Raw genomic sequence first — 53,348 nt, forward strand, 5'->3', positions numbered from 1 at the left:
AGCCCGCAAAAAGTAACAGCAAGGATTGGATTTGAATGGTGGGAAAAATAAATTAGAAAATTCATTACCCACCATTTTTACTCATTGCGCTTCTAATTTATCAATTGGAAGCGCAAAATACTTAATATTGCACAAAATCAATTCGTGTATTCAACGCTAGCCTAACACGGAGGTAAAAAATCTTGTCATATCCATTGCGAGATAAGTATATTCAAGCAAAAGCTTTAACTCAGAACCGCATCACAAAACGGCATTTTCCGTTAACATTAATTATGAACAAAAGTAATTTAAATAAGGTGATCCATCAATATAAATATTTTTATATAAAAAAGAGAGTTGGCTATGGTGGGCGAAATATTTTTGTGGTTAAATGCACATCCAATCAGTCATTTCTTCTAAGGACACCTAATGCAAAGAATATCATGCACCTACCCAACAAAAAAAGATTATTCAAGATATTAAATCGAAATCATTTAAATTCATATGTCATTCAGCAAGGAATTACAAGTCGAACCATTAGTGGGGACCCTTTTGATATACGCGTTCATACAATACGCCATCGTGAAGGTTGGCGAATAGGTGGCATGTTAGTTAGAGTTACCTATAAAGATGACCAGCTGACTGATCCTTCCGAAAGCGGATTCGTCATGCAATTGGAAGAGTTCTTATCGTACCATCTTCATCTAAAACCGCATGCAGTAAAGAAAATGAAAAAGAAACTAATTAACCTCTCGTTACAAGCCTCTAAGGTTATAAGTAAGTATTATCCTAATCGTAATCAATATGGTATTGATATAGGAATAGATAAACGTTATAAATTATGGATTTATGAAATAAATATTGCTAACCCAAACTATAAACCATTTAAGATGATTAGTCGAAAAATATATAGGAAATTAAAAAATCACAATACCAAACGAACTTAGTAGGGACAATTACCCAATAAAAAATCGGGGGCCATATTACAGCTCCCGATCTGTATCAGTATACAAATTCTTGTATTGTGGATCTACTTTAATACTCCTGCCGCATCATCTCTTCATCCAATGCTGAATCAAGAAACGCCTTTAGGACCTCCACATCATCTTTTTCCACCCCGAGCTTCTCTACCCAATCGCCGGTCAAAAGATCATCCTTATCCATCAACAGGAGTTTACCACTTTGTAAGCACGCAACCATGGTTTTTCCACCATAAAACTTATGGGTGTAAATCAGGGAAAAATCGTAACGGTTTACCTTTGCAGCAAGGCAGACATGACGCACAACTGGTTTTTCCGTCTCATCAAGTAAGTAGTCCAATGCCATGGATAACCCCTCCCTCTGATAAGAGCTCTGCACCCGATTGCTCCCCTGCCTTCTTACACTCTTTCCTAGGTTCCCCTATTACTTCGAACATTCCTTCTTCCTCACTATATCAAACCCTATACGAAAAAATTCCTCACAAAAATCCCCTTAACGATACAGTTACTAGAAGATTTTCACTGTATCTCAAGGGGGACAGGCAGCCGATATGGATTTTAGTTCACGGGATTATCTGGCGAATTCCGCATAATTGAATCCTTCGCTGAGGGGCCCGTCGGACCAGAATTTAACTCGCATTCTGATCCAAAACATGTACCTTGTGATGCATTCCCCCAACGATTGATGGCACCGCCCGTTGGATCCTTCTCATTCTTACCTTCAATGGTAGAGGAAAAGTCCCTTCTCATCCACGATGGGCTCGGACTATATGTCTGACCGTTATCCATTGAGGTAAAGGTTGATAACCCATTCTTCTCCCATATATTCCAGATGACCCCATCACTTGTGTAATCCACAACATCGATCAACCGTCCAAGCGAGAAGCCATAAACATGTTTGCCCTTATTTTTATACATGCCATGGGAGCCACGTGCTACATAGGCAACCGGATGAGTATCCTGGGTCTTCGGCGTATCCTTCCATGACATGCTTTCTCCACCACTATGAGCTGAGAAATACACATGGGTCGGAACTTGATCCGTTAACCGTACGGTAACGTGCTCCCAATCACCAACATGATTACCGATCGTATACCAAAATACTTTTTTCCCTTCATTGTAAGGATAGAATATCCAATAGACAATATCCACAACCTTATCGGAACGCTTGATATAATAGGCATAAACCTTTGATGCAGAGAGATCGCCTTTAAAGAATGAAAGTTTTGAATTTGTTGATTTTAATTTTTCGATGGTCCGTAGTGAGTACTGTCCATCGCGCATCTCTCTTTCCAAATACATAAATGAGTTATCCACTGATAACGGATAATAGTTTTCCGATTGATCAAAGATCAAGCGAGGTGCATACGTCTCGATCAATTGTTGCGGTTCCTTTGAAGAAGAGGATTTCACAGAGCTTGTCTTTGCTAACGCTCCATGTGAACCTACCAAAAAAAAGAGAAGAAACCCGATCGCAATCCTACGCATCATACTCATCACTCCTTATCCGAATCTTCTATCAATATATTGCATTCATGGACCTCATTTTTGTCCTCGATCACTCCCCTCTACTAAAGCTATTTTCACAATTTTATCAGACATAATCAACCAAAAAAAGTATAATATTTTGTAAATTTTTGTTGAAAAATCGATCTTACGATTCTCCACCAGAGAAGTAACCATGACAAAAAGCCTTTCATTTAAATCAGAAAGGCTTTTTGTTGTTCAGTTCAATTTTTCCTGCTTATTTCATTTAGATCGTGGACTCTGGCGTATAGGCTTCAAGCCGCTCTTTCACACGCGCAAGGAACCGTCCTGCCATTAACCCATCTAAGATACGGTGATCTAGGGAGAGGCACAAATTGACGAGATCACGGATAGCAATCATATCGTCTTTGATAACTGGCTGTTTCACGATTGATTCCATCGAGATAATCGCCGCCTGGGGCTGATTAATAATCGGTTGGGAAGCAATCGATCCGAAGGAACCTGTATTATTGACGGTAAAGGTGCCACCCGCAAGATCATCCATGGTTAGTTTGCCCGCTCGTGTTTTTTCCGCCAGATGATGCACTGCCTTTGCAATGCCAAGAATACTCTTTTCATCGGCATCCTTAATCACGGGCACATAAAGAGCTTCATCTGTTGCAACCGCAATGGAAATATTGATTCTCTTTTTTAGGATGATCTTATCGCCACCCCAGACTGCGTTCACTTTTGGAAACTCTTTGAGAGTATCGACAACCGCTTTAATAAAGAAGGGCATGTAGGTAAGAGATATCCCCTCTTGCTTTTTGAAATCGCCTTTGAGTTTTTCTCGCAATTTCACCAGCCCACTTACATCCGCTTGCACCATTGTCCACGCATGGGGAGCCTCGTGTTTGCTCTGCACCATACGTTGGGCAATGGTTTTACGGACACTCGACAGGGGAACTTCCGTATCCCCTGGTTCAAGTCCATGGGAAGGAGTTGACGTTTGAACCGGTGTACTCTCTTTTTGATTAAAGGTTGGGGTTGCTTCTTTCGTTTCATCTTGCTTCATGGATGGAACTTCCGGTGTAGTCGATGGCTGCCTTTGACTTGTACCACCGGATTCAATCACTTTTTGAATATCCTTCCGAGTAATACGCCCTCCTCGACCAGACCCATCCACCTGTTCTAAGTCGATATGATGTTTTTCAGCAAGTTGTAACACAGCAGGGGAGTAGCGTCGTTTCATCGAAGAATCGCTATTCGTTTCTGTATGTGAGGCTGCTGAATCTGATCTCGCTGTTGTTCCAGCATGATCATAAGCCGGCTCCTCTTTTTTTGCAGACGAAGCACCTTCTCCACCTTTGCCTTGCGCGTCATCGATGCGACAGATGATTTCCCCCACCGCAACGGTGACTCCTTCCTCTGTTACAATCTCTGTCATAGTACCACTCATCACTGCGGGCACTTCTGCGTTCACCTTATCGGTAGCCACTTCACACAGCGGTTCGTATTTATCAACGGAATCTCCTGGTGCCTTCAACCACTTGGTAATTGTTCCCTCTGTCACACTTTCCCCTAATTGGGGCATAGTAATATCCGTTGCCATCAGCTACTTACCTCCTCACAAACACCCAAAGTGCTTCCTTTATCCAGCATGCTAGGGACACCCTTAGAATTCTGCTAATTCACGAATGGCATCCTTCACCTTTTCAGGGTTTAACATAAATTCTTTTTCAAGTGGGGGACTATAGGGCATTGCTGGTACATCAGGACCCGCTAAACGGCGAATCGGTGCATCCAGTTCAAAAAAGGCATTCTCTGTAATGAAAGCAGAAACTTCTCCACCAAATCCACCTGTCAAATTATCCTCATGCACGATCAGGACCTTCCCTGTCTTAGCAGTCGCCTCTAAAATCGCTTCCTTATCCAGGGGAACGATGGTACGAAGGTCTAACACGTGCACGCTAATTCCCTCTTTTTCTAAATCCTCCGCGGCTTTCAGGGCAAAATGGAGGCTGAGGCCGTAGGAGATCACTGTCACATCATCCCCTTCTCTCTTTACCTCCGCTTTTCCAATCGGCACGGTATAATCCTCCGTCGGAACTTCTCCCTTAATCAGTCGATAGCATCGTTTATGTTCAAAGAAAAGTACCGGGTCCTCATCGCGGATCGCACTTTTTAGCAACCCCTTTACATCATAAGGAGTGGAAGGCATCACAATTTTAAGCCCTGGCACTCCTGCAAAAAGTTTTTCTACACTTTGGGAATGATACAAGGCTCCATGTACTCCTCCACCATAGGGAGCACGAATGACTAAAGGACAATGCCAGTCGTTATTAGAGCGATAGCGCATCTTCGCTGCTTCGGAGACAATCTGATTGTACGCAGGCATGATAAAGTCAGCAAATTGCATCTCTGCCACGGGACGCATTCCATAAACCGATGCACCGATTGCCACACCGGCAATCGCTGATTCAGTCAAAGGCGTATCAATCACCCGTTCGGCTCCAAACTCTTTATATAAACCATCCGTAGCGCGAAAGACTCCGCCCCGGACACCAACGTCCTCACCAAGAACGAAAACCTTCTCGTCTCGTTGCATCTCTTCTCGCAACGCCTGGGTTACAGCATCAATATAGGAAATGACCGGCATGGATGATTCCTCCTATTCCGCAAATACGTGGGTGTAGGTTTCAGATGGATCAGGGTACGGTGCATTCTCAGCATATTCCGTCGCCTCATCAACCAGTTGACGAATCTCTTTTTCCAACGCGTCTTCTTTATCAGCAGACAAAACGCCTGCCTCCTGTAGATATTTTTTAAACAAGACCAAGGAATCTTTCTTACGCGCTTCTTCTACCTCACCCATCTCACGGTAGGTCCGATCATCATCATCACTGGAGTGAGGGACAAGGCGATAGGCTGTTGCTTCAATCAAGGTAGGTCCTTCTCCTTGACGAGCACGAGCAGCAGCATCTCGTACTGCCGCATACACTTCTAGCGGATCATTACCATCCACAGAAATCCCTGGCATACCATACCCTTGCCCTCGAGCTGCCACACTTCCCCCTGCTAATTGCTTTTCAATCGGCACAGAAATGGCGTATTTATTATTTTCGCACATAAAGATGACAGGTAATTTATGAACACCTGCAAAATTAAGACCCTCATGAAAATCCCCTTGGTTACTCGAACCTTCACCAAAAGTCGTGAGGGAGACAAAATCCTTCTTCTCCATTTTCGCAGCTAGCGCCACCCCAACTGCATGAAGAAGCTGAGTCGTAACAGGGCTGGAGCCAGACACAATCCGATAACGCTTATCGCCGTAGTGACCAGGCATTTGCCGTCCTCCACTATTGGGCTCTTCTGCTTTGGCAAAAGCCGATAGCATTTGTTCTTTAGCCGTTTGACCAAAGGCCAATACCATACCTAAGTCGCGATAATAAGGGCAGAGCCAGTCCTTCTCTCGATCAAGGGCAAAGGCTGCACCGACTTGAATGGCTTCTTGCCCTTGACAAGAAATCACAAAAGGAATTTTACCTGCACGATTAAGTAACCACATCCGTTCATCAATCTTGCGAGCAAGTAACATGGTGCGATACATCTCTAATACGTGTTCATCACTTAAACCGAGTGCTTCATGACGAGATGTTTCCATTACGGATTCCTCCGATCCCATTCCTTCTCTTCGTCCTATCGAATCTTGTTCGTTATCCATGAATTTGTTTACCAAGAACTGCAAGGGCTCCCTCACCATAGATCTCAGAAAGCGTTGGATGAGGGTGTATCACTTGGCTAATCTCCCAAGGCGTTGCATCAAGCACTTTGGCAAGCCCTGCTTCAGCAATCAACTCGGTTGCATGAGGACCAATAATATGAACCCCTAATAAATCTTCTGTCTCTTGATCCATCACTAATTTAATAAAGCCATCCGATTCACCAAATACAAGGGATTTACCCGCTCCCCGTATTGGGAACTTACCCACCTGAACCGTATGCCCCTTCTCCTTTGCTTCCGCTTCAGAAAGGCCCAGGCTCCCAACTTCCGGACGACTATAGGTACAGCGTGGAATCATCGTCACATCCAAGGGATGAGGATGTTCCCCCGTCATATGTTCGACGGCTAATACCCCTTCGTGGGAAGCAACATGGGCCAATTGGTATCCTCCATTCACATCACCAATGGCATAAATATGCGACTCTGCCGTTTGCATAACCTCATTCACCTGAATATATCCATTATTTAATTGGATCGCCGTATTTTGCAAACCGATGTCTTCTGTATTCGGTTGTCGGCCCACTGAGACCAACATCCGTTCAGCAGATAGTTCCGTTGTTCCATCCTTTTTCTCAACAGAAAATTGAACGCTCTGCTCAGATACTTTTACAGACTCTGCTAGTAATTTGGCACCCGTAAGAATTTTCACTTTGCGTTTTTTCAAGAGTCGTGTCATTTCCCGACTTACATCGGCATCTTCAAAGGGAAGAATCCGGTCAGCAAATTCAATGACGGTCACTTCCACTCCAAAGTCATTCAGCATCGATGCCCATTCGATTCCGATGACACCCCCACCTACTATCGCGATGGATGCAGGTAAGGTTTCCATTTCTAAGGCATGATCTGAAAACATCACATGGCTCCCATCAATTTCAAGCCCTGGGAGGCTACGTGGCCGTGAGCCTGTCGCGATAATGACCTGTTGTGGAATGAGCATATCATTCTCTTTTCCATCTACTCGTTCAACAGAGATGGTACCTGGTTGCGGAGAGAAGATAGACGGCCCTAAAATCCGACCCGTACCGGTATATACATCGACCCCATTCTTTTTTAAGAGGTGTTGAACACCTTTGTGCAATTGGTCCTTGATGTTATTTTTCCGACTGTGAACCAGGTCGATATCCAGTTGGACATCCCCGACACGAACCCCGTAGGATTCACTGTTTTTCATTTCATGATAAACCTCTGCACTTCGAAGAAGAGATTTTGAAGGAATACATCCTTTGTGTAAACAGATGCCCCCTACCTTCTCCTTTTCAACTAACGCCGTTTTCAATCCCAGTTGAGCCGCTCGAATTGCCGCAACATACCCCCCTGGTCCTGCTCCCAATACGACTAGGTCATAGTTCTCTGCCATGGGTGATCTCCACTCCCTCCACCAACATCCCATCAGGATATCGCTTTGCTGACTCTTCTCTACGCATGACCCGAAGGGCCCCTTCAACTAATGCTTGTAACTCATTTTCACCAGGAAATACACAAACTTCTGCAATCCATGAGACACGATCCACAATCTCACGGACAAAACTCTTTCCGTAGGCAAGACCACCCGTGAGGATAATGCCATCTACTTTCCCTTTTAATACGACGGCATACGCCCCTATTTCCTTTGCCACTTGATAAGCCATTGCACTATAGACGAGCTGGGCTTCTCGATCCCCTGCTGCAATCCTCTCCTCAACTTGTTGCGCATCATTTGTCCCCAGATAGCCAACAAGTCCTCCTCGACCCACAATCATTTTCATAATTTCACTGGCAAAAAATTTACCCGAATAGCTCAACGCAACTAAGTCACCCACGGGTAACGTTCCTGCTCGTTCGGGTGAAAAGGGGCCTTCACCGTGTAAACCATTATTCACATCAATGACTTTCCCTTGGCAATGAGCCCCGATAGTGATTCCGCCACCCATATGAGCAACCACCAGGTTAAGTTCATGATAGCGCTTTCTTTTTTGCGCGGCAAACCGCCGAGCGGTTGCCTTTTGGTTCAATGCATGAAAAATACTTCGGCGTTCAATCTCGGGAACCCCTGAAATACGTGCAATGGGCTCAAGTTCATCCACAACCACCGGATCAACAATAAATGAAGGGATATGCAGCTTTTCTGCGATCTCATATGCAAGCACCCCACCAAGATTGGAAGCGTGCTCTCCAAACTTCCCTGAAGTTAAATCCTGTAGCATTTTATCATTCACAAGGTACGCTCCGCCAGAAATCGGCTGTAATAATCCACCTCGACCCACCACTGCACATAAGCGGGTCAAATTGATCCCTTCCTGATCCAATGTATCTAAGATCACTTGTTTTCGAAATGGATACTGATCAAACAGACTGGGATACTGTTCCAATTCCTCAGCATCATGTCGAAGGGTCTCCTCGAGGATTCTTTTTTCACTATCGTAGACCCCGATCTTTGTCGACGTTGACCCAGGATTGATCGCCAGTATCCTCATCGGCTCGCTCACTTATTCCACTCCGTTCTTAACGCAAGGTCATATTAATAATGTTGCGCTCGTTTTGTAAAAAGGGACTCCGTGATTGACGAATGGAGGCAATCCGTTCTTCCGCCATGCGATCAGCCGCCAAATATGAAGGAATGCGATCGCGTTTGGCAATTTCAAATACCCGCAAAATGGTGCCATAGATGCCTTCCACTCGTCGCATCGCACGTTCACGATTGTAACCGATCAACTCATCGGCAACATTGATGACTCCCCCAGAATTAATGACATAATCCGGTGCATAGAAAATGCCTTTTTCCTGAAGAATATCTCCATGTTCGTTATCTTTTAGCTGGTTGTTTGCGGATCCAGCAATGACTTTACACTTCAAGCGATTCACCGTATCATCATTGATCACCGCCCCTAACGCACAAGGAGAGAAAATATCGCAGTCAACATCATAGATGCTATCTGGGTCCACGGTTTGCGCATCAAAATCATTCACTGCGCGTGCTAAATTCTCTTGATTAATATCAGTAACAATTAACTTCGCACCCTCATCATGAAGGTATTTGCAAAGATGATAAGCCACGCTACCCACCCCTTGAACCGCTACGGTTCGCCCTTCAAGGGAATCATCACCAAAAGCCTCTTTTGCAGCTGCTTTCATCCCCATATAGCACCCGTACGCAGTGACAGGAGACGGATTTCCACTGGACCCAAACTCAGGGGATATTCCTGTAACAAATCGTGTTTCTTCATGGATTAGATCCATGTCCTCTACCGTTGTCCCCACATCTTCAGCAGTAATATAACGCCCATTAAGCCCTTGAATAAAGCGTCCAAATGCACGGAACATCGCTTCATTTTTATCGGTTTTTGGATCACCGATAATCACTGTTTTTCCTCCACCGAGATTTAGACCCGCAGCGGCATTTTTATAAGTCATTCCCCGTGCCAGGCGTAGGGCATCGACAATGGCATCTTCCTCAGAAGCATAGGTCCACATTCTCGTGCCACCTAGAGCTGGCCCTAAGGTTGTATCATGAATTGCAATAATCGCTTTTAATCCAGAGTTCTCATCCTGGCAAAAGATAAGTTGTTCATAATCGTACTTACTGAGATAGTCAAACAATTGCATAGGTGACCCCTCCTTAAGTATTACCTTTTCCAATAATCTGCTTGTAACACAGCCAAGGCGATGGAGTACAGTTTGGCTTCATGAGAATCTGCCCGTGAGGTAAGGATCACAGGGGCAGAGGCTCCCAAAACCAAAGCACCAATCTTCGCTTTTGCGAAGTAGACCATCGACTTATATAAAATGTTTCCTGCCTCAATATTGGGCACAAGCAACACATCCGCCCGTCCACCCACATCACTTTCGATCCCTTTGTGCTTTGCAGCCGTAACTGAGATCGCATTATCGAGCGCAAAGGGACCATCGATTAGCGCTCCTTGAATTTGTTTACGCCGAGACATCTGAGCCAACGCAGCCGCATCCAAGGTCGGTTGCATCGTTGGATTGACCAATTCTACCGCCCCGAGTACCGCAACACGCGGGAGAGCTTCTCCAAGAGAGTGGCAAAGTTGAATCGCATTCCGGATAATTTGTGCCTTTTCCTTTAATTCCGGGGCAACATTCAAAGCAGGGTCCGTCACATGAATGAGTCGATTATAGCCTGGGACTTCAAAAGTGGCGACGTGGCTTAAGACGTTCTTCCCTGCTCGCAACCCAGCCTCTTTATTTAATACAGCTCTGAGGAAATCGGCAGAGTGAACCATCCCTTTCATCACAACGTCAGCATCGCCTTCTCTTACCGCACGGACAGCATCGATACACGCTTTCATGGGATCCGGTTGATGAAAGATTTCACCTTCCCTTAGCGTTAAACCAATGGATTCAGTCAACTGTAGAATTTTGCCCCGATCACCAAATAATCGAAAGTGGGCAATTCCACGCTTTTTTGCATCGAGTACTGCCTCTAGAACCTCTCGATCATCTGCCGCTCCTACTGCTACCGTTACGGAAGCCATCGATTCTGCTCGGTGAATGACTTGTTCAAAAGAGCGTAATCTTTCCATCCTTTGCACCCCAATCCGACCAGATAGCGACACTTCATCGATCATGTCGAAGTCTATTTTTGTCGAATGGGTCTGCCACCATACTAAGAAGCAAATTCCATGCCAAAAATCCCTCTATGGTGGTGTTATTTAATATTATAGCTTTCCGATCTTAATAAAAGGCTTAATATCCATTTTATCCCTATCGGTAAATATCCTGATTTAACGCCGTCATACCGTAATTTATTCATCCTCTCATCCTGATTTTTTGTATTGATGAATCCACCTTCCCCTAGAATTATCCCTAGATTTTCTAGATGTCAGCAAAAATATGTGATGGCTGTCCCGTTGATTTGCCTCCTCATACTCTGCAAAATTTTGCAGAGTATTGATGATTATTTCCTGCAATTTTTTGCAGAGTAGAGGGAACGGGGTTATTCCGATGAGTCAATCCCATACTTATCGAGCTTGTAATAGAGATTTCGTACAGAGATCCCTAATTGACGTGCAGTTTCCGTTTTATTCCCCTTGCATTCTTCATACACTTTCCGGATGTGTAGTTCTTCCGCATCAGCAACAATCTGAGCAAGGGATCGCTTCTCCGATATCTTCGGAATGCTTTCACTTGTCGGGGGCTGTATACGCGGTGGTTCCAAGGAAAAGAGATGATCCTTCTCCATTACTCGTGTATGAAGAGGCATATGTATCATCGCTCTTCCCAAAACATTTTCAAGTTCACGCACATTTCCAGGCCAATCGTATCCATTTAATTTTTGAACCACATCGGGGCTAACATGAGCAACGTTCCGCCCATATTCTTGGTTAAATTTATTTACTAGATGATCAGCCAAGGCTCGTATATCTCCGCGTCGACTACGTAAGGGGGGGATTTGAATCGGCAAGACATTGAGTCGATAATAAAGATCTTCGCGAAATTTCTTCTCTTGCACAGCCTTCTCCAAATGGACATTGGTAGCAGCAATTACCCGTACATCCACCGGTATAGGTTTTACGCCACCGACATGAACCACTTCTTTCTCCTGCAAAACACGAAGCAGCTTCGCCTGAGTGATCAGGGATAACTCTCCGATTTCATCTAAAAAAATCGTCCCACCATCCGCCTCTTCAAACAGCCCTTTTTTCCCACCTTGTCGTGCGCCTGTAAAGGCGCCCTCTTCATAGCCAAATAATTCACTTTCTAGTAATGACTCGGGTATGGAAGCACAGTTTACACGCACAAATTGGTTATATTTCCGATCCGAATCATTGTGAATGGCGTGGGCAAACAGCTCTTTACCTGTTCCAGATTCTCCACGGAGCATCACCGTCGCTCTCGTATGGGCAGCTCTGCGCGCATCTTCAATCGCTTTTTGCATCTCGCCGCTACTGCCGATAATATCATCAAAGGTGTATTTCGCTTCAAGGGTACGGATAATTCGGCGTGCTCGATCCAATTCATTATTTAGCCGCTTAATCTCAGAGAGATCGTGTATGGTACCGACACTCCCCTTGAGCTCACCCTCCACAATGATTGGGGCGACATTCACTGCTACATCCTTCCGCCTTGGCCCCACTTTCATCAAAACGCCTCGTACCGGTTCTCTCGTTTTTAGGACCTTCATATGCATACTTTCACCCTCAGAGATATCGGTATCCGCGGGTTTTCCGATGACTTCTTCAGGTAAGAGTCCAGTCAAACGGGTATAGGCAGGATTAATCAGTACTCCTTTTCCTTCTGTATCAACCACTGTAAAGGCTTCATCCGACGAATCAATAATCGCTTGTAACTGTCCTTTCAGATGACTCAAATCCGCGACTTGTTGCGTAAGGGACAACACTTCTGTCATGTCGCGAAAAACAGCCACCGCACCGATCACTTTTCCTTCTCGATCAGTCACAGGCTTGCGGTTGGTCACGATTTTCTTTCCATTCGGCAAAATAAGCGGGCAATTCAATTCTGTTTCACCCGTTTTTAGCACATGATCCAGACGCGTATTCGGAGATACATCCTCAATTGCATGCCCCATCACTTTTTCTGGGGCATGTCCAATCAAGCGTTGAGCCGCTCGATTGTATAACGTAACCTTTCCTTCCGCATTGACTGCCATCATCCCATCATGGGTCGAATGTATAATCGCATCCAATTCCAATTGACGCATTCGCCAAGCTTCAAACCACTGCTCTTTTTCTTCAATCAACTGGATAATCAGATTTGCAACCGCACCAGAGACAACCAATGTGTTTGTATTCGATGCGATCTCGCACAGTTTTTCAAAGACTTCCGTAACCCCTGTCGCTTCCAACACAACGTCTGGAGGTTCCTTGATAAAAAAGGGGTAGGGATCGCTCCCTGTCGGGATTCCGTGGCGTATGGCCTCTCCCACCGCAGGAGCATTCGGATTAATATCGACCACTCCTGTTACCTGAATCCGATTCAATTCTAACAAGGTATGAAGAAGGGCTGTACCACCTTTACCACCACCAACGATTAAAAACCGTTTCATATCCGCCCCTCCCTTTCCGTTACCGATCTTATTTTATCATACTGCTAAAGTGTCGACTTGCCCCATTGGCGACGACCTTGAAAATAAGGTAGGATAAGAGTGGAAAGGCGGTTGAAACCATGATCTACCAACGGATGTTTGCGATCGTACTCATCTGCATCCCTGGGGCCGCAGGAGTCTATGGATGGACCTTAATGAAAGATGTGATCTTTAATTACTTAGCTGGACATGGATTTTCTTGGTTAGCCTTTATCGGCGGACTGATTCTGTTTTTAGCAGGCCTTGCGTTTATCGGCGGATTTCTTTTCTACCGTGATCTGAAAAACGATGATATACAACCCATGCTACGACCACGCCGGAAACCACTCACTTCGACTGATAAGCAGGCTCAAAAGAATTCGAAAATGTAGCCCGTAATTCTTTATTGTAAAAAGCCAACCCCTGGGGAATTGGCTTTTTCTTTTTGTCGACTTTTCTTTTTAGGCTTGAGGATTCATATGTCTTCCCAACAAAATCATAAGCTAAAAGTAACCAACAAACCCTAAGGGGGTCTTGTTTTGTCTGAAGCGAATATCGAACGACTGCGTCGGGAAATTCAACGATTTGCTCAACAAGGACAGCACTTGATTCACCGTTCATTAAATGAGACAAACGAATCGAATTATCCCCTCTTTAAAGAGGCGTCAGAAGAAGGCTACCACCTGATTGATCAATTGATTCAGATGGAAGAGGAGTCTCATACCGATTCTTGGGGGACCTTAAAGGAACTTGCTCAACAAACTTGGGAGATTCGTTCAAAAACCGAGACCTGGCTGAAATCAATCCCACCTAACCGATCCGACAAGAAAAGTACCACTCCCCAATTTGAAGAACCTACTTTTCAAAACGAAGCAAATGAGGAAGACGCCTCGAGTCAGACAGAATCCTATCCATGTTCGCCTCCCGTCCCCATCGGTCAGCACCAACTCCCCCCTCTCCCCTATCCCTATGACGCATTAGAGCCCTACATTGATACAAAAACCATGCATCTTCACCATGATCAGCACCACCTTAGCTATGTAAAGGGGCTGAACCAAGCAGAACTTGCATTGCTACAAGCCCGCCAAAGCAACAACTTTGAATTCATTCAATACTGGGAAGGCCAACTCGCCTTCCATGGTGCCGGACATTATTTACACACATTGTTTTGGGAAACGATGAGCCCACACGGTGGCGGACAACCCAGTGGAAGGCTCGCCGAAGCCATCAATCAATATTTTGGTAGTTTCCAAGCGTTTAAGAAACAATTTACCTCCGCTGCAGCAAAGGTAGAGGGAAGTGGTTGGGCAATTTTAGTGTGGGCCCCCCGTGCCAGCCATCTCGAGATCCTTCAAGCAGAAAAACATCAAAACCTTTCCCAATGGGATGTAATCCCACTACTTCCCCTTGATGTATGGGAACACGCGTATTATTTAAAATACACTAATCAACGACAAAGTTATATCGACTCCTGGTGGAATGTGGTCAACTGGCCGGCGGTAGAACAACGGTTAGAAGTCGCCTGTCGTGTCGCATGGAGACCCTTTTAACTTTTTACTCGGTCAATTCTTGTATCGGTACTTCCATTTCATGATCCGGCTGGTCGCCAGTATATACTCTGGCCGTCTGGGCGGATTCATTTACGTTTTGAATCCACACAGGTACGTTCTGATAACGGACTTCGATTTCCTTGGTCGACTCTAGAATTTGTTTTGCACGTTGAATATTCAAGGCCATCCCTCCATGAAAAATGTATGCTTTCACCTACAGTTTGGATGAAGTCGGTGGCCTCCATACATACAACCTTTCCGCCCATCACCCTCCATGATAAAGTAGTGAAGTATCCTAACCATGAAGGAAGTGTCCCCTTGACAAATAAACGTGTTGATTCCGTGATTGGATGGCTGAGAGAAGAGCAAATCGATTTTGCATTGATCACCTCGCCAACACAAATCTATTATTTAACGGATTTTCATTGTCATCCCCATGAACGATTCTTAGGCCTGTTTCTTTTCCCTGATAAAGACCCCCTCCTGGTCTGCCCCACATTGGAAGAAGACCGGGCTCGTCAAGCCGGGTGGGCTAGCGAAATCGTCACCTGTCCTGACGGGGAAGACCCATGGTTACAAATCGTCCCTTCACTGCACGCCCGGGGCATCCATAGTGCTAAGCAGATTGCAGTAGAAAAGGATACGCTACCTCTTTCCCGCGCTGAAGGACTTTTGCAACATTACCCTGGAGCCACCCTCCTTGCTGCTGAGACAACCCTTCAGCGTTTTCGTGTACAAAAAGATACGAAAGAAATCGAAATCATGACCGTTGCCGCACAAATGGCAGACGAAGCCATTACCATCGGACAAGCCGCTCTAACAGAAGGGTGTACCGAAACCGAAATTGCCTCACTCATCGAGTATGAGATGAAAAAGAGAGGCGCCGATGGCATGGCCTTTGATACGATGGTGCTCTTCGGTGAAAAGACAGGCCTTCCCCACGGCTCCCCAGGGAATCGACAATTACAATCAGGAGACATGGTTCTCTTTGACCTCGGAATTGTACATCAAGGCTATAACTCCGATATTACACGCACCTTCGGTTATCGTTCTTGTACCCCTGAGCAGGAGAAAATTTATCATACGGTACTGGCTGCTCTTGAAGCGGCTCTTGCGCTTTGTCGCCCAGGCGTTCGCTTTGGAGATTTGGACACCGCTGCCCGACAGGTCATTGAAAACGCAGGGTATGGTCGCTACTTTACCCATCGTCTTGGACATGGACTTGGACTAGAAGCCCATGAATATCCATCCGTTCATGGCCATAACGATGATCTTCTGGAGGAGGGAATGGTCTTTACCATCGAGCCAGGCATCTACATCCCAGATCTTGGCGGGGTACGGATCGAAGATGATGTCCTCATTACCACCACTGGATATCAATTGCTGACAAGTTCACCGAAGAAATGGCAGATCATTGGCTAATCAACAGGAGAGCCATATGTAAAGCGACTCACTCACAAAATGCGTTACTTTACCCAACTGGAGATTCCATCCTAGGATGTTCACCTTCATCATTCACTGTCCAACCCCTTATTAACGTATAAAGAAAAGCAGCCATATTATTGATGGCTGCTTTTCTTTATCACAAGGGTTCACTCATTTGGCTCATAATAGATCCTATACAATTACCCCTGCATAAGCTATTCCATATTTCGCTTCGTACTACTGGAATCACCCAAAAAACTTTAATAAAAAAAGGATGATTAACATGGTTTGTCCAGCCTTTTTACCTCAGCCTCCTTTGGCTGTAGGCAATACTCCAGCTGTCATCACGACGGGAGACTTTAATAACGATGGGAGTCTCGATTTGGCCGTTGTGAATTCAATTGATACAAACGTCTCGGTGTTATTGGGAAATGGGAACGGCACCTTCCAATCCCAGGTCACCTATGCGTTAGAATCACTACCTGTAGCCGGAATTACGAACGGAGATTTTAATAACAGTGGGAATCTCGATTTGGCCATTACCAACCTACTTAGTTTCACCGTTTCCGTATTAATGGGAAATGGGGACGGCACTTTTCAACCCCAAGTCACCTATGAAGTGGGCAATATTTTGGGCTCTTTTGGGCCGTATGGGATTACGAACGGAGATTTTAATCATAATGGTCACCCTGACTTGGCTGTTGCTAATGGGGGTGAAGGTACCGTCTCCGTATTACTTGGAAATGGAGACGGTACCTTTCAACCCCAGGTCACCTATGCGGTGGGCAATGGCCCGTATGGGATTACAACAGGGGACTTTAATCAGGATGGTCGTCCCGACTTGGCCGTGACCAATGAAGTTGATAGCACCGTCTCGGTATTATTGGGAAATGGGGATGGTACCTTTCAATCCCAAATCACCTTTGCTGTGGGCACTAGAGCGAATGGCATTACGGCAAGAGACTTTAATCAGGATGGCAACCTTGACTTGGCCGTTGCCAATAATGACGATGGAAACGTCTCCGTGTTATTGGGAAATGGGGACGGCACCTTTCAACCCCAGGTCACCTATACGGTGGGCAATGGCCCATATTTCCTTACAACAGAAGACGTTAATTGCGATGGCAATCTTGACTTGGCCGTTGCCAATAATGGCGATGGAAACATCTCCGTGTTATTGGGAAATGGGGACGGCACCTTTCGACCCCAGATCACCTTTACTGTGGGCGATGGCCCGTTTGGTGTTACAACAGGGGACTTTAATCAGGATGGGAGCCCTGATCTAGCCGTTACCAATAACAATAGTACCACTGTATCGCTGTTACTCAATAGCTGCGTCAACCCCTTTACCTGCCCTGATCTCACGCTAGAAAATGACCCTGGGACCTGCATAGCGACGATTCCGACGCCATCAACCGTGCAATGTTCCAATGTGACCATCGTGTGTAGCCCTGCTACCGTGCAAGTTGGCTCCCCCGCGTTAGTCACCTGCACGGCTACCAGCACGCTCGATCCCACAAACAGTGAATCCTGCACCTTTACCGTCACAGTCAATGATACGGAACCGCCAATGCTCTCTGGCCTCAATGAGATCGACATTTTCACCGAGGACGAGATCGGAGCGATCGTTACCTACCCCGACCCAACCGCCACCGACAATTGCCCCGGATTCATTACTATTCACTGCTCACCAGCCTCAGGCTCATTCTTCCCAGTAGGAACCACCACCGTTACCTGTACCGCCACTGATAGCAGCGGCAATACCAGTAACGAGACCTTCACCATCACTGTAATCCCTTTTCAAGAAGAATAGAATAGATTTTGAATCGATCACGCGTATGTATTGATCCGTTTAAATTAAGCATCGTATTAGTCGTCTATATAAAAAAGTCGGTATCCCAGTTATGTGCACCCAGGAATACCGACTGACGCTGATGATATATCATCTATGGGTAGCTTCTTCTAGTTAAAGTCCAGATTCCTCTACTATCCGTGTGACAATCTTATTTAGTGGTTGATCCTCAGGGATAATAATGCCTAAGCCATTATTGGAATAAGCTTTATGAAAAAAGAATGGAAGGGGAGTTTCCTCTAAAAAGTCCTCTACAGCTGTTAGGACTCCATTTCGCTTTCCTCCTTCATACAATGCGTGATTAAACCATGGATTTATTGTACTATCATCGGATAATGATAATGAACCTGGAACTAATCCTTTCTTAGCATAAGAATGTCGATATTTTGATGGAATACTATCAGGTATATAGTACATATCTCGTCTGGCGTATGGCCAATCCGTGTCATGTAAAAAAATAAGCGGAAATTTACCTTTTTTCATTGATTTCTGCTCAATCAACTTTAGTTCATGATAAACCGTATACCAATTGTGATCTCCATCAATTAAAATCGTATCATAATCATCAATATCACCTAATGCATTTAAACTTAATGTTTTTTTTACTGACAAATAAGGATGCTTTTCTTTCAATTCTTCTTCATCAAATCGAGGATAAGGATCGATTACTGTCAATTGTGCACCTGAATCCTTGCAGTATTCTAATATTTTCGATGTATTATAACCTAAATCAGCACCTATCTCCACTATTTTTTCACTTTTGTATGAAGATATTATTGGCATTATAATTCTATCATAGAATCTATGCATTTAAAACGCCTCCCCTTTATAACAATATATAATATGATTCAATCAGAAAATTGCTACTGGCGCACACCTATTAAACTAGGGAAGTCGAATAAAACCGGCTCTGCATCCAACCGATTAATTGATGAGAATCTATTGTTCGTCGGATCCATGCGAAATTAAAAGGCTTTGTACATAGGTTCATCTCCTCTGTACGAAATGAATCTACAAAGAAATTCAGACTTGCGAAAGAAAAAAACAGCCCTCTCGTAAGTCTGATGACCGATGGAAATGCCTAGGGTACGCACGGATAATCCCCCCACTTTAAAAGGTGAGGGGATTATCCGTGTAAAAGACATGATTTTTTTCATTGTTTACTTGTTATCAGGGGTAGTCAATTGATTCCACATCCAAGGATACCTTTTTATCCTTCTTACTTGCGACATTTTCCACCTTCATCGAAAGATTGCTAACGTACTCATAATCCTCCTCATCATCAATTGATCCAGAGCCAAATTGTACCTGCTTTACTTTACTCCAATGAATGTTCTTTGGTAATTTAAATGAAATATATAGAGTCGCTTCGCTTCCTTTTAACACCGTATTGGTATAGAAGCTATCCTCATAATTGGGCATTAGCTGTTTTCCATCCAAAGAGAGCATCCCTCTCTCTTCGATCCATGGTCTAATTTCATTATCAGTATTATTTTTCACTTTCACTTCCACTACAGCCTTATCTTTTCTTAGAAAAAGATTAGTAAGTGTTAGCTTGACATCATCTTCTTCCTTGGATTTATTAATTTTGTACCCTGTCATCCCTTCATAATCATAGGATTCCTCCTCATCTGCATAGTCCTCCATATCAACATCCATTTCTTGCTCCATCGCGACAGGATCAAAGTCTTTAAACTCCTGATAAACCATATTTAAAAGACCAATCGAAAGCGCTGTTAGTACTCCTAAAATACCTACACCTACAATAATTCCAATCGTCCATTTCTTTTTCTTACTCAACGTGTAACCCCCATAGTCTTCAGCCGCCAAATGCATTTTCTGTAACAACTATGCGCAACTGTCAGCTCATTGTGTTTTAACAGGAGGAACTCCCTTGCTTAAAAACCCCTCCCTACTATTATTCGTATCACGTTCTACATTTAAGACCGTTTTATCTAATCCAATCAACCAAATCCAGTCTGATACGCAATTATTTAAACACCAAAAAGAAGAAGATCCATCGTAAGGATCTCCTTTATGGCGTGGTAAACGAAAGTATATGAACTTGATACACCTTCACTCGCCATATCGTTGCTACTTCTTTATCCCTGGGCAAAAGCTTCTTCCAACTTATTAATTTCAATTTTTTTCATTTGGTGAATCGCTTGCATCACGCGTTGTGTTTTTTCTGGATCAGTATCACTCATCATCTCTCCTAAAACGGTTGGAACAACTTGCCAGGATACACCATAGGGATCCTTCAGCCATCCACATTCTACTTTCTGTCCACCCTCCGATAGTTTTTCCCACAGCTCATCAATCTCTTCCTGCGTCTCACAATTTGCAACGAAGGATATCGCTTCATTAATTTGAAAGTGAGGTCCTCCATTTAAGGCCATAAATTTTTGCCCATCCAAATAAAAAGTAATCGTCATGACTTTTCCTTCGGACCCATTCCCATCTTCACCAAGTCGAGTTGTCTGTTCAATCCATGAATTTTTAAAAATTGATAGATAAAAATTGACAGCTTCTTCCGCTTCCTGATCAAACCATAAACAAGGTGTAATGTTTTTCACGTCGATTCCTCCTCAATCAAGTTCAATATTTTACCATTTCATTCTTATTTATAAGTTCTGCGCTGAATAACATTCCCCTTTTTTCCTCTTTCTTTTTCAACAAACAACACTTCCACCAAGATCAACCTTTACAGAAAAACCAAATCGTCCATCAACCTTTAATCGGTGATGGACGATTTGGTAGATATTTTTAACGATAAAAACTTAAAAGGGGAAGGATTGTATTTTCAAACCGATGCATGTTCCAAAGTTGGATTTAAATAGTAAAACTGGCACTTTACCTTGTAGGACAATCGTGATAGAAACCGGCGTACTGATGGTTCCTTGGGCACGCAACCGAGGGGTATTCAATTGACCGACATATAATCGGGAAATTGCTTGGGCCTGATAAGTCACTGCATTAACCTGTTGTCTCCGCACTCGTGTTAACTCGCCCAATCCACTTCCTGCCGCTAAGAGATTATTGTTTAATAAATAAACACCAATCATCCCACCGGATCGACATTGGTAGACACCTGATATTAACGAATTTCTCGCCGCCATCTGATTTGGTTTTGCTGTTATAGAAGCCATTTTAATCACCCTTCACATTAAGCTAATGTATCTTATTAGCTAGCCGATAGAATGATTGGGTTGATTTATCCGGTTGACCAAAAAAATTCGCCTATTTTTTAATAGTACACCAATACTATTTATATATAAAATTATATAAAAATCATTTTAATGCCGCAAGATTCATTCGGCGATTTATCGATACAAATCGATCACACCCACAATCCCATACGCAATCGATAGAAAGAGAACCACCAACGATAACATTTTCAAACGCCTCATTTTATAATTGATAAACTCATCAGATAGTTTTAATTGGCCTGTTTTCATGTACTGATTCGCCACTTCTTTCTTCATATCTTTCATAAGTCGGAATAATTGTACGACAAACAGTAATGAAAAAATCTCAAATCCAACTAAAATAATTGTTAGTAGCAAATCCAATATTTCTCACTCATTTCATATGAAGTACCACAACGGATCAGTAACACTCACTCCTTTGAACATATTAAGGAGTAATCATCATTTTGTATACTATTTTGCTTTATCCTGCGATTTTAACAACACTTCAATATTAGATATCTTTTCTTTATTAATTTAACGTAATCAGTGATTGAATAATCACAACCATAGAAAGATCCCTTACTAATTTGAACACAAAAGAAATTATATTACTATCCATATTACAGCAACATACTTTATTATATACTAATAAAATAATTCTATAAAATATAATATTATAAGTAATATAGAACCAATCACATAATATACATCCTTTATTTTAAACCTTAAATAGATTTTTTCCATGTTTTCATGAGATACCTCTAACCTCTTCACTTCCTCTCTAAGCATACTGATTCTCTTAAAATCATTGATAATGATCAGAACAGCAATAATAAAAAGAAGCAGTAAACAAATAATCGCCAGTATATCCAAACCAATAAAACCTCACTTTACCCAATAATCAAGGGACATTATTTCCTTCCAATGTATTATTCGTCTCACTCCCTAAATTTGTGGTCACTTTTAACGGTAAACATAAAAATAACAAACGGTAAATTTTACCCAAAATCGAACTAACCATTAAATAATTAAAATAAACCATAAAACAAAAAAGATGCATTGCCAAATATATTAATTATTTGTTAATAATAACTTAATTAAATTAAAAAAACTTAATTAAAAATAAAAATCCAAGTTTTTTTATGTTATTTAATTGCTATTAAATAGTAAACTGCCTTGTTTATTGATGAGTTGATTTGATTCCCTTCTCTAATTAATAAATCTCGTGCCGAATCGAATTAAGCACAAGATTCGGAAAAATACGGTGATCTTGTCTCTAAAGAAAGAACAGCTTTAAAAAAATTAAAACCTTCCATCCCTCATTACAAGGTGAAAGGCTACTCAATCTCATCATTTATTAGAATCCTTCATCATGAGTGTTACTGGTCTAAGACTGCCTTATTAGGACGGCACAACAACTTTTACGCAACTTTATTTTTCTCCATACATTGAATAGCTAATAGACGAAATTCGTTTTGTTGCCTTTCAGAAAGGAACGCTCGTTTTGGAATAATATAAGAAAGTCCACTATGAAAGCGAAAATAAAAATATTGCTTAGTCTCAAACATCTTATTAAAAGAAGACCAATTAATTGTACTTTCACCATACTCACTTTTTATAAACCAACACGATTCAGAGAAATTCATGTCCAAATGTACAAAAGCTTTTTTTACATTCTCAAATTGCTTGCCCACTCGAATCCAAAAAAGATAAACAAGCAACCCACCAAAAATCCCCACAAATATCAAACTACTCAAGTTGGAATCAAAATCACTTGATTTAAAAATCAAAAAAAATACAACTACAGGTAAAAGAAGTACACCAGGGTTTTCAGAAAAAATATAATGTCTATAAAAGTTTAGGTAATCTTTCTTTGTTAATTGGTATGAAATTGTCATTTAATCACCTCTGTTATCATAGCATCAATTTTATCACAATCATTGCCAAGTGTGTTATTTCATTAAAGGAAAACTTTATATTCTCTTTAAACAAAGGATGTTTGATTTCTTCACAACTTTCCAGTCGTTTTCCCCACCCAAAATATGACTATCCACATGCTTGTTATTATGATTCGAATCCTTCTATAACGAAAAAATGTTTAGTTTGCTGAATACACTTACAGAGAAAGTTTCAATAAAAAAATTCCGCCTTTACACCTTATTTAATACAGGCAATAAATAACGGAATTAGGTCGGTTTTTTAATCCGACAGGTATAGGTTTTTGAAAGTCCTGTTATTGTAAGCTTCAGAAGTTTATCAGTGTGGATCGATAGCCAGATTCTGTCGAAACCCTTACCACTTAAGCGATTACCCCACCTTATGCTCAATCCGTAGTTTATCCGCAACCATGGCAATAAACTCCGAGTTGGTCGGTTTGGCTTTACTTACGTTGATGGTGTAGCCAAATAATTTACGGGGGCTTTCTCCTCTATGTTAAACCGACGTTTATTGCCTAATTAGTCGGTATAACCTTCCGATATTTGTGGACGTACTATGGTGTCTTTATACTCTTAAAATCATCAATGTACAAATTATTTTTTATCAAGTAGAGGAGGTGCCGCCATCTTCGCAATAAACGGATGAACCGCTTCACCGCCCGATCTAATCACATTTATCGCATGCCAATGCTTTAACCTCATTCCGTCCTCTACAGTATATGGGGCTATTTCTTCTTTTAGATCCAGAAACGTCTTTTTCGAAGTCGCGTACAGCGAATAATGCGGCAGTGTTGATTCAATAATTAACCTAACCTCACGCGGCATTTGCTCCCCATTGTGAAACATCCAAGGGTAGTCTACGCGGTACTTACGACTTGTCACTGCCGCATCCTTCCATACTTCCGACCCTTTGATGTAGTGGTGCGGTTCGTCTAATACGATAAAATACGGGAACTGCGGCTCTGGACGCAATCTCTAGTTAGTAAAAAATGATAAACTCTATAGTGATCAAGGAGCGAGTGATATAATGGAAACCGTTGAAGCCATCCGATCCAAGCCAGAAATTAACGCAATGAAGCGGCATCTCTCGCCACGTGACCGCCTTCTATTCGTCATGGGGATCAATAGCGCGATTCGCATCTCCGATCTCCTGCGGATCAAAGTCAAAGACGTGCGCGGTGCTACGCATCTTTCCATCCGCGAACAAAAGACAAATAAACCAAAGAAATTTTTATTGAATGGCGCCATACAACGCGAGCTATCCAACTTTCTAACTGCTGAGATGACTGATGACGAATTTCTTTTTAAGTAGCGAAAAGGGATGAATCAGCCCATCACGAGCGTTCAAGCAGGGCGGGCGTTGAAGAATGCCGCAACAAAAGCAGGTATTAAAGACAATATAAATACCCATAGTCTGCGGAAGACATGGGCATATTGGCGTTTTAGAGCGAGAGACATACCGCTATCTCGGCTTTAATCAAGATGAAATGGATCGGGTGTACGGAGGTATTGAATTGTAATTTATAAAAACTCCTTCTGCGCGCTCTTCTAAGCTTGTTTTTCTCTGTAATAATGCAGATTATTAAGATTATATTTAAAACTTGTAGAACCCTGTTTTTCTTGAGCTGAGAGGGTGTAGTGACCTACACCTATTGTCAGACGTTATTATGTTTGGTACTCCCACTTCCTTTTTCTCAAAAATGAGAGTCAAGAAATCAGGTTCTAACGTTTGTTTCTTGAATAGAAATACCCAAAAAACACGGGTGTATTAGTGTTTTTTGGGTACCTATCATATTAAGCTTTACCAGTTTCATCACCTATTACAATTACAACGAAGAAAGAACTCTCTATTCACTTCAGTACCGCTCCCACTGGAATTTCGTCATTTAATAACCCTCTGTAATTATCTATATTATGTGACATTATTTCGAGAAGCCTTCATTTTTAACACACGCGAAAAGGATCGTATGAATTCAAATATAAGCGGATTCGAGATTGGGTATTTTATCCACGTCGCTTCTTTTTACGCCTCGATAGTAGTCGCTGTATCGCATAGACCAGTAGAGCGCCACAAAAGCTCACTAGCACATTGAATACCACATACATAACATAATCCGAATCCTGCGTGATATACAATAGATAGAGGTGGAACAATCCAGCAAGTAGGGGCCCTAACCATAGGCGTTTCGGCCAAATTTGAAGGATGATCCCTGCTATGAGTGAATACAAGGGATATACCAAGACAATCGCTGCAGGTTCTAAATTCATGCTGATTCCTCCCTGGTCATTTAATTTATTTGTTATGTAGGAGCACAAAGTCTTTCACTGCTGTATTATCCATTTCTGGTAAATAGATGCGTTTTTTTCTCTTTAATGTATCTCTATCGAAGACACCAATATATCCTGAATGTTTTTCCCCACGAGGGATTAGAGCTAATGTGTAAATATTTTCACCAGAGGCTTTCACTTGTCTTAAATATTTATCATCATCATCGCCACGTGCCTCTCGAATTTTGTTTTGCACTTTGCACTGGTTATCCAATTTAAATAAATATCCTTCATCTGTTGTCACATAGAGAAAACCTCCAAGAACTACCATGCTTTTCGGTGTAACATCTTTTGCTAGAAAGATTTTCCTCATCTTCTCTGTTTCAGGATCAAACTGAAGTATTTTTTACAATAGCTCTTCAACATAGAAAGTCTACAATATTTAGCCATAAATATGTATCTCCAATGATATAGTATAACATCACGAAAGCATTCACCAATCTTGAAGGTCTCAGAATAGATCGTTACTAGACTTTTTAATTTCGATACAGGTGTAGTTTCTTTCCCGTCAGCCTGAAACAAGTGCCGTACTTCTGGTCTTTTAGCGGGAATCTGTTGCGTGTTTGGATTTTTACATGTAAACCGTCCGGTTGCCGCTCCCCAAGTATTGTGCCAAGGATGAATTTTACCGTCCTTTTTCACAGTATCAGGTAGTTTGTTGTAAACGCTTGACGTGACTTCCCTACTTCGCGGTACTCTAGTAGTTTAGGCATTACTTCGTGTTTTTTGCTTAACTTTTTAAGGGTTCTTACGCCCGTTAATCCATTATCCACATCCGGTAGCCGTAAATCTACATATAACTTCTTAGATAATTGCGCAGGGGAATTAAGATTGATCTCCTCTCCTAATAGACGAAAGATGTCTTTTTTTAGCTTTTCTTCCTCCTCTGCATAGGTTTTATCTAGCTCCTTCGCTCTGTACGTATCAAAACGAATGCCCCTCAAATCTGCTTTAATAAACTCCCTTGCAACGAGCATTTCTAGCTTAAAAACTAGCTTCCCTTTTTCATCTCCAAATGTCTCGAAGTCAACCGCTATCAACTCTGCTCTTTCAATCTCGCGAATCATATAAGATAACCTTGTTCGTCTTTTACTAAGTAGTAGTTTGAAGGAGTATTCGCAACCATTTCTCGCAATTTCTCTGCGCGGGTTGCTTCCTGAAGCCATCGCCACATCCGCAGTGCTTCCGCCTTACTGAACGCTTTCGGACTTCCTCTCTTCGTCGTCATATCTTCGTGAAGTCTAGTAATCTTACCCTTTTCCATTGCTTTTTTTACCTCATCCAACCTACCACGGTCAATCTCCGATAGTTTCGAACTATAGATCCGTTGCCACGACTCCTCTATTGTTTCCTCAGTTGGCGCAGTTAGTGTTTTTCCCTAATGGAGTTAGCTTCGTTTTAGTGGACAGAAAAACTTAATTCTACAATAGCATTGAGCTGAAATTAATACACAAGGAGGACATGTCTTTTGAGAAATGCTGTTATACTCATCTTTACCATAATCGCCTTTTTCGGCGGTTTTTTATTGCGCGATTTTCTTGGTAACCAGCCAGTCCACCACCACAGAGACCACCGATTGATAACCCCGGAAGAGACGGAGGTGGTATTCCTGACGGTGATGGACAGACTGGCGGCGACATAGGCGGTCAAGGCCAAGGTGGTGATCAAATCGGTAGTGACGGAGGTATTATAGTACCAGTACCGCCTCACCACGACGATGATCGAACCAAGTATCAAAGTGGCGGATGAATAGATAATACCTCCACCTTATATAGACGGAGGTACAATAATAAGTAAGTAATGTATTCGGCTATTATGGTAACGTATCACAAGCTATGCCATCCCCATCTCGATCCAGATCGTGAGGGTCTCCAGGCCCTGCGGCTATAAAGAAAGCTTGTGCTTCCGCTTGGGTACTGAAATCTGAACAATCCCTATCTGCTCCGTTTGGGTTGTAGCGCCCGTTATAACTTGGTTTTGGCTTATTCTTTTGTTCTGGTTTTGGTTTGGGTTCAGAACTAGATTTAGGATCTTTTGTATCTGACTTAGGTTTTGATTCGTTCTTTTTTTCTGTCTCTTTTGAGGAGTCTTTCGACTTTTTACTTTGGTCATCTTTGTCAGGCGATGTGATGGTTTTCTTATCTGAGCCTGCTTCATTACTATCGGACATCATGGCTCCACATGCTCCCATGAGTAAACCAAAAAGGAGGAGTATACCTAGACATCCTAAACATCCAAAGCACCCCGCCTTAAATCTTCGTTTCCCTTTTGAATCGTTCCTATTTTCCATTGGCAACAGCCCTTTCATGTTCTCATAAGTATTATTCGTAAAGTAATGTCGTTTTTTGTCCATTTTTTAGTACATTTTAAAAAAAATATATAAGGAGGCTATAGTAGGGCTTATATCAATTATTAGTTAAAAGGAGGTGACGGCATATAACGGAGGGAGAGCTAAAAAGAAGCGAGTAAATGCAGTGCTCCAGCGCTGGAAGTTTTTTAACTCTTCCTCAGTTAAATCTTCTATATCTATTGGTAGAATGATTATATACAAACATACGTTTGTTAAGTCCTTTAGTGCATTGGTAAATTAAATTCAAGCATAAAAAAAACACCCGCTTTCGCGAGTGCAGGCATAGTTTCTGAAAAACTCCTTGTGAGAGCCAGAAGTTTATCAGTGTGGATCGATAGCCAGATTCTGTCGAAACCCTTACCACTTAAGCGATTACCCCACCTTATGCTCAATCCGTAGTTTATCCGCAACCATGGCAATAAATTCCGAGTTGGTCGGTTTGGCTTTACTTACGTTGATGGTGTAGCCAAATAATTTACGGATGGAATCCATGTTTCCACGACTCCAAGCCACTTCAATGGCATGGCGAATGGCTCGCTCAACGCGACTGGGGGTGGTATTGTACTTCTCGGCGATACGAGGGTACAGGGTTTTCGTTATGGCTCCTAGTAGCTCCACTTCGTTGTATACCATGGTGATCGCTTCACGCAGATAAAGGTAACCTTTAATATGCGCAGGCACACCAATTTCATGAATGACGGTGGTAATGTTTGCATCTAAATTCTCTGTCCGGGGAGCACTTCCTGATGGCGTTAATTTGCTACGTGTTGTCGTTAATGACTGACCCTGCATCTGGCGGATGCGATGCGTTAGCAAATCCATATCGAAGGGTTTTAAAATATAATAGGCGGCGCCTAATTCTACAGCACGTTGGGTAATATTCTCCTGCCCAAATGCCGTTAACATAATAATTTTGGGCATGGATGATCCTCGTTCATTCAACTTTTCCAATACTCCTAAGCCATCTAGATGGGGCATGATAATATCCAACACCAAGACATCCGGTGAGTGTTCCTCTAATAACTCCAATACTTCGTTTCCATTGTAAGCCACACCGACCACCTCAATGTCCCCTTGGGAATTAAGATGATCCTTTAGTAATTCCGCAAATTCTCGATTATCATCCGCCAGGATGACACGCATCTTCTCCACATCCGGCCCCTCCCTCTTTTTAACGCACTCTCACTGCTCTCTAATATTACTCTGTTGAGTTCAAGGGTTCGACAACGAAAGCATTCATTCCTGCTTTTTTCAGATTTCCTTTCCGTAAATTTCCGTTTGAATACAAAAAAACGACGGCCTTTTTGAAAGGCCGTCGTTTGTAAAACCCCTGCGTCTTGAAGCATCCATTCAATATAAGTCCCATAACCCGAAGTCGGATCATTGACAAATACATGGGTAACTGCGCCGACTAACTTGCCGTTTTGAAGAATAGGGCTCCCACTCATGCCCTGTACGATTCCACCTGTCTTTTTTAAGAGCTTGGGATCGGTTACTTTAATGATCATTCCCTTTGTAGCAGGGAATTTCTGATGGATGAGATGGGCAATTTCGATGTCATAACTCTCCACCTTTTGTCCATCCACTACTGTGAGTATCTTTGCTGGCCCTTCCTTCACTTCCTCTGATAAGCCAACAGGTACCGGTTCACGAATCATCCCACTGTCGGGCTCATGTGACATGCTGCCAAAAATACCAAAGGGAGTATTTCGTTTGATCGTTCCCAAAACGTGATTTTCGCGGAAGAAAATAGCTCTTTTTTCCCCAGGTTCTCCTGTTGCACCCTTCTGGATAGAGGTTACATTGGAATGAATGATTTTTCCTCCACCCACAGCAATCGGTTCTCCTGTGTCCATGTCGGTAATGACATGCCCCAATGCCCCATATACCTCTCGTTGTGGATCATAAAAGGTAAGGGTACCCACACCCGCCGCTGAATTACGAATATAAAGCCCGATACGGAACACTTTCTCTTTCTTATCCCAGGCAGGTGTTAGCGAGACCAACTTTTGCTTGTTTCCCCGTCTCAACCGTACCTGGATCGCGCGTCCTTCCTCTCCAGCCTTTGTAACGACCTTTGCCACCTCAGCAATTTCATGTATGGGTTCTCCATCCATGGCTAAAATATAGTCGCCTACTCGTATATCTGAGCTCTCACTCGGCGACTTTCCCATGCCTGATACAAGATGATGTCCTACAACAATGGGTCCAGCCGATTTCATCTTAACGCCAATGGACTGCCCTCCTGGAATCACACGAATATCCGGTAGGACTTTTACCTTCATTTTTTTCACAGGTACCAACCCGAACAACCGAAGTGACAATTGGGTTTGACCGATATTTTTCGGTACCACGGTAAAAGGATGGCTAAGATGAACTTGTACATGATCACTGGTTGAACGATTCACTGTTGCAACCTTTGGGTCAGAAACAACCGCTGTCGCCGCTACAGGCATGGTCAGGCTGATCTCTTTTAGCGTTCCAGAAAACAGCCGTAGCTCTGTTGGAAAAGCCATATATTGTCGGAAAGGGGTACTCATGCTCCCTAATACCAACAACACAGCCAAACACAATCCCGTCCATTTTATTCTCTGTTTGCGCCCCAAAGCCCTCACACTCCTGCGCTCCTACCTACACCTCCACTGCGATGTCTCCATCGTATTGTTTAAGGTGTCCGCGCTGGATTTCTTTTATGTCACGCAAATGCTTCCTTAAACCGGTGCAGCCTTTTGTGGATAGAAAAAACCCTCCGGAATCGGAGGGTTTGGCTTACATGTTTTCTTTTGTTTTCTCAGCGAGCTGCAACATTTCCAGCGCATGGGTTTGGGTCGTCTTCGTCACTTCCACTCCACCAAGCATACGGGCCAATTCCATCACTCGTCCCTCTTCGGTCAACATTTTCACACGCGTACGGGTTTTCTCTTCAAGGGTTTCTTTGCTGATTTGAAAGTGAATATCTGCCATACATGCTACCTGCGGAAGATGAGTCACACAAAGCACTTGTCGGTTTCTTCCCAGGCGAGTAATTTTTTCTGCAATGGCTTGGGCAGCTCGTCCACTTACCCCTGTATCAATTTCATCGAAAATAAGGGTATTGATTCCATCTAAATCTGAAAAGATGGTTTTTAAAGCCAACATAATGCGCGACAATTCTCCACCCGAAGCAATTTTTGCTAAGGGTCGAGGTGGTTCACCCGGGTTCGGAGCGATAAGAAACTCCACATAATCATCTCCCGTAGCGGTATAGCGCAATCCATTGTTACTGACTTGATCATGAAAGGCCACCTGAATGCGTGTTCCCTTCATATTTAAATCCACCAATTCTTCTTCCACGCGTAGTTCGAGGGTTATAGCCGCTTTTTTTCGCAACTGGGTCAACGATGCGGCTTCCTCTTCTAATATCGTCAATAAAGAGGCTTGCTGCTCCATCAGCTCTTGTTTTACCTGATCGCTGTGCTCGAGACCTTCTAACTCCGTTGCAGCTTCATTACCATGTGCGATAATTTCTTCCACGGTATCGCCATATTTTCGTTTTAATTGTTCAATTTCAGTTAACCGATCATTTACTTCAGATAACCGTACTGGATCAAATTCTAATTCATCCTGATACCTTCCCAGTTGCCTAGCTGCTTCTTCTACCTGATAATAAGCCGATTGAACGAGTTCCAGAACTTCTTGCAGGGATTCATCGAAACGAACAACTTCTTCTAAATCACGAACCGCTCGGTTCAATCGCTCTCCGCCTTGTTCTTCACCATATAGAAGCTCAAAGGCACTGGCAGAACGATGGGTAAGGTGTTCAGCATGAGCAAGGCGATTCTGTTCTTGAAAGAGCGCTTCCTCCTCCCCAGCCTCGAGCCGAGCAGCAGCAATCTCATCCCTTTGAAAGGTCAATAGATCAATTCGTTGGGCAATTTCCTTCTCACTTTGATCCAGTGTAGTTAACCTTCGAGTGACCTCTTGGTATTTTTCAAAGGATTTTTTATATTTGTTCAGCGCCTCAGAAAGGGAGGGTCCACCATAGGCATCCAGCCAAGAAAGATGTTCCTCGGTTCTCATTAGGGACTGGTGTTCATGTTGACCATGAATATCCAACAAATACTCGCCAGCTTGCCTCAACATGGCCAACGTAACCAATTGACCATTGATACGACAGGTGCTTTTCCCCTGTTGCGTGACTTCCCGGCGAATAACCAGACATCCATCTTCCAAAGAAAGACCCAGTTTTTTTAATTCAATAAGAGCTCGATGATCCTCTGTTAACTCAAACAGAGCTTCTACCTCGGCTTTCTTTGCTCCATGGCGAACAAAGTCGGCAGAACCTCGTCCACCAACAATCAAACTGAGCGCGTCGAAAAGAATCGACTTCCCAGCTCCCGTTTCTCCTGTAAGAACATGAAATCCTTCAGAGAATGTAAGATGAACTTGTTCGATAATCGCAAAATCCCGGATAGATAGTTCATGCAACATGCATCTTCACCTCTACAGCATGTCAATCAGCCGTGTTTCAACTTGGGGGGCACGTTCTTTATCTCGACAGATTATCAGAATCGTGTTGTCGCCAGCAATTGTTCCCAATAAGTCCGACCAATCCAGTTTATCGAGCAATTCGGCGATCGCATTTGCGTTACCAGGCATCGTTTTCATCACAAGAAGATTTTCGCTACGATCAATGCCAACAAAAGCTTCGGTCATCATACGCTTTAATTTCTGATGGGGATTAAAACGGTTATCCGCAGGAAGTGAGTATTTATAGGAACCATTATTCGTTGGTACTTTTACCAAATGAAGTTCCTTAATATCCCGTGAAACCGTTGCCTGGGTTACATTGTAACCTGCTTTGCGCAACTGAATGACCAGATCTTCCTGGGTTTCAATATCTAGAGTGGTAATAATTTCCCGAATCTTGATATGACGTTGTGCTTTCATTTTCGGCCCTCCACCCTTGATGTTTCTTCTTGTTCTCCTTGAAGTTTCTTACGAACCACTTCAAAAAATGACCGTTCTCTCCATTTAATTAGCGAGGTAATGTGAGAAGAAACACGGACCCTAATTATATCACCGGCTTTTAATACATACCCTTCCTGACCATCAATGGTCAATCCGATGTCCTGATGGGTCGCATTTACCTTAATTTCGATAATTCCTTCAGCAGGGAGCACCATAGGCCGAGAGGTCAGTGTATGTGGACAAATGGGAGTAAGGAGGATGCATGGAACATTTGGGGAAACGATGGGACCTCCACACGATAAAGAATACGCGGTCGATCCCGTTGGAGTCGAGACGATTAATCCATCTCCCGAGTAGGTGCCAAGGTATGCCCCATCTAAAAACACTTTCCCTTCAATCATGCGACTAAAAGAACCTTTGGCAATTCCAATATCATTGAGTGCAATTCCCCACTCCACAACTTTGCCATCTCGATCCACTTCAGCATCCAACATCAGTCGTTCTTCTATGTAATAATCCCCCGATAACACACGATCAACGGCGACCGAGAGATTATCGGGTTCTGCTTCAGACAAAAAACCTAAATGACCTAAGTTAAATCCGAGAATCGGAATCTCATGTCCTGCTAACTGTCTGGCCACCCCTAATAAAGTTCCGTCCCCGCCCAACACAAAGACCAGATCGACACAGGTAGGAAAACGATCCACCACGAGACTAAGATCTTCCCGCTTAATATCGCTTGCCATGTCAGGCTCGATCCAAGCTTTTGCTCCTCGTTCTTCAAGAAGTGTGACAAGTTCCTGTAAAATTAAACGTGCCTTTGGTTTGCTGTTATTGACTAAAATACCTACCGTCTTCATGGCTCCACCTCAATGATATGCAACAGAATTATCGAATCAGAAGAGTAATCAGTGCTCCTAAAATAAATGGAATTAAGTAGGAGGCCAATCGACGCCGAGGAGCATAGCGAACCCCTGTAACGTCAAATGAAACCATCTTATACACACCATGATGTGGCTCCACATACAGAATACCGTCTGCCCGAAAAGCTAAAACATGGGCAAGAAATCGGTCTCGGAGCACTGCTCCTGAAAAACGAAGAGGTTTTTTTTCTTTGGCAAGAACCACCAGATACGTATTCCCCGCGCGTGTAGCGACAAAGTCCACATACAATCGACTATCATAACTGGTATCCCCAACATATACCGCAATGGGTAAACGTTGTTTCGCCGCAATTAACTCAAATCCATCAGCCTCAAGCATGAGAGGGACTTCCCCGCGAATCGGGCGATCGGATGTTGTTAGGACTGGGCGATAATCGGCTTTTTTCCACCAACGAATGATGAAAAAAACAACGACCATCAATAACAGGAAAAGGACGATTAAATCTCCATCACGGAGTATCATCGAGCTCCCTCCTTTTCCTCCAACAGATTCGCATTGTTACGCGAAAAATCCTGTTTAATAAGGAAAAGAAGATCCCTCGATCAAGGAGTGGTATGAACCTCTTCAATTAACGATGTGATCCGTGCATCCTCATCTTCAATTGACTGACCTCCTTGGGGCCAGCTAAGATACCCTAAAAACTCTACATTCCCCTCTCCACCTTTGATCGGAGAAGGAATTAAGCCGCGAAGGTCAAAGCCTTCCTTTCGCACAAGGGATACAAAATCTTGTAATACTTGGCGATGGATCTGTGGATCCCGTACAACTCCTTTTTTGCCAACTTGACCTTTCCCCGCTTCAAATTGCGGTTTTACCAAGGCGACAATGGTTGCATGTTCGGCGAGTAACCCCTTTAAGGGTGGAAGTATTTTTGACAATGAAATGAAAGAAACATCAATCGTGACAAAATCGGGAGGCTGCCCTGTTAAATCTTCAGGTTTCATATGACGAAAGTTGGTACGTTCCATCACCACAACCCGAGGATCTTGACGTAATTTCCATGCGAGTTGATTATACCCTACATCGATAGCATAGACACTAGAAGCCCCGTTCATTAAGGCACAATCTGTAAATCCGCCTGTCGAGGCACCTATATCGAGAACGGTTTTCTGAGAAAGGTCTAAAGAGAAAGCTTCTATTGCTCGCTCAAGCTTTAAGCCTCCACGACTTACAAAGGGATGCTCTTTCCCAACCACCTCAATTGTCACATCTAAGGAATACCGAGTACCTGGCTTGTCCGCTCTTTCGCCATTTACCCTTACCAGTCCGGCCATAATCCCTCGTTGTGCTTGTTGACGAGTTTCATAATGCCCACCGGTAACCAATAAAACATCCAATCGTTCTTTCGCCATAAAAAATCACGCCCGTTGTCGTCGGCGAGGGGTTAACCCTCTCGCTGTCCGTGCAATGTTTTCAACTGTGAGTCCCACTTCTTTTTTCTGTTCTTCAGGGGAACCGTGTTCTACGTAATAATCGGGAATGCCCAGCACTTTCACTTCAAGCCTTGCATCTTGAGAGGAAACATACTCAAGGACTGCACTCCCAATACCCCCTATGGCGCTACCTTCTTCAATGGTGACTATGGGCATTCCTTCTGAAATGAGCTGATCTACTATTTCTGTATCCAGGGGTTTCGCAAAACGAGCATTAATCACCCGGGCTTGTATTCCTTCACGAGCCAATTGCTCCGCCGCTTCTTGTGCTGTCGACACCATCGTTCCAAAGGCAAAGAGGGCAACATCACGTCCTTCGCGGAGGATCTCCCCTTTTCCGATCGGCAGCTCCTTCATATCCTTATCCATCTTCACACCGATTCCAGCACCACGTGGGAAACGAACTGCAGTGGGTCCTGCAAATTGATGTCCCGTATAAAGCATATGTTGAAATTCATTTTCATCCTTCGGCATCATGATCACCATATTAGGGATACAGCGCATGTAAGCGATATCGTAAACGCCCTGGTGGGTTTCACCATCTGCACCCACAAATCCCGCACGGTCTACCGCAATCATCACATCCAGATCTTGTCGTGCGATATCATGAATTACCTGATCATAGGCGCGTTGCAAAAATGTTGAGTAGATGGCTAATACCGGTTTCATTCCTTGGGTGGCTAATCCCGCTGCAAAGGTAGCAGCATGTTGTTCTGCTATCCCCACATCAAAACAACGATCAGGAAATTGGTTAGCAAATTCGTTCATTCCGGAACCACCTAGCATCGCTGGAGTTATCGCAGCTAAGCGGTGATCTTCCTCAGCTAAACGAATCAACGTGTCACCAAATACCTTCGTATATTTAGGTGGTTCTGCCCCTGCTTTTTTCACAGTGGTTTCAGTCAACTTGCTCTCTTCCAGTTTATACCCTTTTGCAACACTGTGGAGTTTATCTTCTTTGGTCTCCGCTGGAAGATACCCTTTCCCCTTCTCTGTAACGACATGGACTAAAACCGGTCCTGGGGTACGATCCGCCTGTTTTAGGCACTCCATTAATTCGTTTAAATTGTGACCATTGACAGGACCAAGATAAGTAAATCCAAGATGTTCAAAGAGAACCCCTGAGACGACAAGATATTTTAAGCTATCTTTAATTCGCTCAGCCATATTGGCAAAGGTCCCACCAACCGAAGGGATTTTCTTCAGTAGCGCTTCGACTTCATCCTTCATCTTGTGATACGAACGATTGGTGCGCAATTTCCCTAAATAATTGTGCAGTGCACCCACATTGGGTGAAATCGACATCTCGTTATCATTGAGAATCACCATCATATCTCGTTGCTCATTACCAATGTGGTTGAGTGCTTCAAGAGCCATACCACCCGTCAACGCTCCATCACCAATAATCGGGATGACTCGGTACGATTCTCCTTGAAGGTCCCTGGCAGCAGCCATGCCCATCGCACCTGAAAGCGACGTACTGCTATGCCCAGTTTCCCAACAATCGTGTTCACTTTCGTTGCGCTTGGGAAATCCACACAATCCTTTATATTTACGGAGAGTAGGAAAATCCCCTTGGCGACCCGTCAGGATTTTATGCACATACGCTTGATGGCCCACATCCCACAAAAATTTATCCTTGGGACTATCAAAAAGATAGTGAAGGGCAAGCGTCAACTCCACCACTCCAAGATTTGAACCCAAGTGCCCCCCTGTGATTGAGAGACTATCCAAAAGAAACTTTCGAATTTCTTCAGCTATCTGTGGGAGTTCTTCCGGGGTTACTTTTTTCAATTGTTCAGGCGAGCTTATCTGTTCGAGGTGCACGAAGAACGCCTCGCTTTCGCTTTCTTTTTTTCTTATTCTTTACATCAAAGAGTTGGATATGAAATCTTTTCTCCAATATGAAAAATAATTTACCAAGTTGAAAAATAATTTTATTGCTATAACGCATTGATACAGCTTTCCCAAGGGCTTTTCCTCCGACCGTTATCGCCGAGATAAAGCCAATCACCACTGTTTCCAACCACCAACGACTACCAGAAAGGTCGAGGGAAAGAAATAGCGAGTAGGCAACGGCAAAGCCTGCTGCACCACTAACGATTCCACTGATATCTCCTACAACATCATTACAAAAATTTGAAAACTGATCCGCTTTACGAATGATCGCTATGGCATGACGGGCTCCCTGTACCTTGCGCGAGGCCATCGAGTGAAAGGGCATTTCCTTCGCTGCTGTTGCAGCAATTCCTAGCATATCAAAAGCGACACCTGTAATGACAATCAATATGACAACGATTAGACCGCCACTCCATGGCAAGCCTCGTAGAAAAGTACCCGATACCATGGTAAAACCCATCGATAGCAATCCCGTTACTAAACTGATGACTATGGCCCAGCGTAGAGATCGACGAAGGATTTCTCTCACCATCACTTCAGCCACTCCCCCATCAGCAAAATCCATAAACATGCGGAGTGCCGACCCAGGTGACGGGCCGGCACTCCGTTCCCAGTGGACCGGCGCGATGGAGGTCAGCCCGCCAACGGCCGATCAAACGGACTTCGATGACCAAAGACAGATATAAGTATAAGTGCGAGTTAGAGTGGCAGTCGTTCGAGTAAATATTGCGGCTTAGGTCCAGTAGGTTTTCCCAAGAAGAGATCCGCGATGTCGCCATCGTGGCGGTTTCCCTTTATACTCTTCCTCAGCGCCGTCACCGTTCGCCAGACTGGATTACCACTTAGTCCGCACTTCAATCCCCGACCCACCTTGCCATTAAGCAAACAGTCTAGGGGTTTTCCCCAACGGTTCCGGAAGGCTCTTCCTATCCTCTTTTGCAGTGACGCTTTCAGAAAAACCCTTCATCAAAGGCTCCCATCCCCGCGACACCACTCAAGGCAGGCTACGCTGTCTACTAGGCCGTCGAATGCCCGCAAGACAGGTTGATACCCCAAAGGGACGAAAATATCCGGCGACATCTCATCACACTTTTGGGGCCTCCGCGAAGGCCGGGTCATCGCCCACATGCCCTTGTGGATCGCCCTTCCTCCTTAACCCCCGGCATCGACCCCCGACGGGGCGTCAGAAGCCAACACCAGGGACTTCATCGATGTGCCCTTTGGCGGATTTTTAGCCCCGCCTTCAGAAGAGAGGAACCGACTAGAATACTGCGCCACTCTATATTGGGGTCATTATATCACAATTTTTTGCAGACAGACAATGAAGAGGCCCTGTTGACGGACCTCCTCCTATCACCCCTCGATTGATGATCCCTATCGATCTCGTGAAACTAGATAATCAGCAATGGCAAGGAGATCACTTGCATTGATCCCTGGCTCGGAGGTCAGACATCCTTTAGCCTCGGTAATTAATTCGCGAACCCATTGACGAGAAGGTTCCAATCCTAATAGTGCGGGGTAGGTTGATTTATTTTTCTCTTCATCACTGCCTGTCGGTTTACCAAGCTTCTCTTGTTCCCCAACAACATCCAAAATATCATCCTGTATTTGAAAAGCAAGACCGATTCTTTCAGCAAAAGAAGTTACTGCTGCTAGCTGAGAGGATGAAGCGCCTGCTATTCGCGCACCCAAACGAACGGAAAAGGTAATAAGATCTCCCGTTTTTGCGCGATGAATATCTTGTAAACGTTCTAAATCAACCTTTTTGTTCTCAGCTAAGATATCTTTTACTTGCCCACCCACCATTCCCTCTGCACCTGCACGAATCGAACCTTCACGAATCATTTCCAATCCAGTTTCAGGAGGTAAGCCGGCTTGTAGAACACTCTCAGCCATGATACCAAAGGCCTTTGTTAATAGAGCATCCCCTGCAAGAATCGCCATCGCTTCACCATAAACTTTATGATTGGTCAACTTGCCGCGACGATAGTCATCATCATCCATTGAAGGAAGATCATCGTGAATTAAGGAGTATGTATGAATCATTTCAATGGCACAAGCAAAGGGAAGAGCATCTTCTTCCTTTGCCCCCAATGCTTCTGCTGTCGCTAGGGTCAACACCGGCCGTAGCCTTTTCCCTCCTGCCATCAAGGAATAGGCAATTGACTCGCGTAAAGGAGTGGGATCAAAAGGCAATTCCGCTATGTACGCCTCTAGTTTTTTCTCAACGTGGGTTACTTTCTGTTGTAGATACTGTTGAATAGCAGTCACCTTATTCTCCGTCTCCTTCTGGTGAAAAGGGTTTTTTCACCCAATCACCATTCTCCTGAACAAGCATTTCCACTTGGCTTTCCAGATGTTCCAGCTTCGTGCCACATAAGCGGGCCAATCGCATCCCCCGTTCAAAAAGGCGAATCGCCTCTTCTAAGGGAACTTCTCCATTTTCTAATTGATCAACCACTTCTTCCAGCTGTTCCATAGCTACTTCAAAGGGCAGATTTTCTAGCTCCCCTGGTTTGATATTATCTGGACTTTCCATCGGGAACCTCCTCCCATCCCCAAACTTGGGCTTTTAATTTCCCATCCGATACCCTCACCTTAATTAAATCACCCGGCTGAATCTGCCGAACAGAGCGAACCAATTCTGTCTCATTTTGACGGTACACAAGGGAATACCCTCGACTCATTACCTTTAACGGGCTGAGTGCATCGAGTCTTTCCACCCGGCGATGCCATTGATCCTTCTGTTCCTTTATTCGGCGATGGATCTCTCGTTTGCACCCATGATTCAACCGGTTTAAACGATCCGAGATACTCGCTAGGCGCGCTTGCGGACTTTGCGCCTGTATCCGTGTACGATGATGATCCAATTCATGTTGCTGGCGAGATAAACGAAACCGTATCCCACGGATGAGATCCGCCGTTACATAGTCCAATCGTTGTTGTTCTTGATCGAGTCGTGTTCGAGGACGGCGGAATAACGGCCGGCTCACTGCATAAGCAAGACGTTCCTTCATGCCGTCGATTTGCCTTTGTTGAGCACGGAGGAGGCTATTTTTTAGTACGGATAGACGTGACACCTGATCATCCAAGCGAGGTGTTACTAACTCAGCAGCTGCAGTCGGTGTTGCCGCTCGCATATCCGCTACAAAATCTGCAAGGGATGTGTCAGTCTCATGACCGACGGCAGAGACCACAGGTATCGTCGAATCATAGATACTACGCACCACAATTTCTTCATTAAAGGACCATAACTCTTCTAATGATCCTCCACCCCTACCAACGATCATCACATCCACATCAAAGCCATTCATCTCTTGAATTGCTTTTGCTACAGCACCAGGGGAGTCCTCACCTTGAACGGGTACTGGCAAAAGTAAGATATTCACAGCAGGGTTGCGACGTTTAATCGTTGTGATAATATCACGAACCGCTGCACCATGAGCAGAAGTAATTACCCCTACCCGTCGCGGAAAAAATGGTAATGGCTTTTTAAAAAGTGGAGAAAATAAGCCTTCTTGTTCTAATTTTTCCTTAAGTTCCTGAAAAGCCGCATATCGATCACCAACACCACGGGGTTGCATCCAAGTAACATATAATTGTACTTGTCCATCGCGCTCATAGACTCCCACCCGCCCACGAATAAGAACCTCATCCCCATCCTTCGGTGTAAAGCGAAGGCGACGTGTATTACCGGCAAACATCACCGCTCGTATGCGTGTGTGTTCATCTTTTAAAGTAAAATACAAATGCCCACGAGCATGCCGTTTGAAATTCGAGATTTCTCCTTGCACACGAAGTTGTGACAGGACCTCATCCTTCTCAACCATGAGCGTGAGATAACGTACGAGATCGGTAATTGTAAAGGATTCTTCCCCCACGCCTTCGAGCATACTTACACCTCTTCCTTCATGAAGGTGAATTATCGATTATCGATGGATGCTGCCGCGTTACAAGCATTCACAAGTAACATCGCTCTTGTCATTGGACCGACCCCACCTGGCACAGGCGTGATATAGGAAGCCACTTTTTTCGCCTCAGTAAAGTCCACATCCCCTGCCAACTTTCCATTTTCATCTCGGTTCATGCCAACATCAATTACGACAGCCCCAGGTTTAATCATGTCAGCAGTAATGATCCGTGTTTTTCCTACTGCTGCCACTAAAATATCCGCCTCTCGTGTATAAGAAGCAAGATCACCCGATCGTGAATGACACATGGTTACCGTGGCATGATGCTGTTGCAATAAAAAGGAGATTGGCTTCCCAACAATATTACTCCGACCAACCACCACAGCATGTTTTCCAGCAATTTCGATGCCTGTCCGTTTTAGCATTTCGATGATGCCGTGGGGAGTACAAGGTAATAAGGTTGGTAAACCCGTTGCTAACCGCCCAACGTTCATTGGATGAAAACAATCCACGTCTTTTTCAGGGCAGATCGCCGCAATAATTCGTTCCTCGGGAATATGGCTGGGTAAAGGTAACTGAACCAAAATCCCATGAATGGAAGCCTCATCATTTAATTGAGCCACCACAGCCAGCAATTCTTCTTCCGTCGATTCTGCTGGTAAACGGATAAGCTCAGAATGAATACCGACCTCTTCACAATCACGAATCTTCCCACGAACATAGGTTTCCGAAGCTGGATCGTTCCCCACCAAGACAACAGCCAATCCAGGAGTAATTCCTTGCTTAGCGAGATCCCCTACTGTACTTCTAACCTCTGATTTCACTTGCGCAGCAATTGCTTTTCCATCGATAATTTGTCCCCGATTCACTGGATCCAACCCCTCTTCATCTTGGTTGACTTCGCCCTCATTCTACTGGTTGTAGCAACCACTGTAAAGCACAAAAAACGAACATTAGATGTCATCGGACATTTAATATACGTCTTTTATCTTTTTGAGGAGATATGAACCCGGTTGCCAAGTACAAATTTATACCGAACGCCCCATCTCAATAAGCACTTATGATTGACTCAATGAACGTTGAATGTCATCCAGATTTTTTGTTAAATTACCCAAAACACCATTAATAAAGCGAGCAGACTCCTCTGTACTAAAGGTTTTTGCCAAATCAACCGCCTCGTTTAAGGATGCGCCGACAGGAATGTCCTGTTCAAACAGCACTTCGTACACTGCCATGCGGAGTACCGTGCGATCAACAAGAGACAGGCGTGAGAGGGTCCAATCCTGTTTCAAGTACTTTTGAATAATCGGATCCAGTGTTTCAATATGTTGACGCACACCCTGAGTCAATCCTAAAAAGAAAGCAATATCCTCTTTTTCTACGTCACCCTTTGCCAATCGCTCCTGATTTTCCGCTACGACCCGCTCACCCGCTTCGGGGTTCATCTCCAATTGATACAAGGTCTGTAGTGTTTGTTCACGTGCTTGTCTACGACTCATCAGAATGCCTCCCTTCGATAAAAAATCCCGGACCATAAAGGCCGGGAAGAATTATTTCCTCAACCACTAACTAAGATCATCTCATCGAGGATTTCCTTCAGATCATCTTGCCTATCAAACTGTTGCCCTCGGATAAAACCTACAAAACAATCGATAAACCCGAACAATGCCCAATACCGATCCCCAGTAAACCACAACGATGGATATGCCAGCGTCCATCCCTCTGCCCTTAATCCACACGGATGGGTGTCCGCTCGGGTTGTACAATGTCAGCAATATAGACGGATATCTGATGGACGCCGACTCCAGAGATCTCTTCTACATTCTTTTTAACCGTAGACTGTAATTGTTCAGACAGGGCTTGAATAGGAGTTTCTCCGTCGACTGTCAATTTTAGTCCAATTCCTACTGAGGATGTATGGCTATCTTGACGAACACGCGCTGTAAGTTGACGGATCCCCGATACTTGTTGAGCAGCTTTTGTCGCAAGCGCTTCGAGGGTTTGCAATGAGATCTGGATATGTCCCAACTCGGTGAGACGATCCACACCATGAGAATCTGGCTGCCGATAGACAACTCCCCAAATATGTCGAAGGGTAAGGATGAGCACGAGTGTCGAAAGAATTAACAAAGGCCAACGCAAACTTGGCTCCCTATAAAATTCCCCAATCCACTCGCTAACAACTTGTTCCGCCTCAGGATATCGATTTAGGGACACGACAATTCCAAGCACCGATAACAACAATAGAATGAAATTATAAAATGTCAAGAGGAGCCGATGCCTAGGACGATTCATCACCTGTACCTCCTCCCAGATGTTCGGTAACATCCAATTACTTCACACGCTGGGATGAGTCGACTTCCTTCATTGACCGCTCTTGCTCAGCAACAAATTTCACTTCAACAACACGGACAGAGATTGAAGCGACCTCAAGTCCTGTCATCGCTTCCACAGCATTTTTAACGCTTTCCTGGACTTGTTTACCAATATCCGGTATGGAATATCCATAGTGAACAATGATGGATACGGTAATCGATGCATCATCCGTTAACTCCACTTTAATGCCTTGTTTCGGATTTTTCCGGCCAAGAAATTGGGTGATATCACTAACGACGCCACCGCTTGTCCCTGCAACACCTTCTACTTGCAGGGCTGCAAGGCCAGCTACAATTTGAATCACTTCGGGAGCAATTTCTACTCTTCCAAGGTCCGTTACACGAGCTTCATGATGAAGAATCTCATTTTCCATCGAATCATTCCTCCTCTAAATTAACACTTTCAAGGAACTGAATGTGAAAATCACCATCACGAAAGCGTTGATTAGCCAACAATTTCATATGAAAGGGGATCGTCGTACTAATGCCCTCCACTGCAAACTCAGCAAGTGCACGCTGCATACGACGAATCGCCTCATCTCTATCCTTACCCCAAACAATCAGCTTCGCAATCATGGAATCATAGAAAGGTGGAATACGGTATCCAGGATATGCTGCACTGTCGACACGTACACCCACGCCACCGGGAGGAAGGTAGAACTGAATCGTGCCTGGTGTCGGCATAAATTTCCGAGCAGGATCCTCCGCATTGATTCGGCATTCGATAGCCCAACCCTCAATTTGGATTTCCTCTTGTTTCACCATCAATTCTTTTCCTGCCGCCACTCGAATCTGTTCTTGGACGAGGTCAATCCCTGTAATTAATTCCGTTACCGGGTGCTCTACCTGGATTCGTGTATTCATCTCCATAAAATAAAAATCCCCGGCTTTATCCAGAAGGAATTCAACCGTACCTGCCCCTTCATAATTCACCGCTTCTGCGGCTGCTACAGCCGCTTTCCCCATGCGATTTCTCAATTCAGGATCAAGGGCCGGAGAAGGGGCTTCTTCGATCAATTTCTGATAGCGTCGTTGGATAGAACAATCTCGTTCACCGAGGTGAATCGTATTTCCTTTCCCATCTGCTAACACTTGGATTTCAATGTGACGAGGTTCGACTAGATATTTTTCCAAGTATACTCCTGAATTACCAAAGTTCGCTGCTGCTTCTTGTTGTGCCATCTGAATAGCGCGTCGCAATTCATCTTCACTATGTACCACACGCATTCCTTTACCGCCACCACCCGCTGTGGCTTTCACAATCACTGGGAAACCAATTTCTAATGCAGTCGAAAGAGCGATGTCCATATCTTCAATAATGCCCTCTGTACCAGGGACAACAGGGACACCTGCCTCTTTCATCGTATCCCTCGCTGTGGTTTTATCACCCATTTTAATAATCGCCTCAGGGCTGGGACCGATAAAGGTAATATTGCAAGCAGCACAGAGTTCAGCGAAATCCGCATTTTCCGCTAGAAATCCATAACCTGGGTGAATCGCGTCCACTTCCACCAAGGTCGCTACACTCATCAAATTGGTCATGTTGAGATAGCTATCCTTCGAAGAAGCGGGTCCAATACAGAAAGCTTCATCCGCTAATTTAACATGTAAAGCATCCCGATCGGCTTCGGAGTAGACAGCAACTGTTTGGATACCCAGCTCATGACAAGCACGGATAATGCGAACGGCGATCTCTCCTCGGTTAGCAATCAGCACTTTTTTAAACATCAGGCATCTCCCCTTCCGCTGTTTAGTCCACTTTCACCAGAAACAGCGGCTGGCCGTATTCAACCAGTTGCCCGTTTTCGGCGAGTACCTTAACGATTTCTCCTCGCACCTCTGCTTCAATCTCATTCATCAATTTCATCGCCTCAACAATGCAAACCACTGACTTCTCATCTACCCGATCACCGCTGTTAGCGTACGGGTCAGAATCCGGAGAAGGAGACCGATAAAAGGTTCCGACCATTGGAGAAACAATTTTATGTAGACTCGCATCGGAATCCACTTCTTCCTTTACAGGCTCTTCCACTTTTTTGACAGGCTCTTCTACTGGTACTTCCACAGAAGATGGAGCATGAGTGGGTGCTGCAGGCGCAGGAGACGCCTCGGGTGCAAGTGGCATAATGCTTACTTCCTTAGCACCTGCAATCGCTTTTTTAATGAGAACTTTCGTGCCATCGTTCTCCAGCTCAAATTCTTCAATTTTTGATTCATCAACCAATCGAATTAGCTCGCGAATCTCGTGCATTTTCATTAGTAGAGTGCACTCCTCTCGTGTATCATGATCGGGGCGGGGCTTGTTCATTTTATCGAAATGGGTGCCTCCGCTCAACCTTCTGATGCCTTCCAGAGGACATCACCGATCAACGTCATCTGGTTATATTTTACGTTGTCCTGTACGACGAAGCAAATCCTTCATCGACTCCCTATCCAATATACCATGAAGAACGATGTACCACCCCTTTTTCATAAAAAGAAAAACCTCCTATATTAGGAGGCGACCCCACTCGAAAGTTATGGCTTATAAGCAATCGATACTTTGGTCGCAGGAACATCCATTTGTTGTTTCACCATTCCGATTAATTTGACCACTTGGGCATTGGTTAATTTGTTGCTTTGCACGATCACATCGACCATTTTATTCGCATTTTCAATCACCACAGCATCCTGAAAACCTTCGTTTCGAATTAAATCTTCCATGACAGATTCGGTTTTATCCACCTTCGTTAATTCATTAATCTTTGCCTCGGCTTCATTTGCTTTTTTCTTTGAAACTTGTGGGTCCGTCAACACTTTCATGTATTCTTCCGTTAACTTTGAACGAAGCGTGTTCCGTTGTAATTGATAGCCGACAAAGTAGTCATTCTCTCCTTTTGTCGTCGTCTCTTTCACCTTTGAATTTGACTCTTTCCCTGCCGTTTTTTGTTCCTTGTCTCCCTTTTCAAGTTCCTTGGTTTTTACATCCACCTTCGTTGTATCCAGAACCTTATCTTCCATCGCCGTCTTATCTGCCGGTTCAACTGGGCCAGTTACAATGTAGTAAGCCGACAATACCACCATTAAGGTCAACATGGTTACGAGCCACACCGTCTGCTTATTCATATTCACAAAAAACCCTCCCTTAGCCTTTTGGTAAAACGGAAATTCGATGAACAGGAACGTCTAACACCCGCTGTACCGCTTCAATAATCGCTGCCTTCACTTGCAAGTTTTCTGCTCCCTTGGCAACAATCAATACACCTCTGACATAGGGTTTGATCTTCTTGACGACAATGGGAACTTGTTCACCGTCGTCTTTTCGTTGCAACACCACCTTTTCATCCTGATCCGACTGCCTGATCTGTCGATTGCCTCCGCGGGTATCTGTTTCCTTTGTCAACTGCTCTTGGCTACGGCGATCCCGTTGGTAAACTTCTTCCTCGGAGGAGTCAAGATTCACCATCACGGTAACTTCTTGTACACCAACTACGTTCGCTAGCATGTCTGATAGCTCAGACTCATACATCGATTCATAATCTTTCATGCTGATCTCTGCAGAGTTCTTACCCCATTGAGTCGACGAGACTTCCTCCTTCTTGTCCTTTGTTGGCAGTCCAGTGGTTGGGAATCCTTGTTGATGATCGGCAAAAAAGGAAGAAACAATCATGATTCCCAACCCCACACATCCGATCAAAATTAGCCAACGAAAGGTGTTAACTCTTCCCTCTCCTTTCTCTCCTCCCCCGAGTACCGCTTCAATCCGATCAACCAGACGCTTAATCATCGAACCCCCCCTCCTCAGGCCTCTGGTTCCTGTTTTATGGTTATTGCATCTGGTGGTATCCCCCACGTTTCAGATAAGTACTGTCGAATTCTTCGACCCAAGGCATCGGTTTTTGTGGATATTTTCGGCTTACTTTCATTACGCGAATCATGGTCTGAAAGCTCGACGTGGACAGGTTTTACTTCATCGACGGGATCCACTTGTTGAGATGTGTTCGGCTCCTTTTGTTTTTGGTAACGAAGAGAAAGTTTATGAACCGATGGCTCTTTCTTGGCATGGGTTGTTGTTTGCGCTGTCACGGTAGTCACCTCCACTTTGAACCGTTTCTCCACATCCTGTTGAATGGCAAGTGCCATCTTTTTTTCTACTTCCGATTGAATCATTTTTTCTTGCTTTTTTCCCATCCTCTTACCCTCTTGTTGGATCGAAGTAAGTGAGGCTTCCCCTTGCCCATTTATCTGTGAATCCCACGCAATATCCGATAATTGGATATCCTTCTGTAAGAATTGAAGGATCGGTGAGAGAATGGCCATAATGATAAGCAGACCCATAACCAACTTGACATAGCGCTCCATCCCATTGTGAGGCAAAAGCAGGTCCATAAAGGTAGCCAGTAACACCAGGATAATAATCGGCTTCAGCCAGTCTGCGACGAGTTCAATCACCCGGAATCACCTACCTTATCATGACCGAGATATTGCCAGCGGCTACGATGATGGTAATGGCTAGAAAAAACATCAGCCCCACTGTAGCTAAGGCGGCAAATACATAAATTAACGTCTTCGAGATGATATTTAGACATTCAATAATGGGACTATGACCCAAAGGCTGCATGACTGCTGCAGAAAAACTATAGATAAACGCCAGAGATAGAATTTTTATGGCTGGAAATGCACTGATAAACAAGAGAATAACCACGCCTGCAATCCCTACTGCGTTTTTAACTAATAATGAGGCTCCAACAACGGTATCCGCCGCGTCAGAGAACATCCGACCCACAACGGGAACAAAATTACCGGTTACGTACTTTGCTGTCCGTATGGTCACCCCATCGGTTACTGCTGAGGTAGCTCCTTGTACAGAGATAATTCCAAGAAAGATGGTCAGCATACTACCGAGTAAACCAACACTCACATTACGCAAAAGGTTGGCCAGTTGGTTCACCTTATACTTATCTGAAAGGCAACTTACTATTGCCAATACTGCCGAGAAGAATAGCAAGGGGAAAACGATGGTGTAGATCAATGTCCCAATCACATGGACCATAAACACAATGAGCGGATGAAACATCCCCACCGATCCCAAATTACCCATTGATGCGAGGAGGGTTAGCACAAGAGGGACAAGCGCCATCATAAAATCAATCATTCGGCTGATGGCCCCCTTCGCTGCATCAACGGCAACGGAAAAACTATTAAGGGCAAGGATGGTAATCACCAAAAAGGAAATCGCATAGGCAATCTTACTCACCTGATTCCGTTCAAAGGCGGTTTGTAAGGTCGAAAGGAACATACTAAACACCGTTAATACAATGATTGTTCCAAGAAGCTTCCCGTTATAGAGCACTTCATGAAAGAGATATTTGATAAAACTGAGAAAGAATTCTTTCCAATCCCATCCCCCTTTGGCTTGGGACAGGATGACATCGAAGAGATCATCCCCCACCCCTGGAGGCAGAAAGTGGCCATATTCTTGTTTTAATTCCCTCCAAAACTGCTCCACCTGATCGGTATGCAGCTGATTCAACTGAGACCGAATCACTTTTTCTTCCAAACCATTGCCGTTTTCCGCAGCGATGGCTCCCAATGGTGACCCCAACGATGAGATGCAGAAGAGAATTAGGAGTCCACCGATCCGTAACCAATGCACCATGGAAACCATCCTCACGCAGGTAGGATTTGGACAACCGTCTCGATAATCATGGTAATAATGGGGATGGCCATCACCATGATCAATATTTTCCCAGCTAACTCAATTTTTGAGGCGATGGACCCTTGCCCAGCATCGCGAGTCACTTGAGCGCCAAATTCAGCGATATAGGCAATCCCGATGATTTTTAAGATCGTCTCAAGAAATAGGGTGTTCACTTTGGCCTTTTGCGCGAGCGTGGTTAGTACTTGAAGCACATCGGAAATCTTGCCGATCAAGCTCAAAAAGATGACTAACCCCGTAAACGTTGCCAGCAAAAAAGCGAAAATGGGCTTTTGTTCTTTGACGACCAGGATGAGGAAGGTCGAGATTAACCCCAACCCCACCACCTGGATGATGTCCAAGTGGACCGCCCCCTTAACCTTAACTATTAAATAAGAAGACGCTCTTGATCGTCTGAAATAAATCTTGCAATCGGACAACAACCATAAACAAAACGACAACAAAGCCGATTAAACTGACCCAATTCGCAAAATCTTCTTTTCCCATTTGCTTTAAAACCGTGTGAATCATCGCAACAATAATGCCAATGCCTGCAATTTGAAAAATGGCGTCGACGTTGTACGGCATTAGCCTTCCCCCTTGCTAATAGATCAAAATGACAATCAGTAAGCCTGCTAAGATACCTAAGCTACGACACATTTTTTCATATCGTGCTTGCGCCTCAAGGGCCCGACCTTCTTCAGTAGCTAGATTCACTTTTGCTCGTTGGATATGTTGCATTTGATCCGCTCGATCCGACACACCGAGGGTCTTACCAAAGTCAATTAATACTTCCTTTTCTGGTGTTTTCATCGATGTACTTGGCCACATAGACTCAACTGCGCGTTGCCAACATTCATAAGTGGATACACCATCAAGGGTTGAAAGATTTTTCGCACATTGAGCAAAGAGGGAGCGAACAGGTTCTTTTTCACGTCGCGCTAATTGTTCACAGATCTCATCCAAGCGTCGCGCGCCATAAGTGATCTCCGTCTCCAATACAGAAAACGTACCGAGTAATTGACGAATTTGGCGTGGTCGTTCTGCATAGCGGTGAGCGATATGGAAGCCAACAGCACTACTGGATAGGAGAATTAACGTAGCACCGATTAATTTCATCATCCTACGCCCTCTCCTTTATAGACCAGGTGGTTCATTCGCTCATCATAAATGGCCTCTACGGTTCCAGGTCCTCGGGTACGACCTAGAATTAAATAACGACCAAACACTCCCTCTTCCACCAAACGAGCAAGCGCGGGGCGACGGCAAACCTCCTCCATGGAACGACCATGCGCGGTGGTAAACAAATGAACCCCCGCATGAATCGCTTCAAAAATTGCCTCGCTATCCTCCTGTCTACCGATTTCATCGACGACAAGCAAATCCGGAGACATGGAGCGAATCATCATCATCATCCCTTCCGCCTTCGGACACCCATCCAATACATCGGTTCGCGGACCCACATCATGTTGGGGAACTCCTCCCACGCAACCAGCTATTTCTGATCGTTCATCCACAATGCCTACCTTTTGTGAAGATAGAGAACGTGTCCCGACACTTACTGCCCGGGCAAGATCTCGTAACAATGTGGTTTTACCGCATTGGGGTGGTGAGATCAAAAGGAGATTCACTAATCTCCCTCGAGGCATTAACTTGGGGAGAAGCGGCTCGGCGATCCCTTTGACTTGTCTTGCAATGCGTATATTAAAGCCGGTCACTTCTCGTAAATGTTGTACTTGGCCACCTTCTACCACCACTCTCCCAACCAACCCAATACGATGTCCCCCTTGAATTGTGACGTAGCCGCGACGCAACTCTTCTTCCATCGCGTATAGAGAATGATTACTGATTAAATTGAGCATCTTGCCACATGTTTCTCGATTGGGACAATATCCTTCTTCCGGTCGAGATGTTGTTCGCCCTTCCGCTGAAATAAACCACGATCCAATAGGCGTAATTACCTCGAGTGGCCTCCCTTCCCGGACCCGAATCTCTTCTAGTTGGGATCGAATACGGTTCGGCAAGCTCTCTATCATACCCTTGATGGACAACGGGAGCAGATGCCATATAGAAGAATTCATGTGGCGACCTCCTGTCCAACCTGGTTTTATTCCATAGTTATGGCTATTGGACAATCATTATGACGCTCACCACAAAAAAGAACCCGCCGCAAAAAAGGAGCTGGTTCTCTCTATCAAATCGTTTATATATCCCTATTCCTTTATGTAAGTGTGAAAGATTTCAGATTAACTGGCGTCATCTGCATCCAGCGTCACTAATTCCTCCGGGTCAACTTCCTCGTCAAGGTCGATCTCAGAAGCAAATGCTTCATCATTTTCCCATAGATCTTCATCATAAACGACGAGTTCTACTTCACTTAGGTCTTCATCAATCGCTTCCACATATTCTTCCAATTCATCCATTCTTAATTGCAGTTGCTCATTTTCCGCAGCCAACTCATCCAAAACGGATACCATACGTTGTAAAACGATCCCTTGGGGAGTTTGTTCTAATCCTTGGCTTCCAGCCATTAACCCCTGTATAAAAGCTACATCCCGGCGCAATTGATTGCTATCTGCTTCCATTGCCACACTCCCACCTTTTCCTCAGTATTCCGTGACAGTGTGCCCACTTACTCTCTTAGAAATACCTCGATACTTTCATCAATCTTTGGACACGCTAAAAGAAGGTTTTTTGAGGAGGCGAAACGCGACTTGGCAGAACCAATAAAAAACCAACAGGCCAGTACCAGTATCATTCTTACCTTATCGACGATTCCTTTGATCATGGTATTAGGGAACTCCATGTTAATCCCTGTTTTGCCGACCATGGAAAGTGAGCTTCATATTACATCTTTTCAAGTAAGCCTGATTATCACCCTTTTTTCTGTCACTGCAGGAGTAATTATCCCCCTCGCTGGAATTCTGTCGGATCGCTTTGGTCGGAAGTGGGTCATTGTTATCTCTCTCTTCATTTATGGTGCAGGTGGCTTGATCACCGGTCTAGCCGCTATTTGGAACGGAGGACAATATGGCTGGATGTTAGCTGGCCGTATACTACAAGGGCTAGGTGCCGCTGGAACCGCTCCAATTGCCATGGCCCTCGTCAGTGATCTTTTTCGTAATCATGAGCGGAGTAAGGTCCTAGGAATCATAGAAGCCTCCAATGGAATGGGGAAGGTTATTAGCCCGATCCTAGGCTCATTACTTGCACTCATCGCCTGGTATTCGCTCTTTTTTCTTTTTCCCATCTTTTGCGTGGTCGTAGCCATTGCCGTTTCTTTTTTTATTCATGAGCCAAAAAACCGCGAAAAAATCCCCTTATCACAATATGGAAAAAGCTTAACCCAAACCTGGAAACGACAGGGCGCATGGTTACTTGTCGCCTTTTTAGCAGGTGCTGTCACGTTATTTATTTTGTTTGGTGTGCTCTTTTATCTCTCTGATTTCCTGGAAAAACGGTATGGGTTAAATGGCGTGCCAAAAGGACTCGTATTGGCCATCCCTCTACTTGCGATGAGTGGGATTTCTTACTTTACTGGAAACCACATTAAAGAAAGAACATTATTGATGAAGCACTTAATTGTCATTGGGTTAATCGCCATTGCACTGGGAATGGGCTTTGTTCCTCTCATTCACAATACGTATCTCCTGTTGGCAAATCTTCTCATCATTGGCGCTGGCAGTGGATTGGTTCTCCCCTGTTTGAATATCCTGATCACCTCCGCAGTCGGTTCCAAGGAGCGCGGGATGATCACTTCCCTGTATGGAAGTGTGCGTTTCCTTGGTGTTGCCATGGGTCCTCCTGTATTTAGCGCGATGGCGTCGCACAAATGGTGGCTCTTCTTTGGCAATGCTGTCCTTGCAGGAGGCACTGCACTCCTCTGTCTTTGGGTTCTCAAACAACCCGAAGGCATTCGCGGAAAGGGAGGACAAATTCGCCTTTACATGCGCCATTCTCTTCATCGCTCAGATCCAACACTATCGTAAAAGATCCATTTTCTTTATAATCCCTTCCTAAATAAAGAAAGCCCAATCTCCCATCGGATTGGGCTTTTTTTATCTTAATTGCGCCGAGAATACTCCCAACTTCTACAAGTGGGGGATGAATCGGCGCGTTAGACGAGGGAGGGATGTTTTTCCCCTCTCGTAAGTCTAACCATTCCCGTATATAATTAAGTACAAGGGAGGTGAACTCATGCACAAAGCGTTTCAATTTCGTTTGTATCCAACAAAGGAACAAGCCATTCTCATTAACAAATCCATTGGATGTAGTCGGTTTGTATTTAACC

The 53,348-nt window shown here is 44.2% G+C and carries 59 protein-coding genes and 2 pseudogenes (1 of these 61 only partly in view); 10 read left to right on the top strand and 51 right to left on the bottom strand.

From position 1 onward, the window contains the following. Window positions 1–51, top strand: partial view of a DUF6143 family protein gene (locus CHX35_RS13985; RefSeq protein WP_091838378.1) — the 3' portion only. Its footprint begins 459 nt before the window's first position; 51 of the gene's 510 nt are visible here — the last part of the coding sequence; its start codon lies off the left edge, out of view; the stop codon is at window positions 49–51. A 131-nt stretch (window positions 52–182) separates the two neighbouring features. Next, window positions 183–926 carry a YheC/YheD family protein gene (locus CHX35_RS13990; protein ID WP_176392091.1) on the top strand — a complete coding sequence of 248 codons (744 nt, stop codon included), beginning with the start codon at window positions 183–185 and terminating at the stop codon, window positions 924–926. Window positions 927–1,014: 88 nt separating this feature from the next. Here CHX35_RS13990 and CHX35_RS13995 read toward each other — a convergent pair whose 3' ends face one another. From CHX35_RS13995 to CHX35_RS14040, 10 genes are all read right to left on the bottom strand, one after another. Next, window positions 1,015–1,305 (bottom strand): SAV0927 family protein, encoded by a 291-nt coding sequence (locus CHX35_RS13995; RefSeq protein WP_091838381.1) that lies wholly within the window; start codon window positions 1,303–1,305, stop codon window positions 1,015–1,017. Between the two features lie 212 nt (window positions 1,306–1,517). Continuing rightward, complete coding sequence (locus tag CHX35_RS14000) at window positions 1,518–2,450, bottom strand: Vps62-related protein (RefSeq protein WP_176392092.1); 933 nt, start codon at window positions 2,448–2,450, stop codon at window positions 1,518–1,520. Between the two features lie 262 nt (window positions 2,451–2,712). After that, window positions 2,713–4,038, bottom strand: a complete 1,326-nt coding sequence (locus CHX35_RS14005; protein ID WP_091838383.1) for a dihydrolipoamide acetyltransferase family protein — start codon at window positions 4,036–4,038, stop codon at window positions 2,713–2,715. Window positions 4,039–4,101: 63 nt separating this feature from the next. Further along, window positions 4,102–5,085, bottom strand: coding sequence for an alpha-ketoacid dehydrogenase subunit beta (locus tag CHX35_RS14010; protein WP_091838384.1), 984 nt, complete (start codon window positions 5,083–5,085; stop codon window positions 4,102–4,104). Between the two features lie 12 nt (window positions 5,086–5,097). Beyond that, a complete protein-coding gene (locus tag CHX35_RS14015; protein WP_091838508.1) occupies window positions 5,098–6,090 on the bottom strand; it encodes a thiamine pyrophosphate-dependent dehydrogenase E1 component subunit alpha in 993 nt (330 codons plus the stop codon). Window positions 6,091–6,142: 52 nt separating this feature from the next. Beyond that, a complete protein-coding gene (gene lpdA, locus CHX35_RS14020) occupies window positions 6,143–7,567 on the bottom strand; it encodes a dihydrolipoyl dehydrogenase (protein ID WP_091838385.1) in 1,425 nt (474 codons plus the stop codon). Then, complete coding sequence (gene buk, locus CHX35_RS14025) at window positions 7,551–8,663, bottom strand: butyrate kinase (protein WP_091838511.1); 1,113 nt, start codon at window positions 8,661–8,663, stop codon at window positions 7,551–7,553. The genes lpdA and buk overlap by 17 nt, the downstream gene beginning before the upstream one ends. Before the next feature lie 28 nt (window positions 8,664–8,691). Continuing rightward, window positions 8,692–9,792, bottom strand: a complete 1,101-nt coding sequence (locus CHX35_RS14030; protein WP_091838386.1) for a Glu/Leu/Phe/Val family dehydrogenase — start codon at window positions 9,790–9,792, stop codon at window positions 8,692–8,694. A gap of 20 nt (window positions 9,793–9,812) precedes the next feature. Continuing rightward, complete coding sequence (locus CHX35_RS14035) at window positions 9,813–10,733, bottom strand: phosphate butyryltransferase (RefSeq protein ID WP_091838514.1); 921 nt, start codon at window positions 10,731–10,733, stop codon at window positions 9,813–9,815. 413 nt (window positions 10,734–11,146) lie between these two features. Continuing rightward, window positions 11,147–13,216 carry a sigma-54 interaction domain-containing protein gene (locus CHX35_RS14040; protein WP_091838387.1) on the bottom strand — a complete coding sequence of 690 codons (2,070 nt, stop codon included), beginning with the start codon at window positions 13,214–13,216 and terminating at the stop codon, window positions 11,147–11,149. 119 nt (window positions 13,217–13,335) lie between these two features. Here CHX35_RS14040 and CHX35_RS14045 point away from each other — a divergent pair, with 119 nt between their 5' ends. Both CHX35_RS14045 and CHX35_RS14050 read left to right on the top strand, forming a co-directional pair. Beyond that, the gene (locus CHX35_RS14045; RefSeq protein WP_091838389.1) at window positions 13,336–13,626 is read left to right on the top strand and encodes a DUF2627 domain-containing protein; all 291 of its coding nucleotides are present in this window, start codon (window positions 13,336–13,338) and stop codon (window positions 13,624–13,626) included. Window positions 13,627–13,773: 147 nt separating this feature from the next. Then, window positions 13,774–14,784: a superoxide dismutase gene (locus tag CHX35_RS14050; RefSeq protein ID WP_245838840.1), complete on the top strand. Its 1,011-nt coding sequence runs from the start codon at window positions 13,774–13,776 to the stop codon at window positions 14,782–14,784. Window positions 14,785–14,788: 4 nt separating this feature from the next. On the opposite strand, the gene CHX35_RS14055 is transcribed toward CHX35_RS14050, so the two are convergent. Further along, a complete protein-coding gene (locus CHX35_RS14055; protein ID WP_245838842.1) occupies window positions 14,789–14,971 on the bottom strand; it encodes an H-type small acid-soluble spore protein in 183 nt (60 codons plus the stop codon). Window positions 14,972–15,102: 131 nt separating this feature from the next. On the opposite strand from CHX35_RS14055, the gene CHX35_RS14060 reads away from it, so the two are divergent. Then, a complete protein-coding gene (locus CHX35_RS14060; protein WP_245838843.1) occupies window positions 15,103–16,206 on the top strand; it encodes a M24 family metallopeptidase in 1,104 nt (367 codons plus the stop codon). 286 nt (window positions 16,207–16,492) lie between these two features. Then, window positions 16,493–18,022: an FG-GAP-like repeat-containing protein gene (locus CHX35_RS14065; RefSeq protein WP_176392093.1), complete on the top strand. Its 1,530-nt coding sequence runs from the start codon at window positions 16,493–16,495 to the stop codon at window positions 18,020–18,022. Window positions 18,023–18,175: 153 nt separating this feature from the next. Here CHX35_RS14065 and CHX35_RS14070 read toward each other — a convergent pair whose 3' ends face one another. From CHX35_RS14070 to CHX35_RS14110, 8 genes and pseudogenes are all read right to left on the bottom strand, one after another. Continuing rightward, window positions 18,176–18,871, bottom strand: coding sequence for a class I SAM-dependent methyltransferase (locus CHX35_RS14070; protein WP_091838392.1), 696 nt, complete (start codon window positions 18,869–18,871; stop codon window positions 18,176–18,178). A 360-nt stretch (window positions 18,872–19,231) separates the two neighbouring features. Next, a complete protein-coding gene (locus CHX35_RS14075) occupies window positions 19,232–19,861 on the bottom strand; it encodes a hypothetical protein (RefSeq protein ID WP_091838393.1) in 630 nt (209 codons plus the stop codon). A 302-nt stretch (window positions 19,862–20,163) separates the two neighbouring features. Further along, complete coding sequence (locus tag CHX35_RS14080; RefSeq protein WP_091838394.1) at window positions 20,164–20,637, bottom strand: VOC family protein; 474 nt, start codon at window positions 20,635–20,637, stop codon at window positions 20,164–20,166. Between the two features lie 204 nt (window positions 20,638–20,841). Further along, a complete protein-coding gene (locus CHX35_RS14085) occupies window positions 20,842–21,210 on the bottom strand; it encodes a hypothetical protein (RefSeq protein ID WP_091838396.1) in 369 nt (122 codons plus the stop codon). Between the two features lie 174 nt (window positions 21,211–21,384). Further along, a complete protein-coding gene (locus tag CHX35_RS14090) occupies window positions 21,385–21,633 on the bottom strand; it encodes a hypothetical protein (protein ID WP_091838398.1) in 249 nt (82 codons plus the stop codon). 1,040 nt (window positions 21,634–22,673) lie between these two features. Beyond that, a complete protein-coding gene (locus CHX35_RS14100) occupies window positions 22,674–23,150 on the bottom strand; it encodes a YcxB family protein (protein WP_091838402.1) in 477 nt (158 codons plus the stop codon). A gap of 409 nt (window positions 23,151–23,559) precedes the next feature. Further along, window positions 23,560–23,676, bottom strand: a pseudogene (locus CHX35_RS14105) (sporulation initiation factor Spo0A C-terminal domain-containing protein); the annotation flags it as partial. 107 nt (window positions 23,677–23,783) lie between these two features. Beyond that, a complete protein-coding gene (locus tag CHX35_RS14110; RefSeq protein WP_091838405.1) occupies window positions 23,784–24,071 on the bottom strand; it encodes a hypothetical protein in 288 nt (95 codons plus the stop codon). Window positions 24,072–24,216: 145 nt separating this feature from the next. Here CHX35_RS14110 and CHX35_RS14115 point away from each other — a divergent pair, with 145 nt between their 5' ends. Further along, on the top strand, window positions 24,217–24,501 hold the full coding sequence (locus tag CHX35_RS14115; RefSeq protein ID WP_091838407.1) for a site-specific integrase: 285 nt from the start codon (window positions 24,217–24,219) through the stop codon (window positions 24,499–24,501). A gap of 692 nt (window positions 24,502–25,193) precedes the next feature. Here the strand turns inward: CHX35_RS14115 and CHX35_RS14120 are convergent. The 3 genes and pseudogenes from CHX35_RS14120 to CHX35_RS18170 form a co-directional block, all read right to left on the bottom strand. Continuing rightward, window positions 25,194–25,457 carry a hypothetical protein gene (locus CHX35_RS14120; RefSeq protein WP_091838410.1) on the bottom strand — a complete coding sequence of 88 codons (264 nt, stop codon included), beginning with the start codon at window positions 25,455–25,457 and terminating at the stop codon, window positions 25,194–25,196. Between the two features lie 25 nt (window positions 25,458–25,482). Beyond that, the gene (locus CHX35_RS14125) at window positions 25,483–25,761 is read right to left on the bottom strand and encodes a hypothetical protein (protein ID WP_091838412.1); all 279 of its coding nucleotides are present in this window, start codon (window positions 25,759–25,761) and stop codon (window positions 25,483–25,485) included. Between the two features lie 65 nt (window positions 25,762–25,826). Continuing rightward, window positions 25,827–26,683 (bottom strand): annotated as a pseudogene (locus tag CHX35_RS18170) (DNA polymerase). 302 nt (window positions 26,684–26,985) lie between these two features. Here CHX35_RS18170 and CHX35_RS17750 point away from each other — a divergent pair. After that, entirely contained in the window at window positions 26,986–27,159 is a 174-nt protein-coding gene (locus CHX35_RS17750) for a hypothetical protein (RefSeq protein WP_217895888.1), read from the top strand. Between the two features lie 171 nt (window positions 27,160–27,330). Here the strand turns inward: CHX35_RS17750 and CHX35_RS14135 are convergent, their stop codons facing one another. The 29 genes from CHX35_RS14135 to CHX35_RS14270 form a co-directional block, all read right to left on the bottom strand. Next, entirely contained in the window at window positions 27,331–27,690 is a 360-nt protein-coding gene (locus tag CHX35_RS14135; protein ID WP_217895889.1) for an excalibur calcium-binding domain-containing protein, read from the bottom strand. Between the two features lie 549 nt (window positions 27,691–28,239). Then, window positions 28,240–29,010 (bottom strand): sporulation transcription factor Spo0A, encoded by a 771-nt coding sequence (gene spo0A, locus CHX35_RS14140; protein ID WP_425435373.1) that lies wholly within the window; start codon window positions 29,008–29,010, stop codon window positions 28,240–28,242. After that, window positions 28,962–30,482, bottom strand: a complete 1,521-nt coding sequence (gene spoIVB, locus CHX35_RS14145; RefSeq protein ID WP_425435368.1) for a SpoIVB peptidase — start codon at window positions 30,480–30,482, stop codon at window positions 28,962–28,964. The genes spo0A and spoIVB overlap by 49 nt, the downstream gene beginning before the upstream one ends. Before the next feature lie 154 nt (window positions 30,483–30,636). After that, entirely contained in the window at window positions 30,637–32,337 is a 1,701-nt protein-coding gene (gene recN / locus CHX35_RS14150) for a DNA repair protein RecN (protein ID WP_091838424.1), read from the bottom strand. A 12-nt stretch (window positions 32,338–32,349) separates the two neighbouring features. Then, on the bottom strand, window positions 32,350–32,796 hold the full coding sequence (ahrC, locus tag CHX35_RS14155; RefSeq protein ID WP_091838427.1) for a transcriptional regulator AhrC/ArgR: 447 nt from the start codon (window positions 32,794–32,796) through the stop codon (window positions 32,350–32,352). Continuing rightward, on the bottom strand, window positions 32,793–33,677 hold the full coding sequence (locus CHX35_RS14160) for an NAD(+)/NADH kinase (RefSeq protein WP_091838430.1): 885 nt from the start codon (window positions 33,675–33,677) through the stop codon (window positions 32,793–32,795). Before CHX35_RS14160 ends, ahrC begins: the two co-directional genes overlap by 4 nt. Before the next feature lie 28 nt (window positions 33,678–33,705). Further along, a complete protein-coding gene (locus CHX35_RS14165; protein WP_091838434.1) occupies window positions 33,706–34,224 on the bottom strand; it encodes a hypothetical protein in 519 nt (172 codons plus the stop codon). An 80-nt stretch (window positions 34,225–34,304) separates the two neighbouring features. Further along, complete coding sequence (locus tag CHX35_RS14170) at window positions 34,305–35,114, bottom strand: TlyA family RNA methyltransferase (RefSeq protein ID WP_091838437.1); 810 nt, start codon at window positions 35,112–35,114, stop codon at window positions 34,305–34,307. 6 nt (window positions 35,115–35,120) lie between these two features. Next, window positions 35,121–37,022: a 1-deoxy-D-xylulose-5-phosphate synthase gene (dxs, locus tag CHX35_RS14175; RefSeq protein WP_091838439.1), complete on the bottom strand. Its 1,902-nt coding sequence runs from the start codon at window positions 37,020–37,022 to the stop codon at window positions 35,121–35,123. Further along, window positions 36,994–37,665 (bottom strand): hypothetical protein, encoded by a 672-nt coding sequence (locus CHX35_RS14180; RefSeq protein ID WP_245838847.1) that lies wholly within the window; start codon window positions 37,663–37,665, stop codon window positions 36,994–36,996. Before CHX35_RS14180 ends, dxs begins: the two co-directional genes overlap by 29 nt. Window positions 37,666–37,793: 128 nt before the next feature. Then, entirely contained in the window at window positions 37,794–37,952 is a 159-nt protein-coding gene (locus CHX35_RS17610; protein ID WP_176392094.1) for a hypothetical protein, read from the bottom strand. A gap of 516 nt (window positions 37,953–38,468) precedes the next feature. Then, window positions 38,469–39,365, bottom strand: coding sequence for a polyprenyl synthetase family protein (locus tag CHX35_RS14185; protein WP_091838442.1), 897 nt, complete (start codon window positions 39,363–39,365; stop codon window positions 38,469–38,471). Between the two features lies 1 nt (window position 39,366). After that, complete coding sequence (gene xseB, locus CHX35_RS14190; protein ID WP_091838445.1) at window positions 39,367–39,633, bottom strand: exodeoxyribonuclease VII small subunit; 267 nt, start codon at window positions 39,631–39,633, stop codon at window positions 39,367–39,369. After that, window positions 39,617–40,987: an exodeoxyribonuclease VII large subunit gene (gene xseA / locus CHX35_RS14195; RefSeq protein ID WP_091838448.1), complete on the bottom strand. Its 1,371-nt coding sequence runs from the start codon at window positions 40,985–40,987 to the stop codon at window positions 39,617–39,619. The genes xseB and xseA overlap by 17 nt, the downstream gene beginning before the upstream one ends. Window positions 40,988–41,016: 29 nt before the next feature. After that, entirely contained in the window at window positions 41,017–41,874 is an 858-nt protein-coding gene (gene folD, locus CHX35_RS14200; RefSeq protein WP_091838451.1) for a bifunctional methylenetetrahydrofolate dehydrogenase/methenyltetrahydrofolate cyclohydrolase FolD, read from the bottom strand. A 189-nt stretch (window positions 41,875–42,063) separates the two neighbouring features. Continuing rightward, window positions 42,064–42,504, bottom strand: a complete 441-nt coding sequence (gene nusB, locus CHX35_RS14205) for a transcription antitermination factor NusB (protein ID WP_176392095.1) — start codon at window positions 42,502–42,504, stop codon at window positions 42,064–42,066. A 229-nt stretch (window positions 42,505–42,733) separates the two neighbouring features. After that, window positions 42,734–43,300, bottom strand: coding sequence for an alkaline shock response membrane anchor protein AmaP (amaP, locus tag CHX35_RS14210; RefSeq protein ID WP_091838457.1), 567 nt, complete (start codon window positions 43,298–43,300; stop codon window positions 42,734–42,736). Window positions 43,301–43,337: 37 nt separating this feature from the next. Continuing rightward, window positions 43,338–43,754: an Asp23/Gls24 family envelope stress response protein gene (locus CHX35_RS14215; protein WP_091838460.1), complete on the bottom strand. Its 417-nt coding sequence runs from the start codon at window positions 43,752–43,754 to the stop codon at window positions 43,338–43,340. A gap of 4 nt (window positions 43,755–43,758) precedes the next feature. Then, the gene (gene accC, locus CHX35_RS14220) at window positions 43,759–45,108 is read right to left on the bottom strand and encodes an acetyl-CoA carboxylase biotin carboxylase subunit (RefSeq protein ID WP_091838462.1); all 1,350 of its coding nucleotides are present in this window, start codon (window positions 45,106–45,108) and stop codon (window positions 43,759–43,761) included. A 22-nt stretch (window positions 45,109–45,130) separates the two neighbouring features. After that, complete coding sequence (accB, locus tag CHX35_RS14225) at window positions 45,131–45,637, bottom strand: acetyl-CoA carboxylase biotin carboxyl carrier protein (protein WP_091838465.1); 507 nt, start codon at window positions 45,635–45,637, stop codon at window positions 45,131–45,133. 260 nt (window positions 45,638–45,897) lie between these two features. After that, window positions 45,898–46,485, bottom strand: a complete 588-nt coding sequence (locus CHX35_RS14230) for a SpoIIIAH-like family protein (RefSeq protein ID WP_245838853.1) — start codon at window positions 46,483–46,485, stop codon at window positions 45,898–45,900. 19 nt (window positions 46,486–46,504) lie between these two features. Next, window positions 46,505–47,146 (bottom strand): stage III sporulation protein AG, encoded by a 642-nt coding sequence (gene spoIIIAG, locus CHX35_RS14235; RefSeq protein ID WP_091838471.1) that lies wholly within the window; start codon window positions 47,144–47,146, stop codon window positions 46,505–46,507. Window positions 47,147–47,160: 14 nt separating this feature from the next. Further along, on the bottom strand, window positions 47,161–47,811 hold the full coding sequence (gene spoIIIAF / locus CHX35_RS14240) for a stage III sporulation protein AF (RefSeq protein WP_091838475.1): 651 nt from the start codon (window positions 47,809–47,811) through the stop codon (window positions 47,161–47,163). A gap of 10 nt (window positions 47,812–47,821) precedes the next feature. Then, window positions 47,822–49,018, bottom strand: coding sequence for a stage III sporulation protein AE (spoIIIAE, locus tag CHX35_RS14245; RefSeq protein WP_176392096.1), 1,197 nt, complete (start codon window positions 49,016–49,018; stop codon window positions 47,822–47,824). 11 nt (window positions 49,019–49,029) lie between these two features. Next, window positions 49,030–49,419: a stage III sporulation protein AD gene (spoIIIAD, locus tag CHX35_RS14250; RefSeq protein ID WP_091838480.1), complete on the bottom strand. Its 390-nt coding sequence runs from the start codon at window positions 49,417–49,419 to the stop codon at window positions 49,030–49,032. A gap of 19 nt (window positions 49,420–49,438) precedes the next feature. Further along, window positions 49,439–49,645, bottom strand: coding sequence for a stage III sporulation protein AC (gene spoIIIAC, locus CHX35_RS14255; protein WP_091838482.1), 207 nt, complete (start codon window positions 49,643–49,645; stop codon window positions 49,439–49,441). A 15-nt stretch (window positions 49,646–49,660) separates the two neighbouring features. Then, complete coding sequence (spoIIIAB, locus tag CHX35_RS14260) at window positions 49,661–50,179, bottom strand: stage III sporulation protein SpoIIIAB (RefSeq protein WP_091838485.1); 519 nt, start codon at window positions 50,177–50,179, stop codon at window positions 49,661–49,663. Next, window positions 50,176–51,138: a stage III sporulation protein AA gene (gene spoIIIAA, locus CHX35_RS14265; protein WP_091838487.1), complete on the bottom strand. Its 963-nt coding sequence runs from the start codon at window positions 51,136–51,138 to the stop codon at window positions 50,176–50,178. Before spoIIIAA ends, spoIIIAB begins: the two co-directional genes overlap by 4 nt. A gap of 165 nt (window positions 51,139–51,303) precedes the next feature. Next, complete coding sequence (locus CHX35_RS14270; RefSeq protein WP_091838491.1) at window positions 51,304–51,642, bottom strand: CD1247 N-terminal domain-containing protein; 339 nt, start codon at window positions 51,640–51,642, stop codon at window positions 51,304–51,306. A gap of 129 nt (window positions 51,643–51,771) precedes the next feature. On the opposite strand from CHX35_RS14270, the gene CHX35_RS14275 reads away from it, so the two are divergent. Together CHX35_RS14275 and CHX35_RS14280 are read left to right on the top strand one after the other, a co-directional pair. Next, a complete protein-coding gene (locus tag CHX35_RS14275) occupies window positions 51,772–53,046 on the top strand; it encodes an MFS transporter (RefSeq protein ID WP_091838494.1) in 1,275 nt (424 codons plus the stop codon). Window positions 53,047–53,254: 208 nt separating this feature from the next. Next, a partial coding sequence (locus CHX35_RS14280; protein ID WP_140413582.1) for a helix-turn-helix domain-containing protein occupies window positions 53,255–53,348 on the top strand: 94 nt, incomplete at its 3' end.

The sequence above is a fragment of the Marininema halotolerans genome, from assembly GCF_900116235.1.
In the GTDB taxonomy this organism is placed as follows: domain Bacteria; phylum Bacillota; class Bacilli; order Thermoactinomycetales; family DSM-45169; genus Marininema; species Marininema halotolerans.

Coding starts and splice junctions, on each gene's coding strand:
- CHX35_RS14045 (WP_091838389.1), top strand. CDS start 13,336: ATGATCTACCAACGGATGTTTGCGATCGTACTCATCTGCATCCCTGGG.
- spoIIIAC (WP_091838482.1), bottom strand. CDS start 49,645: ATGCCGTACAACGTCGACGCCATTTTTCAAATTGCAGGCATTGGCATT.
- recN (WP_091838424.1), bottom strand. CDS start 32,337: ATGTTGCATGAACTATCTATCCGGGATTTTGCGATTATCGAACAAGTT.
- xseA (WP_091838448.1), bottom strand. CDS start 40,987: ATGCTCGAAGGCGTGGGGGAAGAATCCTTTACAATTACCGATCTCGTA.
- CHX35_RS14165 (WP_091838434.1), bottom strand. CDS start 34,224: ATGATACTCCGTGATGGAGATTTAATCGTCCTTTTCCTGTTATTGATG.
- accC (WP_091838462.1), bottom strand. CDS start 45,108: ATGTTTAAAAAAGTGCTGATTGCTAACCGAGGAGAGATCGCCGTTCGC.
- spoIIIAB (WP_091838485.1), bottom strand. CDS start 50,179: ATGATGAAATTAATCGGTGCTACGTTAATTCTCCTATCCAGTAGTGCT.
- xseB (WP_091838445.1), bottom strand. CDS start 39,633: ATGGAAAGTCCAGATAATATCAAACCAGGGGAGCTAGAAAATCTGCCC.
- nusB (WP_176392095.1), bottom strand. CDS start 42,504: ATGAGTCGTAGACAAGCACGTGAACAAACACTACAGACCTTGTATCAA.
- CHX35_RS14070 (WP_091838392.1), bottom strand. CDS start 18,871: ATGCATAGATTCTATGATAGAATTATAATGCCAATAATATCTTCATAC.
- CHX35_RS14215 (WP_091838460.1), bottom strand. CDS start 43,754: ATGGAAAATGAGATTCTTCATCATGAAGCTCGTGTAACGGACCTTGGA.
- CHX35_RS14180 (WP_245838847.1), bottom strand. CDS start 37,665: ATGTTTATGGATTTTGCTGATGGGGGAGTGGCTGAAGTGATGGTGAGA.
- amaP (WP_091838457.1), bottom strand. CDS start 43,300: ATGAATCGTCCTAGGCATCGGCTCCTCTTGACATTTTATAATTTCATT.
- CHX35_RS14170 (WP_091838437.1), bottom strand. CDS start 35,114: ATGGCGAAAGAACGATTGGATGTTTTATTGGTTACCGGTGGGCATTAT.
- accB (WP_091838465.1), bottom strand. CDS start 45,637: ATGAAAATGCACGAGATTCGCGAGCTAATTCGATTGGTTGATGAATCA.
- CHX35_RS14270 (WP_091838491.1), bottom strand. CDS start 51,642: ATGGAAGCAGATAGCAATCAATTGCGCCGGGATGTAGCTTTTATACAG.
- spoIIIAE (WP_176392096.1), bottom strand. CDS start 49,018: ATGGTGCATTGGTTACGGATCGGTGGACTCCTAATTCTCTTCTGCATC.
- CHX35_RS14100 (WP_091838402.1), bottom strand. CDS start 23,150: ATGACAATTTCATACCAATTAACAAAGAAAGATTACCTAAACTTTTAT.
- CHX35_RS14030 (WP_091838386.1), bottom strand. CDS start 9,792: ATGCAATTGTTTGACTATCTCAGTAAGTACGATTATGAACAACTTATC.
- CHX35_RS14010 (WP_091838384.1), bottom strand. CDS start 5,085: ATGCCGGTCATTTCCTATATTGATGCTGTAACCCAGGCGTTGCGAGAA.
- spoIIIAA (WP_091838487.1), bottom strand. CDS start 51,138: ATGAATTCTTCTATATGGCATCTGCTCCCGTTGTCCATCAAGGGTATG.
- CHX35_RS14135 (WP_217895889.1), bottom strand. CDS start 27,690: ATGATGTCCGATAGTAATGAAGCAGGCTCAGATAAGAAAACCATCACA.
- CHX35_RS14040 (WP_091838387.1), bottom strand. CDS start 13,216: ATGAAACGGTTTTTAATCGTTGGTGGTGGTAAAGGTGGTACAGCCCTT.
- CHX35_RS14035 (WP_091838514.1), bottom strand. CDS start 10,733: ATGGAAAGATTACGCTCTTTTGAACAAGTCATTCACCGAGCAGAATCG.
- CHX35_RS14160 (WP_091838430.1), bottom strand. CDS start 33,677: ATGAAGACGGTAGGTATTTTAGTCAATAACAGCAAACCAAAGGCACGT.
- CHX35_RS14015 (WP_091838508.1), bottom strand. CDS start 6,090: ATGGAAACATCTCGTCATGAAGCACTCGGTTTAAGTGATGAACACGTA.
- CHX35_RS14065 (WP_176392093.1), top strand. CDS start 16,493: ATGGTTTGTCCAGCCTTTTTACCTCAGCCTCCTTTGGCTGTAGGCAAT.
- CHX35_RS14230 (WP_245838853.1), bottom strand. CDS start 46,485: ATGAATAAGCAGACGGTGTGGCTCGTAACCATGTTGACCTTAATGGTG.
- CHX35_RS14115 (WP_091838407.1), top strand. CDS start 24,217: ATGGAAACCGTTGAAGCCATCCGATCCAAGCCAGAAATTAACGCAATG.
- CHX35_RS14055 (WP_245838842.1), bottom strand. CDS start 14,971: ATGGCCTTGAATATTCAACGTGCAAAACAAATTCTAGAGTCGACCAAG.
- CHX35_RS14005 (WP_091838383.1), bottom strand. CDS start 4,038: ATGGCAACGGATATTACTATGCCCCAATTAGGGGAAAGTGTGACAGAG.
- CHX35_RS14120 (WP_091838410.1), bottom strand. CDS start 25,457: ATGAATTTAGAACCTGCAGCGATTGTCTTGGTATATCCCTTGTATTCA.
- lpdA (WP_091838385.1), bottom strand. CDS start 7,567: ATGGCAGAGAACTATGACCTAGTCGTATTGGGAGCAGGACCAGGGGGG.
- buk (WP_091838511.1), bottom strand. CDS start 8,663: ATGAGGATACTGGCGATCAATCCTGGGTCAACGTCGACAAAGATCGGG.
- spoIIIAG (WP_091838471.1), bottom strand. CDS start 47,146: ATGATTAAGCGTCTGGTTGATCGGATTGAAGCGGTACTCGGGGGAGGA.
- spo0A (WP_425435373.1), bottom strand. CDS start 29,010: ATGCGTGTCATCCTGGCGGATGATAATCGAGAATTTGCGGAATTACTA.
- CHX35_RS13995 (WP_091838381.1), bottom strand. CDS start 1,305: ATGGCATTGGACTACTTACTTGATGAGACGGAAAAACCAGTTGTGCGT.
- CHX35_RS14000 (WP_176392092.1), bottom strand. CDS start 2,450: ATGATGCGTAGGATTGCGATCGGGTTTCTTCTCTTTTTTTTGGTAGGT.
- ahrC (WP_091838427.1), bottom strand. CDS start 32,796: ATGAAAGCACAACGTCATATCAAGATTCGGGAAATTATTACCACTCTA.
- CHX35_RS14085 (WP_091838396.1), bottom strand. CDS start 21,210: ATGGCTTCTATAACAGCAAAACCAAATCAGATGGCGGCGAGAAATTCG.